Origin of the sequence: Streptomyces sp. R11 (genome assembly GCF_041051905.1) — a bacterium.
In the GTDB taxonomy this organism is placed as follows: domain Bacteria; phylum Actinomycetota; class Actinomycetes; order Streptomycetales; family Streptomycetaceae; genus Streptomyces.
The window spans coordinates 6941672-6996809 of the sequence record NZ_CP163432.1; the positions used below are offsets into that span (position 1 = coordinate 6941672).

The window sequence follows — 55138 nt, forward strand, 5'->3', positions numbered from 1 at the left end:
GACGGCGGTCACCTTCTGCGACGCCAGCGGACTCAGCACCTTCCTCAAGGCATCGCAGCTCGCCACCGATGCCGGAACCGTCCTCCGACTGCACTATCCGCCACCGACCTTGGCCCGCATCATCGAGATCACCGGCTCCGGGTTCCTGCTCCATGAGCTCCACGCGGTTCGACCACCGTCACGCCGGCTTCCCGCTGCCGCGGGCGGTGCACCGTGACGGGCCCGCCCCGCCGGGTGCCGCCAGGGGGCGGGGGAAGCACATCGCCTCCCGCCCACGCGGTACGTCTGCGCCGACTGAACCGCTGGCAGGCCGAGACGCTGCGGGAGGACCTGGCCGATCTGTACGTGGAGTCCTCACGCGCGCAGCCAGGCCAGGGATACCGAGGCCGGCAGGCCTTTCTGCGGAGGCTCGCCGACGACATCCGGCGGCCCGGATTCGCCCTGCTGATCGCGGAGGACACGGCCTTCGCCGGGTGTGCCTACGGATTCCCCGTACCGCGGGAGGGGACCTGGTGGAGGGGATTCGACGGGCCCCTTCCGCAGGGCATCGAACAGCTCACCGCGTCCGGGCACGTCTTCGCGATCACCGAGATCGTGGTGCATCCCCATACGGACGACCACGGCCTCGCCCGCAGGCTTCAGGAACGGCTGCTCGCCGACCACCACGCCTCGCTCGGGGCGACACTGGTCGACCAAGCCGACGCTCCGGTCTTCGACGCCTTCCTGTCGTGGGGATGGCACGACATCGGGGCGGTCCGTCGGCCGTCGGATCCCATGGTCCTGCGGCCGTCGGCCCCTGTGCTGCTGCGGGCTCTGGTCCTTCCCCTCCGCCCGCGCACGTCTGCCCGCCCGGACGGCCTGGCTCACGAGAACCGCACCCAACGGCCCGACTGACGGCCAACGTGCGGTCGGTCGGGCCGCAGGGTGCGTGCATGCATGTCGTCGCGGATCTCCCGCGCGCGGATCTTCCACCGGGAAGCGCGGCTGACCTGCGGCTTCGGCGGATGCTGTGCGGGACATCGTCGGCGTCGGCATGCTCGGGCTGAAGCGGACCTTCCCGAGCCTGGTGTCCACCGGCGTCTTCCTCGGCTGTTGTGCCTGAGCGCGGTCCCGGTGGCCGAGGCGGGCGGGCTCACCGCCCTGTGGTCCGCACTGATCCGCGCGAACCTCCTCCAAGCGGTCACCAAAGCCGTCATCTTCCAGCGGCACAGCGCGCATCTGCCGTCGATGCGAGGGCCGCCTCAGGGCCGCCTCAGGGCCGGATCAGGACCTTGAGCGCACTGCGGTCGGCCATCGCCCGGTAGCCGTCCGGTACGTCGTCGACGCCGATGGTGCGGTCGAACACGCGACCCGGCTCGACCGTGCCGTCCAGCACGTCCGGCAGAAGTTCCTCGATGTAGGCGCGAGCCGGAGCGACGCCGCCGGTCACGGTGATGTTCTTCATGATCGTGTCCATCCCGAGCGGCACGTCCGTGTACTGGGCCACCCCGAGGCGGCTGATGGCGCCGCCGTCGCGGACGATGCCGAGGGCCGTGTGCATCGACTGCTCGGCGCCGACGGCCTCCACGACCGCGTGCGTGCCGTCGCCGCCGGTCAACTCCCGTACCCGCTCGATGCCCTCGTCGCCGCGCTCGGCGACGACGTCGGTGGCGCCGAACTCGCGGCCGAGGTCGGTGCGGCCCCGGTGGCGGCCCATGAGGATGATCTGCTCGGCGCCGAGCCGCTTGGCGGCCAGGACGGCGCCGAGGCCGACCGCCCCGTCGCCGATCACCGTCACCGACTTCCCCGGCCCGACCCGCGAGGTCACCACGCCGTGGTGGCCGGTGCAGTACACGTCGGAGAGCGTGAGCAGGGAGGGCACCAGCGTCGAGTCCTCGGCCACCGGCAGCTTCACCAGCGTTCCCTGCGCCTGCGGCACGCGCACGACCTCGCCCTGGCCGCCGTCGACGCCGTCCGAGCCCCACTGGCCGCCGTGGCGGCAGGAGGTGTGCAGCCCGTCACGACAGAAGTCGCAGGTGTTGTCGGCCCACACGAAGGGCGCCACGACCACGTCCCCGCGCTTGAACCCGGACACCTCCGAGCCGACGTCCTCGACCACGCCGAGGAACTCGTGCCCCATACGGCGACCCTGAGGCGTTGCCGGCATCTGGGCGTACGGCCACAGGTCGCTGCCGCAGATGCAGGAGGCCGTGACGCGTACGACGGCGTCGGTGGGGTTCTGGATCTCCGGGTCCGGCACGTTCTCGACGCGGACGTCGCCGGCGCCGTACATGAGCGTTGCTCGCATGAGGTCTCTCCTGGTGCTCAGGGGTAGCAGCCGCCCCGCGGGGCGGGCACGGCGTCGAGTTCGGCGAGGTCGTCGGTGGTCGGGTGTCGGTGTTCCGCGCCTCGACCATGTCCCTCAGCCGGGTGGCGGCGCTCATGGCGATGGGCCAGCTGGCGTAGTAAGACTGACCAGCTCAGTTGTGACCGATACGCGATGCGAGTGCGTGAACGCTGCCCCTGCCCCTGCACTTGCTGTGCCCCTAGTCGCCGATCGGCCGGTACGCGCTGATGACATAGAGCGCTTCGTCGTCGATCGCGTGCTCCTCCCAGTCCAGAGAGATCCGCACGGGGTGACCGTCCGCCGCGTACTGCGCCTCGGCCTTGTCCGCGCCGTCCTGTCGTGCCTGCTCCAGTTCCTTCAGGAGTTCCCCGAGGGTGGGCACCGCGTCGGGGATGTCCTCCGTCACGCGTCGGCCGCTGTCGTCGAGGCCGACCGTCCTGACCACGGCGCCGTCGCGGACGGTTATCCGGAAGGTGCCGATCAGGGCCCGTTCCCCCTCGCCGGAGCGGAGCGTGTAGGTGTAGGCGGCGGGCTCCCGCCAGCTGGTCCGGCTGTGAGCCGAAGCGCCCTTCCCTGTCTCCGCGCCGCACGCGGCGACCGCGCAGAGCAGCCCTCCGACCAGTGAGGCACTGAACACGGCACGGGCAGGGCGGGATACGGCGGTCATGGCGGCGGTCCCTTCGAAGACGGCTACCGCTATGACGCCGGCTCCCTGAGGAACGTTCGGCGCCGTGGCCGGAGCCGTGCTCCCACCCGCCCTACCCGCAGCAACCGGGCGCCGCTGCGTGACTTGGACAGCCGCACCGGCGCCCACTCGCGGGCTACTCCGGCGTCGCCTCCACGGCGAAGTCGGGCATGAGCGCGCACATCGCCTCGCGCTGGGTGGGACCCATGAACCGTGCCAGCGCCTCCTTGACCGTCTGGGCGAGGACCCCGGAGGCCTCCTTGAGCAGGGTCCGTGCCTTCTCGGTGAGGGCGACCTCGACGCCCCGCTTGTCGCCGCACACCGACTTGCGGGCGACGAGGCCGGCGTGCTGGAGGCAGGCGATCTGGTAGGTGAGCCGTGTCTTGGGGCGGCCCAGGAGCTCGGCGATCCGCGTCATGCGCAGGGCCTGGCCGGGGTCCGCGGCGAGCAGGCACAGGACCAGGAACTCGTCGTGCGAGACGTCCAGCCGCTCCTTGACGACCGAGCGCAGCTCCTGCTCGACGGCCCCCGTCGCGGCCAGCATCAGCATCCAGGCGTGCAACTCGGCGGGCAGGAGTCCGTCGCCGGACGCGGAGGGGCAGTCGGGGATGTCGGCCATGGATTCGAGTGTAGCTGTTGTTCAAATTTGGAGTATCGGCTAGCGTGATGTCATCCAAATTTGGACTACAGCACCAAGTCCCGATGATCAGGAGTGAGAAATCATGACCGTCGCCGTCGAAACCGGAACCTGGCAGCTCGACAGCACCACCTCCACCGTCGCCGTCCGGCACAGGACGTTCTGGGGCCTGGTCACCGTGAAGGGCGCCTTCGCCGCCGTCGCCGGCAACGGCGAGGTGCGGCCCGACGGCTCCGCCGTCGGCACGATCACCCTGGACGCCGCCTCCCTGGACACCCGCAACGCCAAGCGCGACGAGCACCTGCGCTCGGCCGACTTCCTCGATGCCGCCAACCACCCCGAGATCACTTTCGCGGTCCGCAGCGCCGAGCTTCGCGACGGCGACGGCGTGCACGTCGTCGGTCAGCTCACCGTCCGGGGCATCAGCCGGCCCAGTTCCTTCACCGGCCGCCTCGTCGGCGCCGACGACCGGTCGCTCACCCTGGACGCCGAATTCACCGTGGACCGCGAGCACTTCGGCATGAGCTGGAACCAGCTCGGCATGATGCGCGGCCTCACGACGATCGCCACCACGCTCCGCTTCACGCGGACGGCCGCAGCCTGACGTCGGCGCTCGACAACGTCTGCGGTACGGCCGTGAAGGCCCGCAGCCGGATCCGTACGCCCGGACGGCGGGGGAGGGCGAACCGCCCCGCGGGCGGCCGGAGTTCATACCGCGCCGTCGCGTGCGCGGGCAGCGTGGCGGGACCCCGTACGGCCGTCCAGTACTGGTTCATGCCCTGGCCGGTGGTGAGCGCGAAGTGGGGCGCGAGGCGTCGGCGTCCGACTTGGTGACCTCGACATCCAGACCGGATACGGCAGTTGGGGTCGCCCACCGCACCGACGTCACCCGCATGTGCCGCAGAGGCGTCCCCGTGGCCGCCCATGCCGTGCTCGCCAGTGCCGGGGTGAGCAGGAGTACGGGCGCCGCGATGCGCGCCGGGCGCCGGGACAGGGCCCGCAGCCGGGGCTGCCAGGCGCCGGCGAACTCCGACGCCGGCGCGGTGACCGCGGCCGCGAGCCACAGCGGCGTCATCAGCAGGTAGTAGCCGTCCCGGGACCGCGTCGCCAGAAAGAACGCGCACCACGGCAGAACCGTCGCGGGCCCGAGCCGCCGTACGAACAGCACGAACAGCACGAACAGTACGAGCAGCCCGGCCGCCAGCAGCATGCTCACGTGGGAGTACCAGTCGAGCCGGTCGCTGCCGCCGGTGAAGAACAGGGAGATGCCTGCCATGCCCTGCCCGTGGATCACCGCGCCCTGCGTGAGCGGCAGCACGATGCCCCTGACCCAGGAGCCCGGCTCGCTCACGACGAAATAGCGCACAGGCCGAGGCGGGCCAGCGACCTCGCCCGCCGCACGATCAGCGCGAGCACCCCGCAGACCAGGATCGAGGCGTAGCACGCCGAGATGCCCGCCGCCACGAAGAGACGGTGACCGGCCGCCTGCGTCCAGAACGTGCGCGTGCCGATGAAGAGCCTGATGCCCGCGAGGAGGGTCAGGAGGCGGTGTCACTGTGCGGGGGACTCCGGCCCCGGGGTGACGGGCACCGACCACTGCGGCAGCCGGCCGCGCGTCACCGGCTGCTGTTCTGCCGACCGCACGGCACCGGACCGTGATCCGGCCCGGTGAGCGAGGTGCCGAGGGAGGTGAAGAGTCCGGTGTGAGGCGGGTGAGAGGCCCGCTCAGTACACGTCCCGGACGTAGCGCTTCGCCGCCGCCAGCTGCTTCACGAACGCCGACGCCTCGGCCTCCTCCAGGCCGCCGTGCGCGACCGCGATGTCCCGCAGGGCCCGGTCCACGTCCTTGGCCATGCGCGAGGCGTCGCCGCAGACGTAGAAGTGGGCGCCGTCCTGCAGCCAGCGCCACAGCTCGGGGCCGTGTTCGCGCATCCGGTCCTGGACGTAGACCTTCTTGCGCTGGTCGCGGGAGAACGCGGTGTCGAGGCGGGCGAGGGTGCCCTCGGCGAGCAGCGCGGTCAGCTCGTCCTCGTAGTAGAAGTCGCTCGCCCGGTGCTGCTCGCCGAAGAACAGCCAGTTGGGCGCCCTGTGCCCGAGCGCGCGCCGCTCCTGGAGGAAGCCGACGAAAGGCGCGACGCCGGTGCCCGGACCGACCATCACCATCGGTGTCGAGGCGTCCGCGGGTGGGCGGAAGTGCGGCGACGACTGCACGAAGACCGGCACCTCGGTGTCCGGCTCGGCGTCGGCCAGGAACGGCGAGCAGACTCCGCCGCGCGGTCGGCCGTGCAGGTTCTCGTACCGGACGACGGAGACGGTGAGCGAGACGCGGTGCGGGTCGACGAGCGGGCTGGACGATATGGAGTACAGACGCGGCTGGAGCTTCCTGAGCACCCCGGCCCACTCCTCGGCGTCCGCCCGCACCGGGTGCTCGGCGATGACGTCCACGGCCTGCCGCCCCCAGCTCCACTGCGCCAGACCGTCCTTGTTGTCGGGTCGCAGCAGCCGCCGCAACTCCCGGTCGTCACGGACGCGTTCGGCGACGAAGCGGAGCAGGTCCGGGCTGATCCGCGTGATGTCGAGGTGCCGGTAAAGGGCCTCGGTGAAGGAGGCTTCGCCAACGCCGTCCACGTGCACGGTCGCTGAGCCGTCCACCCCGGTCACGGCCAGCCACTCCTCCACCAGCGCGGCCGAGTTGACCGGCCGCACGCCGAGCGCGTCGCCCGCCTCGTACGTCAGCGAGGTGCCGCTCGTGTCGAAGGTGAAACGGCGCACCTCCTTGCCGCCGCCGGGCCGGCTGAGCAGCCGGTTGCCGACGAGGCGGGCGGTGGTGGGGGCGGGCTTGGACCTGGCGTTCGGCTTGGCCTTCGGCGTCTCGACGGCGGGGGCGTCCGCGCCGCCCAGCGCCGTCAGGACCTGGTCGAGCCACGCGCCGGCGGACGGCTCGTAGTCCGGTTCGCAGTCCGTGCGGGGAGCCAGGGCCACCGCGCCCAGCTCGCCCAGCCGGGTGTCGAGCCGGCGCCCGTGCCCGCAGAAGTCGTCGTACGACGAGTCCCCGAAGGCGAGCACGGCGTACCGCACCCCGTCCAGCCGCGGAGCCTCGTCGTCGGACAGGGTGTCCCAGAGGCCGGCCCCGTTGTCGGGCGCGTCGCCGTCGCCGAACGTGCTGGTGATGAAGAGCAGGTCGGCCGTGCGGGCGAGGACGCGGACGTCGGCCTCGTCCATGCCGACCAGCCTGGTCCGGTGCCCGGCCGCGCCCAGCCGCTCGGCGGTGGCGGTGGCGAACTCCTCGGCGTTCCCGGTCTGCGAGGCCCACAGCACGACGACCTCGCGGCCCTGCGGCGTACTCGGTGCCGCCGCCGTGCGGGAGTACATGCCGGCCAGGACGCCGTTGACCCACAACGCGTGCTCGGGGCTGAAGGGGGCGTCCGGCGGGAGCACGGGGACGCCCGGCGCGCCGGAGTCCAGGCCGGCGAGGAACCCCGTGAGGTAGAGGCGTTCCTGTGCGGACAGGACGGGTGGCGGCGCGGGTTCCAGACCGAAGGGGTCAAAGGGCGCGGATGTGCCAGGGGCGACGGCTGTCGGCGTCAGCGCTTGCACGACCGGCTCCGCCGGAGCGGGAGCCGCCGTGGGAGCCGCGACCGGGGTCAGGGAGACGGCACACACCTTGAACTCCGGCTGGAAGGAGATCGGATCCACCGCGTCGCTCGTCACCGCGTTGACGCTCAGATACTCCCCGAACAGGTCGTTCCAGTGGAACGGCGCGAAACAGCAGCCCGGCCGCACCCGCTCGGTCACCACCGCCGGCAGCACGGCCCGCCCACGCCGCGAGGCGACCTCCACCGGGTCCCCGTCGGAGATCCCCAACTCGCGCGCGTCCCGCGGATGCAGCTCCACGAACGGCCCCGGGTTCAGCTTGTTGAGCTTGGCGACCTTGCCCGTCTTGGTCAGCGTGTGCCACTGGTGCTGAACGCGCCCGGTGTTCAGAACGAAGGGGTAGTCGTCGTCCGGCATCTCGGCGGCCGGCAGGTGCGGCCGGGCGTGGAACGCGGCTCGTCCGCTCGCGGTGGGGAACCGCAGCCCGCCGTCGGGGTCGACGTACCGGATCGGATTGCGGGGGGACCCGTCCGGGTCGGCGGCCGGCCACTGCACGGGCGTGGCCCGCAGCCGCTCGTACGTCACGCCGCGCAGATCCCAGCCGGTCACCGGGTTCCAGGCCCGGCGTATCTCCTCGAACACGTCCTCGGCGCTGTCGTACGAGAACCCCTTCTCGTACCCCATCGCGCACGCGACGGCCGCGATGATCCGCCAGTCCGCCATCGCCTCGCCGGGCGGGTCGGCGACGGGCCGGGTCAGGGTCAGATTGCGCTCGCTGTTGACGAAGACACCCTCGCCCTCGGTCCACATGGCGCCGGGCAGCACGACGTCCGCGTACGCGTTGGTCTCGGTGTCGGTGAAGACGTCCTGCGTGACGACGAACTCGGCGGCTTCGAGGCCCTCGATGACGGTACGGCGATTCGCGACCGAGGCGACGGGATTGGTGCAGATGACCCAGCAGGCCTTGATCTCCCTGTCGGCCATCTTCCGGAACATCTCGACGGTCCCCCTGCCGACCCCGTCGGCGCGCAGGGTGCCCGGCGGCAGCTCCCACAGCTGCTCCACGAAGTCCCGCTCGGAGTCGACGAGGACGGACCGCTGCCCGGGCAGCCCCGGCCCCATGTAGCCCATCTCACGGCCGCCCATGGCGTTGGGCTGGCCGGTGAGGGAGAAGGGGCCGGAGCCCGGGCGGCAGATGGCGCCGGTAGCGAGGTGCAGGTTGACCAGGGCGTTCGTGTTCCAGGTGCCGTGCGTGGACTGGTTCAGGCCCATCGTCCAGCAGCTCATCCACTCGCCCGCCTCGCCGATCAGCCGGGCGGCGGTACGGAGGTCGTCCTCGGCGATTCCGGTGATCTCGGCGACGGCTGCCGGCGGGTAGTCCGCGAGGAAGGCGGGCATCTCCTCCCAGCCGTCGGTGTGCGCGGCGATGAAGCCGGGGTCGGTGTGGCCGTTCTCGACGAGCAGGTGCAGAAGGCCGTTGAGGAGGGCCAGGTCGGTGCCCGGCTTGAGCTGGAGGTAGAGGTCGGCCTTGGCGGCGGTGGCGGTACGCCGAGGGTCGACGACGATGAGCTTGGCGCCCGCCTTGACCCGCTCCATCATGCGCAGGAAGAGGATCGGGTGGCAGTCGGCCATGTTCGAGCCGATCACCAGGAAGGTGTCCGCCCTGTCGAAGTCCTCGTACGACCCGGGCGGCCCGTCGGCGCCGAGGGACAGCTTGTAGCCCATGCCCGCGCTGGCCATGCACAGCCGGGAGTTCGACTCGATCTGGTTCGTCCGCACGAACCCCTTGGCCAGCTTGTTCGCCAGGTACTGGGCCTCCATGCTCATCTGCCCGGAGACGTAGAAGGCGACCGCGTCCGGCCCGTGCTCGTCGATGATCGTGCGCAGCCGCCGGGCGGTCTCGGAGATCGCGCCGGCGATCGGGGAGGGCACCGGCTCGGCGCCCCGGTCGCCCCTGACCAGCGCCGTGGTCAGCCGCCCGGGCGCGGCGAGCATCTCCGCCGTGGTCGCGCCCTTCGTGCACAGCCGGCCCGCGTTCGCCGGGTGCGCCTTGTCGCCGGAGGCCTTCAGGACCGCACGCCGTCCGTCCGGGCCCATTCCGACGTCCAGCAGGACTCCACAGCCGACCCCGCAGTACGTGCAGACCGTCCGGACCTGAGTCGTGGAGGTGGTCTCGGTCACGTGCTGCCCTCCTCCGGCGGTCGAGGTCGTGTCTGGAGCGTACGAATTGCCCGTTACGTCGATGTCACATCCCTTGATCATGAGGAGTTACGTCGGCCACACAGGCCGCCGGGCCGAGCTGTGAGGGGCGGGGCCGGGAGGAGTCGCGACGCGTGCGAGGGGCTCGCGGACCGTGTCGGTGTTGGGCCGAACGGGTGACTTGGCGTAAGAATTGGCTGGTGCAGGCATTGAAGGCGAGTCAAGGCGGGGGGAGCCGGTGAACAGCCACGACGTCACCGATGAACAGTGGGAGGGGCTCGCCCAGGTCGTGCCGTTGCGCGGCCGAGACGCCTGGCCGTCCGCGGTGGACCACCGGGTGCTTCCGGAGGCGGAGACGGAACCGCGTCGCCGGTTCGTCGTCCTGCGGGTCAATGTGTTCGCGGACGCCCGCGAGGTCGCCGAGACCCTGATGGCGGGGATTCCGGTGCTGCTGGATCTGACGGGGGCCGAGACCGAGGTGGCCAAGCGGGTGCTGGACTTCAGCACCGGGGTCGTCTTCGGGCTGGGGAGCGGGATGCATCGGGTGGACCGGAACGTGTTTCTGCTGACGCCGCCCGGGACCGAGGTCAGTGGGTTGATGGAGGGGGCGGGGGTTCCCGGTACGTGAGGGGGGCGGGCCTGCGATGGTCGCTCGATCGTAGGAAGGGTGCCGGGGTGGAACGGTTCGTCTTGCGGTAGCGGGCCTACGGTCCGGGCATGGCTGGCTCCTCTGCATCGTCCGTGTCGTCTGATTCCGGTGTTGTGTCCGTCCCCGCGCAGGGGCGGCGGGTGGGTGGCGCGGACGGCGGGTGTACCGGCCGGCCCCATCTGACCGAGTTACGGCTGTCCGCGTTCGCCCGGCATCAGCGGGTCGCCCTGCCGCTCGGGGCGTTCACGGTCCTGGCCGGGCCGAGCGGGTCCGGAAAGACGACCGCGTTACGGGCCTACGAGGCGCTGGCTCGGCTCGGTGCGGGTGCCGAGGTCGGGGAGGTGTTCCCCGATCCGGTGGCCTGCGTGCCCGAGCGGGCCCGGCCCGATGCGCAGCGACGGCGAGGCTTTCGGATCGGCTGTACCGCCGACGGTCCCGAGGGGCAGGTTCGACTCGACGTCGCCGTGCAGGCCGAGCCCGAACTGCGGATCGTGGGGGAGCGGTTGAGCGCGGGCGGGATCGTCCTGCTGGAGACGGCCCTGCGGGATCCGAGCCGCCGTTGTGTGCAGGCCGCCTGGCACACGGCCGGTCAGTCGCCGGTGACACGGGCGCCGCTGCCCGACGACCGGCTCGGTACCGCGCTGTTGCCGCTGCGGGTGGCCGGGAAGACGGAGGGGCAGCGGCGGGTGCTGGCCGCCGCCGAGCAGATGGTCGTGGCCTTGCGGTCGGTCTTCGCCTGCGATCCTCGGCCGGATCGGATGCGGGGGCATGTGCCGGTTGGTTCCGGGCGACTGCTCAGGGGCTGCGACAACCTCGCCGATGTGCTGTGGCGGACTCGCGCCGAGTGCGCGCGGCGGCATGCGCAGCTCGTGGGCGCGGTGCGGGCGGGATGTGCCGGGGCGGTGGCCGATGTGGTCGCCGAGGTGCTGGGGGACGGGACGGTGCGGGGGGTGCTCGACCGGGGGGACGGGGTGCGGACGGAGCTCGCGCGGTTGGGGGACGGTGAGCTGCGCCATCTCGCGCTGTCGTTGGTGCTGCTGACCGGGCCCGGGGTGCTGGAGGTCGATCCGGTGGGGGAGGTGCCTGCGGCGATGCAGACGTTGAGTGTGGTCGTGGATGGGTTCGATCGGGGGCTGGATCCGGTGCAGCGGGGGGAGCTGGTGGGGCTTGCCGCGCGGATGTGTGAGCGGGGGCATATTCGGGTGGTGGGGGCTGTGAGTGACGTGGCGGGCGTGGTGGAGGGTGCGGGGTCTGCGGGGGCCTCGGTGTCGGGTGCGGGGCCGGCTGGGGCGGGTGGCGTGACGGTGGTACATCTGGAGCCGTGACCGAACCTCTTGATGTGGCCAAGCTGCAGCGCAGGCTGGCCGAGTTCGCTGCCGCGCGCGACTGGCAGCCGTATCACACGCCGAAGAACCTCGTCGCCGCGCTCAGCGTGGAGGCGTCCGAACTCGTCGAGATCTTCCAGTGGTTGACGCCTGAGGAGTCGGCCCGGGTCATGGACGACACGGAGACCGCGGGGCGGGTGACCGATGAGGTGGCGGACGTGCTGGCCTACCTGTTGCAGCTGTGCGAGGTGCTCGGGATCGATCCGTTGGCGGCGCTGGACGCGAAGATCGATCGGAACGAGCGGAGGTTTCCGGCGCCGTAGGAGTGGGGAGCGCCTTGGTCCGCTTTCACTCTGCGTGTCCGTTTGCCTGGCTGTAGCCGAAAAGTTGTCCGCAGATTTCCGTCTTCCTCTGGCTTTTCGTCTCAGCGACCTTCACTCTGGGTAGTGGACAAGGGAGTTCGGGCGGCGCGTGGGCAGCGCGTCGGGACAGACGGGGACTGCGTATGGACGCGGTGCGGCTGATCGTGACTAGCAGGCGGGCGCTGGCGGGGAGCGAGGGCGCGCCGGAGATCTTGACCGAGGTGTGGCAGGCACAGGCTCTGGCTCAGGCGATCGGTAGCCGGCTTGCGGTGTTCGGTCCACCTGAACTGCGCGGCGAGGCGCTGGGGTTGACCGAGCTGGCGGGGCGTGGGTGCGGGGTGCTGGAGGTGCCGGACCTCGCGGAGGGAGATTTACGCGCGGCCCAGCTGACGGAGTTGGGCGATGCGCGGCAGTCGTTGATGCATCTGGGCGGCCTGTTGGGTGAGGTGGGGATCGCTCTGGTGGGCATGGCCAGCGCGTCGGATGACGAGACGACGTACTGGCAGTGCATGGAGGCGATCGACGCGGCGGATGAGTCGCGGGATCGGGTGCGGGAGATGCTGCGCAGACTTGCGGATCGGGAGGAGGGGTTGCCTGAGGCGGGGTAGGGGGCGGGGGATGCCTGCGGCGGCCTGTTGCTGGTGGGTGGGGGTTCGCGTGCCGCCTGCGGGTGTGTGGTGGGTCGGGGCCGTGCCGGGGCACGTCCCCTTGCCGCCGTACGCGCGTGCCGCGCCGCGGGGGCGCGCCACCATGGCCACTGTGCGACGCCGGTCCCGGCACTTCAGCCCGTCCGGCGTTTGAGGACGAGGCCGTTGCGGCCGACGGGGATCCAGGGGGCGGAGCCCCCTGGCGGGGGCGGAGGGTCAGCCGGCGTCGCCGTCCTGTCGCCGGGCCCCCGTCGACTGCAGGTCCGCGTCCAGGGCCGACAGGTCCGCGTTCAGGGCTGCCATCAGCTCCTCCATCTGCTGCAGCAGCCCCTTCGGCTGGCCGGCGCCGCTGGTGGTCTGCTGTGGCGCGAATTCCTCGGACATGACGGCCTCCTCGGGCCTCCGGCCCCCCCAGTGGCAGTGGGCCGACACGGTGACGCTCCGGCCGTCAGGGGCCGGCGCGAGGGCCGGGCGGTCCGGCTCCGATCGAGCCAACGATCACCGTGAGGGGCGGTCACTGGCCCGGGCAGGGGGCGGCTCCGGCGTTGACGGAATTCACCCGACCGGGGAGGCGGGGGGCACGGGGACCCGCGCGGTTGACGGGTGCCTCGGCATGCAGGATGGAGTCATGGATCTTCGCATCTTCACCGAGCCCCAGCAGGGGGCCACCTACGACACCCTCCTCACCGTGGCGAAGGCCACCGAGGATCTCGGCTTCGACGCGTTCTTCCGCTCCGACCACTATCTGAAGATGGGTTCCGGGGACGGCCTGCCCGGGCCCACCGATGCCTGGATCACACTTGCCGGTCTCGCACGTGAGACCAAGCGCATTCGCCTCGGCACCCTGATGACCGCCGGCACCTTCCGGCTGCCCGGCGTGCTCGCCATCCAGGTCGCCCAGGTCGACCAGATGTCCGGCGGCCGCGTCGAACTCGGCCTCGGGGCGGGCTGGTTCGAGGAGGAGCACAAGGCGTACGGCATCCCGTTCCCGAAGGAGAAGTTCGCGCGGCTGGAGGAACAGCTCGCCATCGTCACGGGACTGTGGGCGACCCAGGCCGGTGCCACCTTCGACTTCCACGGCAGCTTCTACGACCTCACCGATTCGCCCGCCCTGCCCAAGCCCGCCCAGGACAGGATCCCGGTTCTGATCGGCGGGCACGGGGCCACCCGTACGCCGCGGCTGGCCGGCAAGTACGCCGACGAGTTCAACATGCCGTTCGCCTCCATCGAGGACAGTGAGCGGCAGTTCGGGCGAGTGCGCGCCGCCGCCGAGGACGCCGGGCGCAAGGGCGACGACCTCGTCTACTCCAACGCCCTTGTGGTGTGCGTGGGCAAGGACGAGCAGGAAGTCGCCCGTCGTGCCGCCGCGATCGGGCGGGAGGTCGACGAGCTCAGGGTCAACGGGCTCGCCGGGTCTCCGCACGAGGTCGTCGACAAGATCGGCCGGTACCAGGAGATCGGCTCCCGGCGGATCTATCTCCAGGTCCTCGACCTGAACGACCTGGACCACCTGGAGCTCATCTCCTCCCAGGTCCAGTCTCAGTTGTCGTAGTGCCGGTTGTGCCCTGAACTGTCTGAGCTGTTCCGAACTGTCTGAGCTCTTCGCGGCCCCCGGGAGCATGACGACACTGTTGGCGAATCCAGGGGGCTGAACGTGACGTCGGCCTTCATGACCCGTTGTGGTCGTGAAGGCCGACCTTGTGTTTGGGGAGGTGCCGGTGTCGTTACAGGCCCAGGAAGAACGATGTCAGCCGCGTGGCTGCGGGGTTCGGCGGCGGCGCGCACGTGCAGCACAGGCAACCGCTGACGCTGGGGCTCGGTCTGCCTGAAGGCATAGAGACTGGATCCGCCGCAAGACCACAACAAAGGCCATCGTCATCTGCGGGAGTCGGCATCGCAGAGAGATCGGCATACTGCCGCCCGCCCTTAGAGCTCGTAACACGATCATGCGCCCCAGTCCCAGTAGTCGTGTCGTGGTGGAGCGTGGGAGCGTGGCCCCTGGATTGTGGGCGATGGCCTGTATGGGGAAGCGGGACTGGATGAGCGTGGTGTGGGCGGCGACGTCGCCGGAATCGGGACTGTTCGATCCGGTTGAGAGACGCACGGAGGTGAAGGATCTGTCAGATCGCTTCAACGACCTGCGTTCCTGTGGCCAGGGATACGTCGAGGTTCGGTCACCGAACAGGGAGTTCCCGGTGCTGACCCTGGCCTTCCGAGATGATCACGCGGTCGTTCACCTGATGAGTGACACCGAGCGGATGTCTCTGCTCGTAGGAGACGGCACCGCGCCCTCGGGTGCTGAGGTCGAAGTCCCGATCATGGACGACCTCGCCGCGTTCACGGGCGACTTTGTCCTGGATACAGATCGGGCGTGGGACCTGGTGCACGACTTCACGCAGACGCGGGCGGCCGGCCCCCTGGGTGAGTGGTGTGAGTTGTAGCCAAAAGCTCGTGACGCGATCATGATCGGTTCTTCTTGAGGCGTCTCCAGCAGATGAGGCTGCAGGCCAATGAGACGAAGGCGTCGTGGAGTTCGGTGCGGCGTTCCCAGCGGACGGCTAGGCGTTTGAACTGATGGAGCAGGGCGAAGGTCTGCTCGACGACGTAGCGGAAGTTTGCCCAGGCCCTTGATGTTCGGGTCGCCTTTGCGGGAGATGACCGGCAGGATCCGCCGCTTGCGCAGCTCTTTGCGGTGGGGCTTGGAGTCGTAGCCCTTGTCCCCGAGCAGCGCATCGGGGCGGCGGCGTGGCCGGCCGGGGCGCCCGGCCACCGGCGGGATGCCGTCGACCAGGGCGAGGGTCTGGGTGACGTCGTTGACGTTCGCCGCGGTGGTGATGACCTTGAGCGGGGTGCCGCGTCCGTCGCAGATCAAGTGGTGCTTGCTGCCCGTCCTCCGGCGGTCGACCGGTGACGGACCGGTGTCGGCTCCCCCTTTTTCGCGCGGATGTGGGAGCCGTCCACACACGCCCTCGACCAGTCGAGTTCGCCGGCCGCATTCAGCTCGGCAAGCAGAATGCGGTGCAGCCGGTCGAAGACCCCAGCCTGCTGCCACCTCTCCAGACGCCGCCAGCAGGTCTGTCCGGAGCCGAACCCCAGCTCCAAGGGCAGCAGTTGCCAGGCTATGTCGTTGTGGAGCACGTACAGGATGCCCTGCAGACACAGCCGGTCCGCCACCGGCCGAGGCCCCGGAGATCGCTCCGGCCAGGGCGGCAACAGCGGCTCGATCAGCGTCCACAAGTCGTCATCCACGATCCACGGCCGAGCACTCACACCCTCCCGAACGGCCGAATCGTCACATCGGTCACGCCCGGCCAGGACACCTCAACAAGATCGTGTTACGAGCTCTTACTGGCGACGAGGAGAAATTGGCGTCATGTCGACTGCGGTGACTGAATCGAAGCCTTCACAAATGACGCAAAGCAATACATGAGCGACGGCGCCGAAACCCGGAGCGGCTTAATCCTCCCTTTCCCCCGCCCGCGTGGCCCATTGGAATAGATCTTGAACGGGCCGCCGAGGCAGGAGGAATTGTGCATATTCTGCGAAAGTTCTTCATCGGTATTGCTGCAGTGTCCATGGCTGCGGTAGGGGTGATTAGCTCGCCAGCACAGGCGACGCCGATGCCTGCGGTTTCTCAAGCGATCGATGCCGGGCAAGTTGCAGAGCCGGCCGCCACAGGAAAGTGGAGGATCCGGGTCTCATTCTTTGGGCGAGCGGGCGAGGACATCCCTCTGCGGCAGGGGGACGCGAACTTCGGATGGGTGCACATCCAAGACAGGCACCCCATGAATGAGACGTCCTTGAACGGATTCATAGATCAAACGCTGGACAATGGCAGGTACGGGCGGCCCCAGGATGGCAAGGTGACCGTCAGGTACCTCACCCCGTCCGGATGGTTCAGGGTAGTCTTCACAGAACGAGAGGACGATCGATCCGGCGACGGTCGCCCCGTAGGCATCATCACTGCTTTCATGGAGTGATCTTCGAAAGGAGGCGGAATCTTGGTAGAGCGTGAGCCGCACGGTGGACTTGATCCGCAGGAATGGCTCGCCGGGTTTCAGGATTCCGCGGAGGCGAGGCTTCGTGGCCAGTTTGCCTCAGAAGAGGACGCTGGCTCTCTGTACAGCCTAGCGCTTGAAAACCGCGAGGACGGCGTTTGGGCGATCGCAACTTTTGCCATGCGTTCGGTTCAGGGTGTTAGATTCATTCGCAGCCAGCGCGTGATGCCCGACTTGAGTTCTGAGTGGGATCCAGATTTTGCGGCCATGCTGTTCGAGACACACTTGATTGAGTGGTTTCACGTGGACGCTAAACGTAAGACACCGGATTCCACCGGTACGGTGCGAAACTAGCGCTGTCGACATTTTCGGCAAATCCGGCCCGCTGACTTCTAATCGGCGGGCCGGAGGGCTGCCAGGCGTGATGTGCGAGTGCAGGCTCGCGGGACGCCGGTCCACCAGGCGTTGAGGCGGTGAAAGTTCATCGCAGTAGCGGTGAGCTGGTGCTGCAGCTGGGCCTTCGCCAAGCCGTGATACCGGCATCGCCGCAGGCCGAGAGCTCGAACTCCCTGGGAGATCGTGCCTTCGACACCGGCCCTGTGCGCGTACTGCTCCTTCCACTCCTGGGTGCCTTCCTGAGCCCGCGCCTGCTGGATCACCTCATACTCGGCCCGCGGGCGGAGAGTGATCCGGCGCCCCATATCCGACTTGCTGTTGGAACGGGTGCACTGCTCTCGGGCTCTGCAGGGACGGCAGGCAGCCATCGGGAACCGTGCCCGGACCACGGCCCTACCTTCCTGAGAGCGATCTTCGACCCATCGGCTGCTGGTCGCACCGTTGGGGCAGGTCACTTGGCGATTCTCCCAGTCGATGGTGAAGTCGGCCTGCGAGAAGCCGCCGCCGTCTTGGTCTGCCAGCTGGTGGCTGCGAGGATCGGGCCCACCAGGTTGACCTTGTGGTCCCGGCGGGCGGTGACCACTTCCCGGGCTGTCGCGTAGCCGGCGTCGACCAAGTGCTCGTCTGGCAGGAGGTCGCGCTCGGCGAGGTGAGCATGGATCGGGGCGACCAGGCGCACGTCTTGGACGGTGGAGTCGGTCGTGGCGACATACGTGATCAGGTTCGGGCTGTCCGGCTCGCAGGTTTCGGTGAGGTGGACCTTGTAGCCGTCCCAGAAGGTGCCGCGCTTCACACTCCCGCGCGCGTCGGTGTCGTAGGGCGTGACCAGCCGGTCCGCGCCTGGCGGGCGGTCTTTCAGGTCCCGGCGGCGGACCTGCCCGTCATCGACGAAATACTGCTGGATCCACATCTGCCGCAGGCTCTGGACCCGGTCGAGCAGCCGTAGGGACGCGGGAGCGCCCGGCCCGTGCAGGGCCGCCAGCAGCCCTAGTCCGTCGGCGCCGATCTGCTCGATCAGCTCAGCCTGTTTGGCCTTCCCCTTGGGCAGGCGGGTGTCTTCGAACCGGATCGCGTACCGGTCGAACCAGTCGGACGGAACCCACTCGGCCAGCCACTCCGGCTCCCGTGCGGCCACGCTGTTCAACGCGGCCCGCAGGGTCTCACCGAGCCGCACCAGCCCCTTGATCTGCCGCGCGGCGGACAGCACGATCGTGGAGTCCGTGCGGGCACGGCCGCCGGCCTTGAGCAGGCCGTGCTCCGCGGCGGCCTCAAGGACCCTGTCCAGGAGCTGGATCCCGGCGTCTCCCGTGATCAGCCGGTCCCTGAACTCGGTGAGCACCGAGTGGTCGAACCCCGGATCGGCCAGCTCCAGCCCGAGGAGGTACTTCCAGTCCAGCCGCCCGCGAACCGCGTCCGCGGCCTGCCGGTCCGAGAGCCCCTCGGCGAACTGCATGACCGACACCAGCGCCAGCCTGCCCGGCGACCATGCCGGCTTTCCCCTGCTCGGGTACAGCCCGGCGAAGTCTGCGTCCTGGAACAGCTCGCCCAGCTCATCACGGATCCGCATCGCCAGGCTGCCCTTCGGGAACGCCGCCCGCGCCACCCGGGCCGTCTCCTCAGGAACCCCGTCGACCTGCCTGGCGTGCAACGACACCGACACCCTCCCCAAACATAACGTCGGCCTTCACGACCACAACGGGTCATGAAGGCCGACGTCACGTTCAGCCCCCTGGATTCGCCAACAGTGTCGCATGACTTCCGGGGGCCGTCGTGGGTTCCCACGTCACACCCTGGGAGCGGGCGGGAACGGGTGGGGCGAAAAACCCGGGTGGTCGCGGCGTGCGCTCTGTACGTTGTACGGGCGGCGCACATGCGCAGCTCAGACCCTATCCAAAGGCCAACCCACCGTGTTCCTGACCATCACTGCCACCGGCACCCCAGAACGCCCAGCCACCGATCTCGGCTTCCTGTTGCACAAGCATCCCGAGAAGGCGCAGGCGTTCTCCACGTCCTACGGCAAGGCGCACGTCCTCTACCCGGAGGCCGACGCCGAGCGCTGCACGGCGGCGCTGCTGTTGGAGGTCGACGCGGTGGCACTGGTCCGGCGCGGCAAGGGCAAGGGGCGGGGCGGCGCGCCCGACGCGGCGCTCGCGCAGTACGTCAACGACCGGCCGTACGCCGCCTCCTCGCTGCTCGCTGTCGCGCTCAGCGGTGTGTTCTCCAGCGCGATGCGGGGCGTGTGCAACGCGCGGCCGGACCTGCCGGCTCAGCCGCGGCCGCTGCGGATCGAGGTGCCCGCGCTTCCGGCCCGGGGCGGCCCCGAGCTCGTACGGCGGCTGTTCGAGCCGCTCGGCTGGGCGGTGACCGCCGAACCCGTGCCGCTGGACGTCCAGTTCCCGGAGTGGGGCGATTCACGGTACGTGCGGCTCGTGCTGGAGTCGGAGGCGCTGACCCTCGCCGAGGCACTGCGTCACCTCTATGTGCTGCTCCCTGTCCTCGACGACGCCAAGCACTACTGGGTCTCCTCCGAGGAGGTCGACAAGCTGCTGCGGGCCGGTGAGGGCTGGCTGGCGGAGCACCCGGAGCAGAAGCTGATCACCAGCCGGTATCTGTCGCGCCGCTGGTCCCTGACCCGGCAGGCGATGGAGCGGCTGGAGCTGGTCCGGCTCGCGGAGGCCGACGACAGCGAGGTCGAGGACATCGACAACGCCGTCGGGGCGGAGAGCGAGGCCGAGGAGAAGCCGACGCCGCTCGCCGTGCAGCGCCGGGACGCGATCATGGCCGCGCTCAAGGCGTCCGGTGCCGCGCGCGTGCTCGATCTCGGATGCGGGCAGGGGCAGTTGGTGCAGGCGCTGCTCAAGGACCCGGCGTACACCGAGATCGTCGGTGTGGACGTGTCGATGCGGGCGCTGACCATCGCCGGGCGGCGGTTGAAGCTGGACCGGATGGGGGAGCGGCAGGCCTCGCGCGTGCAGCTGTTCCAGAGCTCGCTCGCCTACACCGACAGCCGCCTCAAGGGCTACGACGCCGCCGTGCTCAGCGAGGTCATCGAGCACCTCGACCTGCCGCGGCTGCCCGCGCTGGAGTACGCGGTGTTCGGCTCCGCGCGTCCCCGGACGGTGCTGGTGACCACCCCGAACGTCGAGTACAACGTCCGCTGGGAGTCCCTCCCGGCCGGCCACGTCCGGCACGGCGACCACCGGTTCGAGTGGACGCGCGAGGAGTTCCGGTCGTGGGCACAGGCGGTGGCCGAACGGCACGGGTACGGCGTGGAGTTCGTACCGGTCGGGCCGGACGACCCGGAGGTGGGCCCGCCCACACAGATGGCCGTGTTCGGCATGAAGAGCAGTGTGAACGACGAGAAGGAGGCGAAGGCGGCATGAGCGAGACCACCCAGGCGACCAAGGGACGGGTCCTGCCCGTCACCGATCTCTCCCTCGTCGTGCTCGTCGGCGCCTCCGGTTCCGGCAAGTCGACCTTCGCCCGCCGGCACTTCAAGCCGACGGAGGTCATCTCCTCCGACTTCTGCCGCGGCCTGGTCTCCGACGACGAGAACGACCAGAGCGCGACCCGGGACGCCTTCGACGTCCTGCACTACATCGCGGGCAAGCGCCTGGCGGCCGGCCGCCGCACGGTCGTCGACGCCACCAGCGTGCAGCAGGACAGCCGACGGCAGCTGATCGAGCTGGCCAGGCAGTACGACGTGCTGCCGATAGCCATCGTGCTCGACGTGCCGGAGGACGTGTGCGCGGAGCGCAACGCGGGCCGCACCGACCGGGCCGACATGCCGCGCCGGGTCATCCAGCGGCACACCCGTGAACTCCGCCGGTCCCTGCGGCACCTGGAGCGCGAGGGCTTCCGCAAGGTGCATGTCCTGCGAGGGGTGGACGATGTCGAGAGCGCGTGCGTCGTCACCGAGAAGCGCTTCAACGACCTCACCCACCTCACCGGCCCGTTCGACATCGTCGGCGACATCCACGGCTGTGCCTCCGAACTGGAGTCGCTGCTCGGCAAGCTGGGCTACGTCGACGGCGTGCACCCGGACGGCCGTACCGCCGTCTTCGTCGGCGACCTCGTCGACCGCGGCCCGGACAGCCCGGGCGTGCTGCGCCGCGTGATGTCGATGGTGAAGTCGGGCAACGCGCTGTGCGTGCCGGGCAACCACGAGAACAAGTACGGCCGCTACCTCAAGGGCCGCAAGGTGCAGCACACGCACGGACTCGCCGAGACCATCGAGCAGATGGAGGGCGCGAGTGAGGAGTTCCGCGCCGAAGTAAGGGAGTTCATCGACGGGCTCGTCAGCCACTACGTCCTCGACGGCGGCCGGCTCGTGGTGTGCCACGCCGGTCTGCCGGAGAAGTACCACGGTCGCACGTCGGGGCGGGTGCGCTCGCACGCGCTGTACGGCGACACCACCGGGGAGACCGACGAGTTCGGGCTGCCGGTGCGCTACCCGTGGGCCGAGGACTACCGGGGCCGCGCGGCTGTGGTGTACGGCCACACCCCGGTGCCCGAGGCCACCTGGCTGAACAACACCATCTGCCTGGACACCGGTGCCGTCTTCGGCGGCAAGCTGACCGCGCTGCGCTGGCCGGAGCGGGAACTGGTCGACGTACCGGCCGAGCAGGTCTGGTACGAGCCGGCCAAGCCGCTGCGGACGGAGGCACCGGGCGGGCACGACGGACGGCCGCTCGACCTCAACGACGTCCACGGGCGCCGGGTGGTCGAGACACGGCACGCCGGGCGGGTGTCGGTCCGTGAGGAGAACGCGGCCGCGGCCCTGGAGGTCATGAGCCGCTTCGCCGTCGACCCGCGCCTGCTGCCCTACCTCCCGCCGACCATGGCCCCCACGGCGACCAGCCACGCCGAGGGCTACCTGGAGCACCCGGCGGAGGCCTTCGCGCAGTACGCGGCGGACGGTGTCGAGCGGGTCGTGTGCGAGGAGAAGCACATGGGCTCGCGGGCCGTGGCGCTGGTGTGCCGGGACGCGGAGGCCGCTCGCAAGAGGTTCGGGGTGGACGGTCCCACCGGGTCGCTGTACACCCGCACCGGTCGCCCGTTCTTCGACGACGAGTCGGTGACGGAGACGATCCTGGAGCGGCTCCGTACGGCGGTCGGCGAGGCCGGTGTCTGGGACGACCTCGAGACCGACTGGCTGCTGCTCGACGCCGAGTTGATGCCGTGGTCGCTGAAGGCGCACGGTCTGCTGCGGTCGCAGTACGCCGCGGTCGGCGCCGCCTCCGGGGCCGTGTTCCCGGGCGCGCTCGCCGCACTGGAGGGCGCTGCCGGGCGCGGCGTCGACGTGTCGGACCTGCTCGCCCGCCAGCGCGGGCGGGCGTCGGACGCCGCGGCGTTCACGGAGGCGTACCGCCGTTACTGCTGGACCACGGACGGCCTGGACGGCGTACGCCTGGCACCGTTCCAGATCCTGGCGGTCCAGGGCCGCAGCCTGGCCGCGCTCCCGCACAACGAGCAGCTCGCCCTTCTCGACCGGCTGGTGGAGCACGACAGCACCGGCCTGCTGCAGACCACCCGGCGCCTCTACGTCGACACCGGTGACCCGGAGTCGGTGCAGGCCGGCGTCGACTGGTGGCTGGAGATGACGGGCCGCGGCGGCGAGGGCATGGTCGTCAAGCCGCTCGGTGCGGTGGTTCGCAGCGGGGAAGGGCGACTGGTCCAGCCCGGGATCAAGTGCCGGGGCCGCGAGTACCTGCGGATCATCTACGGTCCCGAGTACACGCGGCCGGACAACCTGGCCCGGCTGCGGCAGCGGTTCCTCAACCACAAGCGGTCCCTCGCCATCCGCGAGTACGCGCTGGGCCTCGAGGCCCTGGATCGGCTGGCCGGGGGCGAGCCGCTGTGGCGGGTGCACGAGGCGGTGTTCGGGGTGCTGGCGCTGGAGTCGGAGCCGGTGGACCCGCGGCTGTGAACCGAGGGAGCGGCTTCAGCCGACCAGCCGGAGCCGCTCCCGGCACACGCCGACCCGGACCGTCTGGCCCCAGGTCAACTCGACCGCGTCCGTCTCCATCCCGTCCCCGAAGGCGACGAGCCGCTCGGACTCGACGGTGAGGTGGAGACGGGACGCGGCGGCGAGTTCCCCCGCCACCTGCGACGTACCGGTGGCCGGGGACGGCCAGGCCTCGCGGACGTACCAGAGCAGGCGTTCCTCCGTCGGGGAGGGCAGCCGCAGCCGCCCTCCCCGCTCCTGCCACACCGACCGGATCCAGCCGGTCGCCCCCGTCCCGGTGCCGATCAGCACCCCGGACGAGGCCTGGGCCTCGACGACACCCCCGTCGTCCTCCAGGCCCAGGCGGTATCGGGCCGTCTGGTGTCCGACGGCGCCCAGGTAGATCTCGTTCAGCGCCACGAGCCGCTGGGTGTCGTCGGCCACGGCCTCGACCATGGTGAGTTCGTCGAAGGCGCCCCTTCCGGATTGCGCCGCGGTGAGCAGCGGGCCGGTGTTCTCGGGGCGGTGGCGCACCAGGACGCCCGGGTTGCGGCCGGGGTCGGAGTCGATGCCCAACACCGGTTGCCCGGCCAGGTACTTGGCCACGTTCGCGACCAGGCCGTCCTGCCCGACCACGACCACCACGTCCTCCGGGGCGAACAAGAACCGGTCCAAGTCGGCCCGTTCGACGCGCGTTTGACGCCACGTCAGGGGAACCGCCGAGGTCACCTCCGCCAGGGCCTGGCGCGTCCGGTGGTGGCGTTCGGCGACCTCCGCGATGTCCCGGCCCCGGGAGGCGAGGAAGAAGGCGGCCTGGCCGTGCGTGCCGTGCCGGGCCACCAACTCCTCGTACTCCGTGGTGCGATGGACGAGGACGACCCGGGGAGCGAGGCTCATTCCCGCTCCTGCGTACCGAGCCTGGCGAGCAGCCCCGTCAGCACGTCCGGCGACACCGTCACGCTGTCGATCCGCGGCAGGTTCTCCGCGAGCCGCGTCCCGGTGAGGGCGTGCAGCGTCGCCACGTCCACTTCGCCGTGCACCCGCAGCCAGGCCGCCTGCGCCTGCGCCCGCGCTTCACCGACCTCGCGTGCTCCTTCGGCCTCCGCCCGGGCCAGCCGTACGGAACGAGCCGCCTCGGCTTCGGCCAGCCGTACCGTCCGTGCCGCCTCCGCCTCGGCCCGGACCGCGTCGGCTGCCGCGTGCTCCTCGGCCTCCCGCCGCGCGTTGGTGCCCCGCTGGTCCACCAACTGCTCCTCGCGGCGGGCGAGTTCGATCTGGCTTGCCAGTTCGTTCTCGGCGATCGCGCGTTCCCGCTCGACGGCCACCGCCCGGCGCTCGTACGTCGCCCGGTCCGCCTCCTGCTGGATCTGCTCGCGGGCCGGGGTGCGCAGCGCCCGCTCCACCTCCGGTTCGGGTCGCAGTGCCATGACGCGTACGGCGACCACCTCGATGCCCGTCGACGGGAGCCGCGGCTCGCCGGCCAGGCCCGTCGCGATCCGCTCCCGCACCGCCGTCACGCCGTCCACCAGCGCCGCCGACAGCGGCGTCCGGGACAGGACGTCCAGCGCGTGCTGCTGGGCCGTCTCCGTCAGGAGCGTCCCCAACTGCTCCAGCGGCGTGCCCCGCCACGCGCCCGTGTCCGGGTCGATGGAGAAGTCCAGGCGCGACGCGGCCACCGCCGGGTCGCTGATCCGGTAGGTGACCGTCGCCTGTACGGCCACGTCCTGGAAGTCGGACGTACGGGCATGGAAGGTCATCGCCAACTCCCGGTCATCGACCGGCACTTCGGACAGTGCGGCGGTCAGCGCCCGGAACCAGAAGCTGAGCCCGGGGCCGTCGTGCAGCAGCCTGCCGCCGCGGTGGTGGCGGATGTGCGCCGTGGGCGCGCCGCGCAGATGGCGCCAGCCGAGGCGCCGGGTGATGTCGGCCATGGGACCCCCTCGCTTTTCGTCATGTAGACGATAATCGTGATACCTGCTTGTCGTCAAGGGGACGAAAACGGAAACGGTCAAGCGGGGGGTGAACCCGGTCGGCGATGGTCAGGATGAAGGCATGGGATTCCATGTCGACTCCGAGGCCGGGCGCCTGCGCCGCGTCATCCTGCACCGGCCCGATCTCGAGCTCAAGAGGCTCACCCCCAGCAACAAGGACGCCCTGCTCTTCGACGACGTGCTGTGGGTGCGCCGGGCGCGCGCCGAGCACGACGGGTTCGCCGACGTACTGCGCGACCGCGGGGTCACCGTCCACCTGTTCGGCGACCTGCTCACCGAGGCCCTGGAGATCCCGGCGGCCCGGAAGCTCGTCCTGGACAGGGTCTTCGACGAGAAGGAGTACGGGGTGCTGGCCACCGACCACCTCCGTGCGGCCTTCGAGGGCCTGCCCTCGCCCGAACTGGCCGAAGCCCTCGTCGGCGGTATGACCAAAAGGGAGTTCCTGGAGGCGCACCCCGAGCCGATCTCCGTGCGCTTCCACGTCATGGAGCTGGACGACTTCCTCCTCGCGCCCCTGCCCAACCACCTCTTCACCCGGGACACCTCCGCCTGGATCTACGACGGCGTCTCCGTCAACGCCATGCGCTGGCCCGCCCGGCAGCGCGAGACGGTCCACTTCGAGGCGATCTACCGGCATCACCCGCTGTTCCGTGACGAGACGTTCCACGTCTGGTCCGAGGGGCAGGCCGACTACCCCTCCACCATCGAGGGCGGGGACGTCCTCGTGATCGGCAGCGGGGCCGTGCTCATCGGGATGAGTGAGCGGACCACGCCCCAGGCCGTCGAGATGCTCGCCCACAAGCTGTTCGCCGCCGGGTCGGCGCAGACGATCGTGGCGCTCGACATGCCCAAGCGGCGCGCCCTCATGCATCTCGACACCGTGATGACGATGGTCGACGGCGACGTCTTCACCCAGTACGCCGGGCTCGGCATGCTCCGCTCGTACACCATCGAACCGGGCGCCGGCGACAAGGAGCTCAAGGTCACCGACCACCCGCCGGAGCACATGCACCGCGCGATCGCCGCCGCGCTCGGCCTCAGTGAGATCCGCGTCCTGACCGCGACCCAGGACGTCCACGCGGCCGAGCGCGAGCAGTGGGACGACGGCTGCAACGTGCTGGCGGTCGAGCCGGGTGTCGTCGTCGCATACGAGCGGAACTCCACCACCAACACACATCTGCGCAAGCAGGGCATCGAGGTGATCGAGATCCCGGGGAGCGAGCTGGGGCGGGGGAGAGGCGGGCCGCGGTGCATGAGCTGTCCGGTCGAGCGCGAGGCCGTATAGACCGAGAGCTGGCTGTATAGAAATGCCTATGGTCGTATAGACTTCCAAGGTCCCTGTTCACGTACCTCTGGAGCGCCCCCATGGCGACTGTCCCGACCGCCCTCGCCGGCCGCCACTTCCTCAAGGAGCTCGACTTCACCGGGCAGGAGTTCCTCGGGCTGGTCGAGCTGGCCGCCGAGCTGAAGGCCGCCAAGAAGGCCGGGGCCGAGACGCAGTACCTGCGGGGCCGGAACATCGCGCTGATCTTCGAGAAGACCTCGACGCGCACGCGCTGCGCGTTCGAGGTCGCGGCCGCCGACCAGGGCGCCTCGACGACGTACCTCGACCCGTCGGGCTCGCAGATCGGCCACAAGGAGTCCGTGAAGGACACCGCGCGCGTGCTGGGGCGGATGTACGACGGGATCGAGTACCGCGGGGACAGCCAGGCGAACGTGGAGGAGCTGGCGGCGTACGCGGGCGTGCCCGTCTTCAACGGTCTGACCGACGACTGGCATCCGACGCAGATGCTGGCCGACGTGCTGACGATGACGGAGCACAGCGGCAAGCCCCCGAAGGAGATCGCCTTCGCCTACCTGGGCGACGCCCGCTTCAACATGGGCAACTCGTACCTGATCACCGGGGCGCTGCTCGGCATGGATGTGCGGATCGTCGCCCCCCAGGCGTACTGGCCCGCCCGGACGGTCATCGAGCAGGCCCTCAAGCTCGCCGAGGCCAGCGGGGCCCGCATCACGATCACGGAGAAGGTCGACGAGGGGGTCCTCGGGGCGGACTTCGTCGCCACCGACGTCTGGGTCTCCATGGGGGAGCCCAAGCAGGTGTGGGACGAGCGGATCGCCGCGCTGGCTCCGTATGCCGTGACCATGGACGTGCTGCGGGCCACCGGGAACCCCGCCGTGAAGTTCCTCCACTGTCTGCCGGCGTTCCACGACCTGGGCACAAAGGTGGGCCGCGAGATCTTCGAGCGGCACGGCCTGGAGTCGCTGGAGGTCACGGACGAGGTCTTCGAGTCGGCGCACTCCGTCGTTTTCGACGAGGCGGAGAACCGGATGCACACGATCAAGGCGGTTCTGGTGGCGACCCTGGCCTGAGGCGGTTACAGCGGGCGGCGCTGAGCCGGCACGACCGGCAGTCTGAACCAGACCGCCTTGCCGGAGCCCGTCGGGCGGTGGCCGCAGGACGAGCTCAGGGTGCGGATCAGTAGAAGGCCTCGGCCGTGCTCCTGCCAGGGGTCGGGCTCGCCCTTGGTGGGGCGGGTCAGGTCGCCGGGCGGGGCCGGGTCCGGGTCGTGGACCTCGACCTGGCAGCCGGACGGCAGCAGCTCCACGACCAGCTCTATGGGGCCGTCGCCCGCGGTGTGCTCCACGGCGTTCGCGACCAGCTCCGCCGTGAGCAGCTCCGCGGTGTCGCTGTCGGCGGCGTGCTCCAGCTCGGCCAGCGCCGTACGGACCAGGGCACGCGCGACGGGCACGGCCGCGACCGTGTGCGGCAGCGCGATGCGCCAGGAGGCGGAGGCTGAGGGGCGATCTTGCAAGGCGGGTCCGTTCATGAGCAGGCTGACCTGCTTTCAACCTTATGAATGGTACGGCGCCACCCGGTGAAGGGCCTCCGAAGGGCACCGTTCGGAACCTTCGGCCCCGACTGCTGGGCGACTTACCCAGGTGAACGGCCGCCCTCGCGCGGTTGATCCCGTCGTTACGGGGGTGTCGACGAGCCGTGACGGATGTGACGGAGCAAGGTCACACCCGGTTGGCTTATTGCGTGCTCGTGACGACAGTCAAAGTTGGGTGATAGCTTCGAAGGGTAGAGCTCGGAGGGCAGAGCTCAGCGAGGCAGTGCCCGCCGTCCGCCCGAGGAGGCCGCACGTCATGAGTCCCTTCACCGGCTCCGCCGCCCGCACCCCCGACTGGAAACATCTGCGGGTCGAGCATGCCGACGGCGTCGCCACCGTCACCCTCGCCCGCCCCGAGAAACTCAACGCGCTCACCTTCGGTGCCTACGCCGACCTGCGGGATCTGCTCGCCGAGCTGTCCCGGGAGCGGGCGGTGCGGGCTCTGGTGCTGGCCGGCGAGGGCCGCGGTTTCTGCTCCGGCGGCGACGTCGACGAGATCATCGGTGCGACCCTGGCCATGGACACCGCCCAGCTCCTCGACTTCAACCGGATGACCGGGCAGGTCGTGCGGGCGGTACGGGAGTGCCCGTTCCCGGTGATCGCGGCGGTGCACGGGGTGGCGGCCGGGGCCGGGGCGGTACTGGCACTCGCGGCCGACTTCCGGGTCGCCGACCCCACCGCCCGCTTTGCCTTCCTCTTCACCCGGGTCGGCCTGTCCGGCGGTGACATGGGCGCCGCGTACCTGCTGCCCCGGATCGTCGGCCTCGGGCACGCCACCCGGCTGCTGATGCTGGGCGAACCGGTCCGGGCACCGGAGGCCGAGCGCATCGGCCTGATCAGCGAACTGGCGGAGGAGGGGAGCGCGGATGAGGCCGCACAGGCACTCGCCCGCCGCCTGGCCGAGGGCCCGGCCCTGGCGTACGCCCAGACAAAGGCACTGCTGACGGCCGAGCTGGACATGCCACTGGCGGCATCGGTGGAGATGGACGCGTCGACGCAGGCCCTGCTGATGAACGGAGAGGACTACGCGGAGTTCCACGCGGCCTTCACGGAGAAGCGCCCGCCCAAATGGAGGGGGCGGTGACTGTGCCGACCAAAGGGGCGCGGGGCTGTACTGAATCTGCGGCTACCGCCGCGTGGGCGCGACCAGCCACATCGGACGGGCAGCCGCCCACATCGAATGACCACCCCCAACGAGTCGCGATCATCGGCGGAGGCCCGGGAGGGCTGTACGCGGCGGCGTTGCTGAAACGCCTCGACCCCACCCGAGAAATCACCGTCTGGGAACGCAACGCCCCCGACGACACCTTCGGCTTCGGAGTGGTCCTCTCCGACGAAACCCTCGGCGGAATCGAACACGCCGACCCCACGGTCTACGCCGCGCTCCAGACGCACTTCACCCGCTGGGACGACATCGACATCGTCCACCGCAACACCCGCCAGACCTCCGGAGGACACGGCTTCGCGGCACTCGGCAGAAAGCGCCTCCTGGAGATCCTCCACGACCGCTGCCGCACCCTCGGCGTGGAGCTCCGCTTCCGCGCGGAGGCCCCGGACCCGGCCTCGCTGGCAGAGACGTACGACCTCGTCATCGCCGCAGACGGTGTGAACAGCACCACCCGCGAGGCCTACGCCCATGTGTTCCGCCCCCATGTGGCCACCCACCGCTGCCGCTACATCTGGCTGGCCGCCGACTTCGCCTTCGACGCCTTCCGCTTCGAGATCGCCGAGACCGAGCACGGCGTGATGCAGCTGCACGGCTACCCCTACGCGCCCGATGCCTCCACCGTCATCGTCGAGATGCACGAGGACGTGTGGCGAGCCGCCGGATTCGACGAGCTCGACGAGCAGGAGTCGACCGCCCGCTGCGCCAAGATCTTCGCGGACGCCCTCGGCGGACGGTCCCTCAAGTCCAACAAGTCGGCATGGACCATCTTCCGCACGGTCGTCAACGAGCGCTGGTCGCACGACAACGTCGTCCTGCTCGGCGACGCCGCCCACACCGCCCACTTCTCCATCGGCTCCGGCACCAAGCTGGCCGTCGAGGACGCCCTCGCGCTCGCCGCCTGCCTGGAGGAACAGCCCGACATCCCCGGCGCGTTGAGGGCGTACGAGGAGGAGCGCAAGCCCGTGGTGGCCTCCACGCAGCGCGCCGCACGCGCCAGCCTGGAGTGGTTCGAGAACCTCGGCCTCTACCTCGACCAGCCGCCGCGCCAGTTCGCCTTCAACCTCCTCACCCGCAGCCGCCGCGTCACGCACGACAACCTGCGCCTGCGTGACGCCGGTTTCACCGAGGCCGTGGAGCGCGACTTCGGCTGCCCGGCCGGCACGCCCCCGATGTTCACCCCGTTCCGACTGCGCGGCCTGACCCTGCGCAACCGGGTCGTCGTGTCCCCGATGGACATGTACTCGGCCACCGACGGCGTCCCCGGCGACTTCCACCTCGTCCACCTCGGCGCCCGCGCCCTCGGCGGCGCCGGCCTGGTGATGACCGAGATGGTGTGCGTCAGCCCGGAGGGCCGGATCACCCCCGGCTGCACCGGCCTCTACACCGGCAAGCAGGGCGAGGCCTGGCGGCGGATCGTCCAGTTCGTGCACGCACAGGCACCCGGCACCGCGATCGGCGTGCAGCTCGGCCACAGCGGGCGCAAGGGCTCGACCAGGCTCATGTGGGAGGGCATCGACGAGCCCCTGGAGGACGGCAACTGGCCGCTCGTGGCCCCGTCCCCGCTCCCCTACAAGCAGTACAGCCAGACCCCGCGCGAGGTGACCCGGTCCCAACTCACCGACATTCGCGAGCAGTTCACCGCAGCGGCCTGGCGCGCCGCCCGCGCCGGATTCGACCTCCTCGAACTCCACTGCGCGCACGGCTACCTGCTCTCCGGCTTCCTGTCCCCGCTGACCAACCAGCGCACCGACGCCTACGGCGGCTCCCTGGAGAAACGGCTCCGCTTCCCGCTCGAGGTCTTCAACGCCGTCCGGGCCGTCTGGCCGGAGGAACGACCCATGACCGTACGTATCTCCGCCACGGACTGGGCCGAGGGTGGGACCACGGCCGAGGACGCCGTGGAGATCGCCCGCGCCTTCGCCGCGCACGGCGCCGACGCGATCGACGTGTCGACCGGACAGGTCGTGGCCGACGAGCAGCCGGAGTACGGGCGGTCGTACCAGACGCCGTACGCGGACCGGATCCGCCATGCCACTCGCCTGCCGGTGATCGCGGTGGGTGCGATCTCCTCCTGGGACGACGTCAACTCCCTGATCCTGGCGGGCCGCACGGACCTGTGCGCCCTCGCCCGCCCCCACCTCTACGACCCGCACTGGACCCTGCACGCGGCGGCCGAGCAGGACTACGACGGCCCGGGTGTCGTCTGGCCGGCGCCGTACCGGGCGGGCAGCCGCCGTCCGCAGACGGGGCGCACGGACGCGCCCAAACCCCGGCTCAGTCTGGGGAGTTGAACTCGGCCATACCGGCGGTCAGCGTCGCGCCGTCCGCCGGGTCGATCAGGATGAACGCGCCGGTGCGCCGGGAGACGGCGTAATCGTCGAGGACGAGCGGCTCGGCGGTGCGCAGGGTGATCCGGCCCAGGTCGTTGGCCCTCAACTCGGCTGCCCCACCGAGGTCCTTGACAACGGCCTTCACGGTTCGGGTGGTGTGCCGGACCAGTACCCGGTCGCCGACCCTCAGCGGGTGGTCGGCCAGGTGGCACGCGGTCGCCCGGACGTCCCGGGTGAGCGCCGGGACATCGACGCCCGTGGTGATCAGATCGCCGCGCGAGACGTCCCGCTGGTCGGCGAGGCGCACGCTGATCGACTGCGGCGCGTACGCCACGCCGACGTCCCGGCCGAGTACGTCGATGCCGGTGATCTCGGACATCGCGCCGGACGGGTGCACGGTCACCCGGTCGCCGACCCGCAGCGACCCGGAGGCCAGCTGACCCGCGCAGTACCGGACCTCGCCGTGGCGGATCACGTACTGCACCGGGAAGCGGGCAGGGGCGTCGGCGGGATCGGTGCCGACCGGGACGTTCTCCAGGAACTCCAGGAGCGCAGGGCCGTCGTACCAGTCCATGTGGGCCGAGCGCTCCACGACGTTGTCCCCGACGAGTGCCGAGACCGGGATCGGAGTGAAGCCGGGCAGCCCCAACTCGGCCGCGTGGCCTGCGAAGTCCTCGACGATCGCGTCGAACGCCCGCTCCCCGTAGCCGACCAGGTCCGTCTTGTTGACGGCGAGGACCGCATGGGGAACCCGCAGCAGGGCGGCCACGGCGGCGTGCCGGCGGGTCTGCGCGACGACGCCGTTGCGGGCGTCGACGAGGATGATGGCCAGGTCGGCGGTGGAGGCGCCGGTGACCATGTTGCGGGTGTACTGCACGTGGCCCGGGGTGTCGGCGACGATGAACCGGCGCCGCGGGGTGGCGAAGTAGCGGTAGGCCACGTCGATGGTGATGCCCTGCTCGCGCTCGGCGCGCAGGCCGTCGGTGAGCAGTGCGAGGTCGGGGGTGTCCTGGCCGCGGTTGCGGGAGGCGTGCTCCACGGCCTCCAGCTGGTCGGCAAGGACTGCTTTCGAGTCGTGCAACAGGCGTCCGACGAGAGTCGACTTGCCGTCGTCGACGGACCCCGCGGTGGCGAACCGAAGCGTGTTCACGGCCATGCTCAGAAGTACCCTTCGCGCTTACGGTCTTCCATCGCGGCCTCGGACAGCTTGTCGTCGGCGCGGGTCGCGCCGCGCTCGGTCAGCCGGGAGGCGGCGATCTCGGTGATCACTTTCTCGATGGTGTCGGCGTCGGAGTCCACCGCGCCGGTGCAGGACATGTCGCCGACCGTGCGATACCGGACCTGACGCTTCTCGACGACCTCGTGCTCGCGGGCCCCGCCCCACTCACCCGCCGTCAGCCACATGCCGCTCCGCCGGAACACCTCACGCCGATGGGCGTAGTAGATGTCCGGCAGCTCGATGCCCTCGCGGGCGATGTACTGCCACACGTCCAGCTCGGTCCAGTTGGACAGCGGGAAGACGCGGACGTGTTCGCCGGGCGCGTGGCGGCCGTTGTAGAGGTTCCACAGCTCGGGCCGCTGGCGGCGCGGGTCCCACTGCGAGAACTCGTCCCGCAGGCTGAACACCCGTTCCTTGGCCCGTGCCTTCTCCTCGTCCCGGCGCCCGCCGCCGAAGACCGCGTCGAACCTCTCGCTCTGGATCTTCTCCGTCAGCGGCACCGTCTGCAGCGGATTCCGTGTCCCGTCTGGCCGTTCGCGCAACACACCCCGGTCGATGTAGTCCTGTACGGAGGCCACATGGAGGCGGAGCCCATGTGCGGCCACCACACGGTCCCGGTAGTCGATGACCTCGGGGAAGTTGTGCCCGGTGTCGACGTGCAGCAGCGTGAACGGGATCGCCGCGGGAGCGAACGCCTTCAGCGCCAGGTGCAGCATGACGATGGAGTCCTTGCCGCCGGAGAACAGGATCACCGGCCGCTCGAACTCTCCCGCCACCTCACGGAAGATGTGGACGGCCTCGGACTCCAGCGCGTCCAGGTGGGAGAGGGCGAACCCGTTCACACCGAACCCGCTCACACCAGCCCCCGCTCCGCCAGTACGGCGTAGACGGCGGCGACCGACTCCTGGGGCGTCTGGAGCTGTGTGGGAAGGACGAGGGAGGGGTCCTCGGGCGGCTCGTACGGATCGTCGACGCCGGTCAGCCCGGACAGCTGCCCTGCGGCCTGCCGGGCGTACAGCCCCTTCACGTCCCGCTCGCCGCACACCTCCACCGGAGTGGCCACATGCACCTCGATGTACGGCGTCCCGCTCGCCTCGTGCCGCTTGCGCACCGCCTCGCGGCTGTCGGCGTACGGCGCGATGACCGGGACGACGGACAGCACGCCGTTGCGTGCGAGCACCTCCGAGACCAGCCCGATGCGTTGCACGTTGGTGTTCCGGTCCGCCCGCGAGAAGCCGAGGCCCGCGGAGAGGAAGCGGCGGATCTCGTCGCCGTCGAGGACCTCCACGCGATGTCCCTCGGCCTTCAGGCGGTCACCGAGCCGACGGGCGATGGTCGTCTTGCCCGCGCTCGGCAGCCCGGTGAGCCAGACGGTGGCCCCCTGAGCCCTTGGGCCTGCCTTTCGGGCCGTGGTGGTCATGCGCAACAGTCCTCATCCCTCACTCCGCGTCCTACCTCGCGACGACCCCATGGACGCTAGGTAAGAAAGTTGAGAGGAGACGCAGAGGAACCTGAGGGTTCCGTTAGTGGCTCATGGTGCGCCCGAGGTCACAGACCGGCGAACACCGCTCCCGCGTCCCGAAGACGCTCGTGCAGTCCCCGGAAGACGGCGGCCGAGCGCGCGCCCGGCCAGTCCGCCGGCAGCAGCCGGGCGGGCAGGCCGGGGTCGGTGTAGGGGAGGTGGCGCCAGGAGTCCAGGGCGAGGAGATAGTCGCGGTACGCCTCCTCGGGTGAGGTGTCCTGCCGCTGCTCCCAGTCGTGCAGCACCCCCGCGTGGCGGTCGAGGAAGGCGTCGTGCTCCTTGGCGATCGCGGCCAGGTCCCACCAGCGGGCGACGGCCTCGGCGGTCGGCGTGAAGCCGAGATGCTCGCCGCGGAAGAAGTCGACGTACCCCTCCAGGCGCAGCCGCTGAAGGGTGTGCCGGGCCTCCTCGTAGAGCCGCGCCGGCGCGATCCACACGCCCGGAGCGGCCGTCCCGTAGCCGAGGCCGGCCAGCCGGGAGCGCAGCACATGGCGCTTCTGCCGCTCCGACTCCGGCACCGAGAACACCGCGAGCACCCAGCCCTCGTCCTCGGGCGGCGCGGTGGCGTAGATGCGCCGGTCGCCGTCGTCGAGCAACTGGCGGGCGTCCGGGGAGAGTTCGTAGCCCGCCGCGCCCTGGGCCGTGCGGGCCGGCAGCAGCAGCCCGCGCCGCTTGAGCCGCGACACCGACGAACGTACCGAAGGAGCGTCCACGCCGACCGCGGCCAGCAGTCTGATCAGCTCGGCGACCGGCACCGGGCCGGGCATGAAGCGGCCGTAGGCGCCGTAGAGCGTGACGATGAGAGACCGTGGTGCATGCTGGTCGGACACGTTGATCATCTTAGGTCGTGCGGATCACTGCTGGTCACCCGGCGGGTCCCCACCGTCGCGCAAACGGAAGCGCTGGAGCTTGCCGGTCGCGGTGCGCGGCAGCGCGTCCAGGAAGACGATCTCGCGCGGGCACTTGTACGGCGCCAGCTCGGCCTTGACGAACGTGCGGAGCGCCTCCGGGTCCTGGTGCGCACCCTCCCTGAGCACCGCGTATGCCACCACGACGTGTCCGCGCGCCTCGTCGGGCCGCCCCACGACCGCCGCTTCCAGCACGTCGGGGTGGCGCAGGAGCGCCTCTTCGACCTCCGGGCCCGCGATGTTGTAACCGGCCGAGATGATCATGTCGTCCGCGCGGGCGACGTAGCGGAAGTAGCCGTCACTCTCCCGGACGTAGGTGTCGCCGGTGATGTTCCAGCCGTGACGCACGTACTCGCGCTGCCGGGGATCGGCGAGATAGCGGCAGCCGACGGGTCCGCGCACGGCGAGCAGCCCGGGCTCCCCGTCGGGCATCTCCTGGCCCTCGTGGTCGACCACGCGCGCGTGCCACCCCGGTACCGGAACCCCCGTCGTCCCGGGCCTGATGTGCTCGTCGGCCGCGGAGATGAAGATGTGCAGCAGCTCGGTGGCGCCGATGCCGTTGATGACGCGCAGCCCGGTCCGCTCCTGCCAGGCCTGCCAGGTGGCGGCGGGCAGGTTCTCGCCCGCCGAGACGCAGCGGCGCAGTGAGGAGACGTCGTGCGAGTCGAGTTCGTCGAGCATCGCGCGGTACGCCGTCGGCGCGGTGAACAGCACGGACACCCGGTGCTCGGCGATCGCGGGCAGCAACTGCTTGGGGCCGGCCTGTTCGAGGAGCAGGGAGCTGGCGCCGGCCCGCATCGGGAAGATCACGAGTCCGCCGAGGCCGAAGGTGAAGCCGAGTGGGGGACTGCCGGCGAAGACATCGCCCACATGTGGTTGCAGCACATGTTCCGAGAAGGTGTCGGCTATCGCGAGCACATCCCGGTGGAAGTGCATACAGCCCTTGGGCCGTCCGGTGGTGCCGGAGGTGAAGGCGATGAGGGCCACGTCATCGGCCGCGGTGTCGGCGGCGGCGTACGGCGTGTCGGGCGCCGGGCGGTGCAGCAGGTCGTCGGGGGCGTCGCCGCCGTACGTCGCGATCCGCAGCCCGGGTATCTCGGCCTTGGCGAGGTCGTCGACGGCGCGGATGTCGCACAGCGCGTGCCGCACCTCGGCTATCTCGCACATGGTCCTCAGCTCGTGCGGCCGCTGCTGGGCCAGCACGGTGACGGCGACCGCGCCCGCCTTCAGCACCGCCAGCCAGCAGGCGGCCAGCCAGGGCGTGGTCGGGCCGCGCAGCAGCACCCGGTTGCCCGGGACGACGCCGAGGTCGCCGGTGAGCACATGCGCGAGCCGGTCGACGCGGGCACGCAGTGTGCCGTACGTCCATGTGTCGCCGGACGGGGTGTGGAACACGGGGTGCTCGTCGGGCGGACCGGCGAGCAACTCGGCTGCGGCGTTGAGCCGATCGGGGTAGTCCAGCCCCGGCAGGTCGAAGCGGAGCTCGGGCCACTGGTCGGGCGGTGGCAGATGCTCGCGGGCGAAGGTGTCGACGTGGGCGGAGCGGTGCAGACCGGCCATGGCGGTTCGCCCCCTTGCCTTGTGGGCTGCCTGTGGGCGTCGTGGTGGGCTGGGGCCTGTTGCAGGCCCTGTGCGGGTCCCAGCACAGGGAGCGTATCGTGTTGGTGACGACAGTCAATGGTGCGCGATATCGTCGAGGAGGTCCGTCGAGAGGGTCCGTCGCGCACGGCCCCGCAGGGAGGTCGGCAATGCCCGCATTCTCGCTCGATCCGGCGCAAACCGCCTGGTGTGCCGAGCTGCGCACCCTGGCCGCCGAACGGCTGAGCCCGCTCGCGGAGAAGGGCGAACCCGGGCACGTCAATCGCGCGCTGGTCGCCGAGCTAGGTCAACTGGGGCTGCTGGGGCGGCTGTTCAGCGCCGGGGCGGTCGACCTGTGCCTGATGCGCGAGTCCCTCGCCTACACCTGCACGGAGGCGGAGACCGCACTCGCCCTCCAGGGCCTGGGCGCGCATCCCGTCCACGCCTACGGCACCCCGGCCCAGCGGGAGCGCTGGCTGCCCCGGGTGGCCGAGGGCAGCGCGGTGGCCGCCTTCGCGCTGAGCGAGCCGGGCGCCGGGTCGGACGCGGCGGCGCTGGAGCTGCGCGCCGAACGGGACACCTCGCGGCCGGGAGGGCCGGGGGAGGCGCCGGGCACTTCGGTCGCCGCCGAACCCGACGGCCCCGCCCGCTGGCGCCTCACCGGTGAGAAGTGCTGGATCTCCAACGCCCCCGAGGCCGACTTCTACACCGTCTTCGCCCGCACCACCCCCGGCGCCGGCGCCCGTGGCGTCACCGCCTTCCTGGTCCCCGCCGAACGACCCGGCCTCACCGGAGCGGGCCTCGACATGCTGTCCCCGCACCCCATCGGCGCCCTCGACTTCGACGCCGTCCCCGTCACCGCCGACGACGTCCTGGGTGAGCACGACCGCGGCTTCCGGGTCGCGATGGGCACCCTCAACCTCTTCCGGCCGAGCGTCGGTGCCTTCGCCGTCGGCATGGCACAGGCGGCGCTGGACGCGACGCTGGCCCACACCGCACAACGGGACGCGTTCGGCGGCAAGTTGAAGGACCTTCAGACGGTCGCCCACCAGGTGGCCGAGATGGCCCTGCGCACCGAGGCGGCCCGTCTGATGGTGTACGCGGCGGCGACGGCGTACGACGAAGGTGCCCCGGACGTCCCGAAGCGCGCGGCGATGGCGAAGCTGCTGGCGACGGAGACGGCGCAGTATGTCGTCGACACGGCGGTCCAGTTGCACGGTGCCCGCGCCCTGCGCCGCGGCCATCTGCTCGAGCACCTCTACCGCGAGGTGCGTGCCCCGCGCGTCTACGAAGGCGCCAGCGAGGTCCAACGCGGCATCATCGCCAAGGAGTTGTTCGCGAACATGGAGGCCGGTCAGTGAGTACCGAGCGTGTCAACCCGCCCGATCTGTCCCCGCCCGCCGGCTTCTCCCACGCGGTCGTCGCCACCGGATCCCGGGTCGTGTTCCTGGCCGGGCAGACCGCGCTCGACACCGACGGCAAGGTGGTGGGGGAGACGTTGCCGGAGCAGTTCGAGCGGGCGCTCACCAATCTGCTGGACGCGCTGGCGGCGGCCGGCGGCACCCCGGCCGACCTCGCGCGGGTCACCGTCTATGCCACGGACGTGGCGGCGTATCGTGCCCAGGTCGCCGAACTCGGCCGAATCTGGCGCCGGTTGGCGGGACGGGACTATCCGGCGATGGCGGTCGTCGAGGTCGTGCGCCTCTGGGACGAGGAGGCCATGGTGGAACTGGACGGGTTCGCGGTACTGCCGTAGGCCGTGCCGCTCACGCGGCCATCGCGAGGCGCTCGGCCGGCACCCGGTGCGGGGCGACCACGCGGCCGTCGGGCAGCAGCTCGCCGCTGTCGTCGAAGACGATGGCGCCGTCACACAGGAGGCTCCAGCCCTGCTCGGGGCGGGCGGCCACCACATGTGCGGTGCGGTCGTCGGAGGAAGGGCACGAAGGCTGGTAGGAACACATGGCGCACCTCCACATCGGGCGGACGAACCGTATGCGTCGTCCATATGGGTAGACCATGCTCCCGTCGCGAACTCATCGGAACGGCGTGCTGTGAACCGTGACAACACGCGGACAACTCTCTGACCGATCCACGAAGGTCGCAGCGGACTCGCCACCGAAGGGGTGACGGTCACGCCCAAGGGCACACCCGCCGGGTACCAGTGGAGGCCCCCACTCCGCCCACCGGGAGGTCATCCCATGCCCCTGCGCCCCGCTCTCGCCACCGCCGCCGGCGCCGCGCTGTTCCTGCTGCTCGCCGCGCCCTCGGCGCCCGCCGACTCCGACGCTCCCACCGAACCCGAGGAGACCGTCACCGTCGGCGCCAAGAGCCCCATGGCCGCGGACGGCACCATCACCGTGTCCGGCACCTACCGCTGCATCGACAGCACGGGGCCCACGTTCGTGAGCGCCTCCATCGGACAGAAGGACTCCACCACCCGGTACGCCATCGGCGGCACCCTCGCCGAGTGCGACGGCAAGCAGCACCGCTGGGAGAACAAGAGCAAGGCCCCCGCGGACGCCACCCTCAAGCACGGCAAGGCGAACGTCGAGGTCACCGTCGTGGAGCTGCGCCCCGTGGACGGCCTGGGCGGCCTGCCCCTGCCGCACTTCCACGCGGTGGTGAAGAAGGACATCACCCTGTCGAAGCCCAAGGCGTGACGGCTGCACGGCCTCCCGTCGTCCCCGTGGACCGCGCCCCTTCCGGCCGACCGGAAGGGGCGCGGTCGCGTTGCTCAGGCGCGGGCGACCAGGTCCAGCGCGATGTCGGTGATCATGTCCTCCTGGCCACCGACCATCCCGCGCCGGCCGGCCTCGACGAGGATGCTGCGGGTGTCCAGACCGTGGCGGGCGGCGGCGGCCTCGGCGTGCCGCAGGAAGCTGGAGTACACGCCCGCGTAGCCGAGGCTGAGGGTCTCGCGGTCCACCCGCACCTGGCGGTCCTGCAGGGGACGTACGAGATCGTCGGCCGCGTCCATCAGGGGGAACAGGTCGCAACCGTGCTCCCAGCCCATCAGGTCGGCGACCGCGACGAACGCCTCCAACGGACAGTTGCCGGCGCCCGCCCCCTGCCCGGCGAGCGAGGCGTCCACCCGGGTCACGCCGCTCTCGACGGCGACGACGGTGTTGGCGACACCCAGGGCGAGGTTGTGGTGGGCGTGGATGCCCAGCTCGGTCGCCGGGTCGAGGACGTCGCGATAGGCGCGGAAGCGGTCACGGACGCCGTCCATGGTGAGGCGGCCGCCGGAGTCGGTGACGTAGACGCAGTGGGCGCCGTACGACTGCATCAGCTGGGCCTGGCGGGCCAGTTCGGCCGGCTCGGCCATGTGGGACATCATCAGGAACCCGGCGACGTCCATGCCCAACTCCCGCGCGGCCGCGATGTGTTGAGCGGAGATGTCGGCCTCGGTGCAGTGCGTGGCGACGCGGACGCTGCGGATGCCCAGGGCGTGTGCCTGCCTGAGGTCGTGCAGGGTGCCGATGCCGGGCAGCAGCAGCGTCGTGGGCACCGCGTGCTCGGTGGCGTCCACCACGGCCTCGATCCACTCCCAGTCGGTGTGGGCGCCGACGCCGTAGTTGATGCTGGAGCCGGCGAGGCCGTCGCCGTGGGCGACCTCGATCGCGGCGACCCCGGCGGCGTCCAGCGCGGCGGCGACGGCGCGGGCCTGGTCGACGGTGTAGCGGTGCCGGACGGCGTGCATGCCGTCCCTGAGGGTCACGTCCTGGACGTACAGCCGGGTCATCGGGAGGCCACCTCCGTGGCGATGGGGGTCCCCCCGCTCGAGCGAAGCCGAGAGTGGGGGAGGGCGGCCATGCGTTCCGCGGTGCGCAGCGCGGCCGAGGTCATGATGTCGAGGTTCCCGGCGTAGGCCGGGAGACAGTGCGCGGCGCCCTCGACCTCCAGGAAGACGGACACCTTCAGCGTTTCGCCGGCGCCGGGGGCGAGGGTGCGCAGCGGGTCGTCGGACGGCACCCGCTCGAACTGCACCTTCTGCTTGAGCCGGTAGCCGGGGACGTACGTCTGCACCCGCCCGACCATCTCCTCGACCGACGCGGTGACCGCCTCCGTCGCGCAGTCGGAGACCAGGCAGTGCACGGTGTCCCGCATGATCAGGGGCGGTTCGGCCGGGTTGAGCACGATGATCGCCTTGCCGCGCGCGGCGCCGCCGACCCGCTCGACGGCCCGGGAGGTGGTCTCGGTGAACTCGTCGATGTTGGCGCGGGTGCCGGGGCCGGCCGAGCGGGAGGCGATGGACGCGACGATCTCGCCGTAGTGGACCGGCGTGACGGCGCCCACGGCGGCGACGACCGGGATGGTGGCCTGGCCGCCGCAGGTGACCATGTTGACGTTCGGGGCGTCGAGGTGGGCGTCGCCGTTGACCGGCGGTACGACGTACGGGCCGAGGGCGGCCGGGGTGAGGTCGACCAGGGTGCGGCCCAGGGGGCGCAGTACGTCGTCGTGGTGACGGTGGGCGCCGGCCGAGGTCGCGTCGAAGACGATCTCCACATCGGCGAACTCGTCCAGCGCGACCAGCCCTTCGACGCCCTCGTGGGTCGTGGCGACCTTGAGGCGGCGGGCGCGGGCCAGGCCGTCGGAGTCCGGGTCGATCCCGGCCAGCGCGGCGATCTCCAGCGACTCCGACAGCCGCAGAATCTTGATCATGAGGTCGGTTCCGATGTTGCCGGAGCCGATGACGGCGACCTTCGTGCTCACAGCTCGCCCCCGTCCCTGGCGAAGCGGACCCGCACGGAACCCAGCCCGGAGACACGGGCCTCGAACACGTCGCCCGGCGCGGCGGGCGTCATCGGGCCGAGCGCGCCGGTCAGCACCAGGTCGCCCGCGCGCAGCGGATCGCCCCGCTCGGCGAGCGCGGAGGCCAGCCACACGGCCGCGTTGAGGGGGCTGCCGAGACAGTCGGCGCCGATGCCCTCGGAGACGGTTTCGCCGCCCCGCGTCATGGTCATCGTCACCGTCCGCAGGTCGACGGCGGTGAGCGGTACGGGAGTTGCGCCCAGGACGTACAGGCCGCAGGAGGCGTTGTCGGCGACGGTGTCGACCAGGGAGATGTCCCAGCCCCGCACCCGGCTGTCGACGATCTCCAGCGCGGGCAGCGCGAAGTCGACCGCGCGCAGGACGTCGACGACCGTGCACGCCGGGTGCGGCAGGTCCCGCCCGAGGACGAGCGCCACCTCGGCCTCCACCTTCGGCTGGAGCAGCCGCCCGGCGGGCACCTCGCCGCCGTCCAGTACGGCCATGTCCGCGAACAGCGCGCCGAAGTCGGGCCGGTCGACACCGAGTTGGCGCTGGACGGTGACGGAGGTCAGGCCGATCTTGCGGCCGACGATCCGGCGGCCGGCGTCCAGCCCGCGCCGCACGTTGAGCTGCTGCACGGCGTACGCGGTCTCCAGATCGGCGCCGGCGCCGATCAGGTCACGCACCGGAGGGCAGGCGGTCCCGGTGCGGGCGGCCTCAGCCAGCAGGTCGGCGGCCTTGACCACGGCCGGCGGGGAGGCGTCCGGGCGGGCGCCGTCGGGTGGGGTCGACACGGGATACCTCCGGAGAAGGAGCAGGGGCGGATGAACCGATGCGGAAGGAGCCGGTCGGCGCCCACAGCGGGTCGCCACCGATATAGACACGCCCCGCCGCCAGGCGACAAACTTTGTTCCGTGACACGGAACAGTGCGGGCGGCAGCATGCTGGAGAAGGCCGCGATCATCCTGGAGTGCTTCAGTCCGAGCGGCGGCCCGTACCGCCTGTCGGAACTCTCGGAGCGCACCGGCCTGCCCAAGCCCACGGTGCACCGGCTGGCCGCGGACCTCGTCCGGCTGGGCTGGCTGGAGCGCTCGGGGACCCGGTACCGGCTCGGGGCGAAGTTGTTCGAGCTCGGCTCGCTGGTGCCGCACCGGCTCGATCTGCGCGAGGCGGCCCTGCCGTTCCTCCAGGACCTGTTCGAGGCGACCCGCGAGACCGTCCACCTCGGGGTGCGGGAGGGCATGGACGTCGTCTATCTCGAACGCATCCACGGCCACGAGGCCCTCCGGCTGCCGTCCCGTATCGGCGGCAGTCTGCCGCTGACCTGTACCGGCGTCGGCAAGGCCCTGCTGGCCTTCTCCGGCGCCGAACTGACCGAGGCGGTGCTGTCCCGGCCGCTGCCGAGCCTGACGCCGCACTCCATCACCGACCCGGACCGGCTGCGCACGGCCCTGGAGAAGATCCAGGTCTCCGGCCTGGCCTACGAGGAGCAGGAGGCCGCCCTCGGCGTGGCCTGCATCGCCGCTCCCGTCTTCGACGGCGGCACCACGGTCGCCGCCCTCTCGGTGGCGGTGCCGCGCTCCCGGTTCAGCCCCGCCCAGTTGGCGCCCGCCGTACGGACCGCGGCGCTGGGGCTGTCCCGGGTGCTGCGCGGGGGCGGCTGACAGCGGCCGGCACCCGTCCCGCCGTACGGACTGAGGCGCCCGCGTGAGCGGCGTAACGTCGTGTGTGTGGAGCCCACGGCCGACGGTCTACTCTCGCGCGCGGCGCGCGAGCTCGGTGCGCGAGCGGACGAGCTCACCTCCGACGTGCAACGGAGCCTGCTGCGCGAACTCCCCGCGCTCTGGGAGGACCCGTACGTGGCCCGGATAGCCGGCGAGAACGTCGCCGAGCACATCGCCGCGGCCCTGTCCGGCCTGGAGCACGCCATCGAGCCGAGGCTGATCGAGCTGCCGCCCGCCGACGTGGAACGCGCGCAGGTGCTGGCCCGGCACGGCACGCCGCTCAGCGAGATGCTGCGCGCCTTCCGGCTGGCGGAGGAGATCGTCATCGACCGGCTGCTCATGGAGATGTCCCGGCTCAGCGACGACGCCGAGCAGGTCACCGAGGCGGCGCGGCAGCTGAACGCGGTGTCGACGATGTACGTGGACCGGGTCTCGGAGCAGGGCGTCGCGGCGTTCCAGGAGGAGCGGGACCGGCGGCTGCGGTGGCGGTCGGCGATGGTGAACGAGGCGAGCATGCGCATCGGCACCACCCTCGACATCGCCCGCACCACACAGGAGCTGGCGGACCTCGCCACCGACCACATCGCCGACGTCGTCACCGTCGACCTGCTCGACGCCGTGCTGCGAGGAGAGGACGTCGTGGAGGAGGGTCCGCCCGTGCTGCGCCGGATGGCCAGGGGACCGGCGGACAGGACCGATCCGCAGGCTGCGATCGCACCACGGCAGCTCCACACCCCGGTGGCCGGCTCGCCGGCGGCGAAAGCCCTGGCCGGTGGACGTCCCTCCCGGCACCAGCAGGGCAGGACCCGGGCCGTCCCGCGCGCCCACTCGACCCTCGTCGTCCCGCTGCGCGCCCGCGGCACCACGCTGGGCGTCGCCGAGTTCCACCGCCTCGGCAACACCGCCCGCTACGACGACGAGGACCTGCTCCTCGCCCAGGAGATCGCCGCGAGGGCCGCCGTCGCCGTCGACAACGCCCGCCGCTACACGCACGCCCGCGCCACCGCGGTCACCCTCCAGCGCAGCCTGCTTCCCCAGGAGGCGCCGAAGCAGTCGGCCGTGGACGTCGCCTACCGGTACCTGCCGGCCGGCTCCGACACCGGCGTGGGCGGCGACTGGTACGACGTCATCCCGCTGTCCGGCGCCCGGGTGGCCCTCGTGGTCGGGGACGTGGTCGGCCACGGCATCCGCGCCGCCGCCACGATGGGCCTGCTGCGGACCGCCGTACGCACCCTGGCCGACATCGATCTGCCGCCCGACGAGCTCCTCACCCACCTGAACGACGTCGTCGTGCGCGTGACCACAGAAGCGTGCACGGACCCCGACGCCGAGCCCGACGCCGACGTCGGCGGAGACAACGGCGCCACCTGCCTCTACGCCGTCTACGACCCCGTCTCCCGCCGCTGCACCCTGGCCCGCGCGGGGGATGTGCCCCCGGCCGTGGTGGTCCGGGACGGCACGGCGGAGCTGCTGGATGTGCCGCCCGGCCCGCCGCTCGGACTGGGCGGGCTGCCCTTCGAGACGGTGGAGGTCGATCTGCCCGAGGGCAGCCTGATCGCCCTGTGCACCGACGGGCTGATCGGGGCCCGCGACCACGACGCCGACGCGGGGCTCACCGCGCTGCGCCAGATCCTCGCCCGGCCGGCGACCTCCCTGGAAGCGACCTGCGACACCGTGCTGGAGGCGCTGCTGCCCTCCCGGCCGGACGACGACATCGCCCTGCTGCTCGCCCGCACCCGCGCGCTCGGGACCGACCGGGTCGTCACCTGGGACCTGGAAGCCGACCCGGCTGTGGTGGCGCGTGCCCGCTCGGACGTCTCGCGCCAACTGGCCGCCTGGGGCCTGGAGAACCTCGAGTTCACCGCGGAACTGGTGGTCAGCGAACTCGTCACCAACGCCATCCGCTACGGCCGTTCCCCGATCAGCCTGCGTCTCATCCACGACCGCACCCTCCTGTGCGAGGTCTCCGACGCCAGCAGCACCACCCCACACCTGCGCCGGGCCCGCGTCCTCGACGAGGGCGGGCGGGGTCTGCTGCTGGTCGCGCAGCTCGCCGGGCAGTGGGGGACGCGTCATGCCCGGCGTGGCAAGACGGTCTGGGCCGAGCTGAACGAGTCGACCGGGTTTCCGGCGTTTGATTTGGGCGTCGGGTAGTCGGGCGCTCAGTCGGTGCCGGGCTGGACCAGCTTGAAGACAAGGCGGGCGGCGGCGCGCTGTGCGGACTGCCGCAGGCGGGCCGGCAGGGGGCGGGACGGGGCCGGTGCCGGGGTGCCGCCGGCCAGGCGGGGGAACAGGGTCTCGGCGTTGGCCCGGTTGACGGCGGCGAGGGCGCCGGGGTCGACGCCGGTGTCGAGGCCGGCTGCGAAGTACTGGCCCGCGGGTGCCGGCGCGAACGGCCAGTCGCTGCCGAACAGGACGTGCCCGGGACGCGCGAAGGCCAGCAGGGTGGGCAGGGCGGCGGGGCTGGAGGAGAGCGCGGTGTCGAAGTAGAAGCCGCGGAAGTCGTCCAGGATGTCGCGGGGGCTGCGTCCGATGTCACTGGCGAGGGCGACGGCCATGCGGTGGGAGGCGTACGGCAGGAAGCCGCCGCCGTGGCTCAGCACGAACCGGATGTTCGGGTGGCGGCGCGGGATGCCGTTGCGTACGAGGAGGTAGGCGGCGCGGGTGGTGTCGAGGAGGAAGTCGGCGGCGAACGGGGGGATGCCGTCGACGGCTGGGGCGGGGAGGTCGGCCGGGTGGACGAACACCACGGCACCGTGCTCGTCGAGGACCCGCCACAGGGGCTCTTGGCCCTCGCTTCCGAGGTAGCTGCCCCGGTTGTTGGCGAGCAGGGTGACCCCGTCGGCGGCCAGCTCGGCGAGAGCCCGCTCGGCCTCCTTCGCCGCCGCCTCGCCGTCGGGCATCGGCAGGGTGGCGAACCAGCCGAGGCGGGTGGGGTGTTCGGCTGCGACGCCGGCGGAGAAGTCGTTGAGCCGCCGGGCCAGGCCGGCCGCCTCGCCGGGGTCGGTGAGGAAGCCGGTGCCGGGGGTCGAGACCGAGAGGATCGCGGTCTCGGTGCCGAGCAGGTCCATCGCCTCCAGCGCGGCGTCGGCGCTCCAGCCGGGCAGGGCACGGCCGCCCGCCTCCGTGATACCGGCCTTGGCGAGGGCATCGCGATAAAGGGGCGGGACGAGGTGCTGGTGGACGTCGATCCGGCGGGGTGCGGTGGTCATGGGGCGACTCTCTCGGGTTTCTCGGGGAGCGGGTCTGCTTCACGAGCGGTCTGTGCACGGAAGTGGACGAATTCCTCGGCCGTTCAAGGAAGTTGTGCGGCCCTCACACGAAGGTCACCGACACCGTCCCCAGGCCTTCGAACCGCGCCTCGATCTTCTGGCCCGCCCTGACGAAGGGGGCCCTCGTCATGGCGCCGGGCAGCACGACATGGCCGGGTTCCAGAGCGGCGCCGAACGCGGCGAGGGTGTTGGCCAGCCAGGCGACCGCTGCCGCGGGGTGGCCCAGCACCTCGCGCCCGCTGCCCGACCCGGCCAACTCGCCGTCCACGATCAGGTCGGCGGTGACGGCGGCGAGGTCGGGCGCGTCCCGGACCGGGATCCACGGGCCGCAGACGAGGCCGGCGGCGGAGGCGTTGTCGGCGACCGTGTCGACGAGGGTGATCCGCCAGTCCCGGATCCGGCTGTCGACGATCTCCAGCGCGGGCGCGACGGCATCGGTCGCCCTGAGCACGTCCTCGACCGTGACACCGGGCTCGGACAGCCGTTCGGTGAGGTGGAAGCAGATCTCCGGTTCGATCCGGGGCCGGCAGTAGTGGGCAGCGAAGACAGGCGCACCGTCATGGTGGACCATGTCGTCCAGCAGATGCCCGAAGTCGGGTTCGTCGACGCCGAGCAGCCGCCGCATGGCCGGGGACGTGAGGCCGACCTTGTGCCCGATGACCGTCGCCCCGTCGGCCAGCCGCCAGGAGACGTTGTCGCGCTGGACGGCGTAGGCGTGGGCCAGGTCGAGGCCGGGAAGCCGGGCAGACAGCGGGTCGATCGGCACCGCATGGTGCTCCGCCTCCCGCAGCAGCCGGGCTGCCTCCTCGAGCTGGACGTAGGTCAGGCTCATCCCTCACTCCTCCCCGCCATACGGACCGCCGCGTCGTGCACGAGCCGCGCATGCAGCTCGAACATCGCCACCAGGTCGACGCAGTCGCCCTCCACCTCGCGTTGCACGAACAGCCCGTCGGCACAGGCCACCGAGTACGTGGTCAGGATGCGCACGGCGTCCTCGTCCAGGGCCGGGAACAGGGTGCCGATCATGTCCGATATCCGCTGCCGGGACAGGTCACGGACCTGGCGGAACACGGTCCGTCCCCGGCGCTCGGCAGGCCGCCGCTCCAGGGCGAGCATCAGGCCGAGACGCAGGAAGTCGGGGGCGTCGACCAGGGACTTCGCCACGTTCGCCGCCATCGCCATGACCCGCTCCAGTGGTGTGCCGGTGTCCTCGCCGGGCAGTTCGACGGCCGCCAGCCAGGTCGTGAAGCTGCGCTCGATGACCGCCGCGATCAGGTCGTCCTTGTCCTTGAAGTGCCAGTAGATCGAGCTCGCCGGCAGCCCGCACCGGGCGCTGACCGTCGCGATCGACGTGCCCTCGTACCCGCGCTCGCCCGCGATCTCGACGGCGGCGTCGAGGATGCGCTGCCGCGACTCCAACCCGTTTGCACGCTTCTTGCGCGCCGCCTGCGGCCTGGTCTGCGGCCTGGTCTGCGGCCTGGTCATGGGAGACGCCTTTCCCGTCGTGCCGGCACTTGACCGCCCCGGACGCCGAGCTTACCGTAGCGGCCATTCCAATTGGAGTAAACGCTACAACAAAGAGCCGCGACAGTGACGACAGTGAGGTGTCCTGGTGAGTGGGATCAGTGCCGGGAGCAGGGCCGCCCAAGACACGTACGACGTGGCGGTGATCGGGTACGGGCCGACGGGGGTGACCGCGGCGAACCTGCTGGGCGCGGCCGGCCTGCGGGTCGTCGCGCTGGAGCGGGACGCCGAGATCTACTCCCGGGCCCGGGCGATCTCCACCGACGAGGAGGTCCTGCGGATCTGGCAGCGCGCCGGCCTGGCCGAGCGGCTGAAGCTGGACATGCTGGCCGACCGGCCGCTGGACTTCGTCGACGCGCGGGGCCGCACGATCCTCAGCGCACACCCCACCCCGCGGGGCCACGGTCACCCGCCGCAGATGTTCATCTACCAGCCCGCGCTGGAGCAGGTCCTGCGTGACGGGGTCGACCGCTACCCCAACGTCGAGGTGCTGCTGCGGCACGAGTGCCTGCGGCTGCGCCAGACCACGGACGGAGCCGAGGTGGAGCTGACGGTGGCGGGAACCGCCGACGACTCCGTACGGCGGCTGCACGCCAGGTACGTCATCGCGGCCGACGGCGGCTCCAGCCTCACCCGCGCGCAGCTCAACGTGGGCTACGAGGGACGGACGTACGAGGACCGCTGGGTCGTCATCGACACGAAGATGATCGAGCCGTGGCCGGACCACGACCGGCTGCGCTTCCGCTGCGACGCGGGCCGCCCGGCGGTGGACTGTCCGACTCCGCTGGGACACCACCGGTGGGAGTTCCCGATCCTGCCGGGCGACGACGAGGAGCACCTGACCACCGACGAGGCGATCCACGCGCTGGTGTCCCGATACGGGATCGGCCGACACCAGATCAAGATCCTGCGGGCCACCGTCTACAGCCACCACGTCCGCTTCGCCGCCCGCTTCCGGGTGGGCCGGGTCTTCCTCGCCGGTGACGCGGCCCACGCGATGCCGCCGTGGATCGGGCAGGGCATGGCGGCCGGGGTGCGCGACGTGGCCAACCTGTGCTGGAAGCTCGACGCCGTGCTGCGCGGCGAGTTGCCCGAATCGGTGCTCGACAGCTACGAGACGGAGCGCAAGCCGCACGTCAAGGAGATCACCAAGCGGGCGGTGTTCGTCGGCCGGATCATCACCGAACGGCGGCCGGCGGTCACCCGGGTCCGGGACTGGGTGCTTCCGTTCCTGAACCGCGTCCCCGGCTTCGCCAACCTCCTGCAGGACTCCAACTGGATCCCCGCCGCCCACTACGCCGAGGGCCTGCAGGCCCGCCCCCGCACCAAGGCCGCCGGGCACCAGATACCCCAGCCCTGGGTGACCGGCCCCGACGGCACCCGGGTCCGCCTGGACGATGTGCTCGACGGGCGCTGGCTCCTCCTGCACGGCGAACCGCCCACCCCGCAGCCCGCGTGGGACCGCTGCCGTGTCCCCTCCCTGACCGTCCTGTCGGCCGGCTCACGTCCGGCGCCAGGCACGGTCGTCGACGACGAGGGTGTGCTGCTGCCCTGGATGACCGAGCGCCGCGCCGCCACCCTCGCCCTGCGCCCCGACGCCTACGTCTACGCCGCCGCCCCCTCGGCCGCCCAACTCCCGCCGCCCCCGGCCGGGTTCGCACCGGCCCCGCGTACGACCACCTCGACCGCCACCCAAGGAACGCCATGACCACACACACCGCGCCCCCGCCGATGCGGGAACGGCTGCTCGACGTCCACGGCAGGAAAATCTTCGTCGCGGAGACCGGCGACGGCCCGCCCGTCCTGCTGCTGCACGGCGGCGGCCCAGGCGCCTCCGGCGTCTCCAACTACACCCGCAACATCGCCGAGCTGGCGGAGGAGTACCGGGTCATCGTCCCCGACCTGCCCGGCTACGGACGCAGCACCAAGGGCGTGGACGCCGCCGACCCGTTCGGGCACCTCGCCGCCGGCATCCGCGGCCTGCTCGACGAACTCGGCCTGGACAAGGCCCACCTGGTCGGCAACTCCTACGGTGGTGCCTGCGCCCTGCGCCTCGCCCTGGACACGCCCGACCGTGTCGCCCGCATGGTGCTGATGGGCCCCGGCGGCATCGGCACCACCCGCGCCCTGCCGACCCCCGGTCTGAGCAGCCTCCTCAACTACTACGCCGGGGACGGCCCTTCGCGCCTGAAGCTCGAGAGGTTCATCCGCACCTACCTCGTCTTCAACGCCGCCGACGTCCCGGACTCCGTGATCGACACCCGCTACGAGGCGAGCATCGACCCGGAGGTGATCGCGGCCCCGCCGCTGCGCCGGCCGTCCGGCCCGAACGCGCTGCGCACGCTGTGGAGGATGGACTTCACCCGCGACGCCCGCCTGTCCCGGCTGCCGGTGCCGACCCTGGTGCTCTGGGGCGCCGCCGACAAGGTCAACCGGCCCTCGGGCGGCCGGATGCTGGCCGACCGCATGCCCAACTGCGATCTGTACGAGGTCGCCAACACCGGGCACTGGGTGCAGTTCGAGCGGGCCGAGCTGTTCAACCGGATCTGCGCCGACTTCCTGGCGGGCCGGCGATGACCACGTACCAGGGGTACGACGCCCCGTCCGTCTTCGGTGCGGTCCGCCTCGGCTACCTCGTCGTCGAGACCAACCGCTTCGCCGACTGGCGCCGCTTCGGCACCGACGCCATCGGCATGCACCTCGACGACCTGGACACCGGCCTGATGCGCTTCCGCATCGACGACCACGTGTGCCGCTTCCTGCTGCGCCGGGGCCCGGCCGAGGATGTCGTCGCCATCGGCTGGCACCTCGACGACCACACCACCTTCGAGCAGATCGAGGCCCGCGTCCGCGCCCACGGCGTCCCCGTCGCGGAGGGCACCGCCGAGGAGGCGAGGCTGCGCGGCGTCGAACGCCTCCTGCGCTTTCCCGGCCCCAAGGGCATCACCCAGGAGATCTACACCACCCCGGTGATCTCCCCGGAACCCCTGCGGATGCTCGCGTCCGGCTGGGTCACGGGTGACGCCGGCATGGGCCATGTCGCCATCACCTCGACCCGACCGACCCTGATGCGCGGCTACTTCAACACCGTCTTCGACGCCCGCCTCACCGACTACATCGACGAGACGATCAGCGGCGTCAAGCTCAAGATCCGCTTCCTGCGCGTCAATGAACGCCACCACTCCATCGCCGTCGCCGCCGTCCGGGGCCTGCCCATCGACCCGGTCCGCACCCGCGTCCAGCACCTCAACGTCCAGGTGGCCACGCTGGACGACCTCGCCCGCAGCTACGACCGCGTCCACGAACTCGGCTTCGACATGGTCCTTTCCGTCGGCCGGCACACCAACGACAAGGAGCTCTCCTACTACGCCCGCACCCCCTCGGGCTTCGAGTGGGAGGTCGGCTGGAACCCCGTCGTCGTCGACGAGACCACCTGGCAACCCAGCACCCACCAGGGCATCAGCATCTGGGGCCACACCCCGGTCGGCCAGACCATCATCGACAAACTCGACCAGTTCCGCCTCGGCGCCCGCTCCCTGACCCGCCCGGAGCGGACGGTCCCGGCCCTCAGCGGCACCGGGATCCCGGACGACTGACCATGGCATCGGACGGGGGGCGCCCACGTCGTGAGCGCCCTCTACGGGAGAGTGGTGGCCGGGCCGACACGACGGGGGATTCGGCCGGCCCGGTCACGTTCAGGGGTGTGGTGTGCCGTGGTTGATCGTGGCGTGGGGGTGGGGTGGAGGCAAAGGGCGGGGGCGTGGGTATGTCATGCGGCCGGCGCTCTTTTGACCGGGCTTTGAGTGGTTCACGGCTGCAGGGTGACCTTGCCGGCGGTGCGGCGTGCCAGTAGGTCCTCGTGAGCGCGCCGGGCCTCAGCCAGCGGGTAGCTCGGGCCGGTGACCGGTCGGAGTACGCCGCTGCTGGTGAGGTCGAGGAGTTCACGGAGGGGTTCGGTGTAGCCACCGGGGGGCCTTCAGGGTGGGGCGTAGCCAGAAGCCGATGACGGCCGCGTTGAGGCGCAGGCCGGCCTTCTCCAGCAGTTCGAGGTTGGCCTGCGGAAGCCAGTTCTCCTCCTAGGCACTTCTGCCGTTGCCTCGGAGGGTCGGAGCGATTTCTCGAATCGCATCGAGCACCTTCAGGAAATCCTTCTCCTTGGCGACCATTCGGCCCTTTTTCTGTTCAACGGTCAGTGCGGAAGGGGTAATTGCGCTCTTCTTGGTTCGCGAGCACCGTATCGGGCCACCGTCAATGAGCCGGGAATTCCGGCTCGGGGCATGACGACCGACAACCCTGGAAAGAACGCTCTACCTGGTAACCTCGCACTGTGAAGACGAAGCCCATGAGTGACGAGAAGCGGTCGGCGGAAGCCCCCGAGCCCGTCATCGCCACCCGTGAACGCATCGCCCGGGCGGCCTCGCGACTGATGCAACGCCAGGGATACGACGGCACCGGGATCAAGCAGGTCTCGGCCGAGGCCGGCGCGACGCTCGGCTCGGTCTATCACTTCTTCCCGGGCGGCAAACTGGAGCTGGCCCTCGAGGCGCTCGATCGCGGCAACCGGGAGTTCGTCGACGAACTGCGTGCCGTGTTCGACGAGGAGGAGGACCCGGCCGCGGCGATCGCGCTCCTCACCCGCAGACTCGCGGAGGGGCTGCGCGCGTCGGACTGGATGGATGGCTGCCCCATCACCACCACGGCGCTGGGCGCGTCCGGCCGCTTCCCCCAGATCCAGGCGGCGGCGGCGGAGGCGTTCACGCGCTGGCATGCCCAGGTCTTCGACAGGCTGAAGGAGTCGGGGTTGGCCGAGGACGACGCCCGCGCCCTCGCTCACACCGTGATCAGCACCCTGGAGGGCGCCGAGCTGACGGCCCAGGTGACCAGGAGCAAGGAGCCGTTGGAAGCCGCGGGCAGGCACCTCGCCCGGCTGATCGACGGTGTCCGCGGGGTGGCTGCCGGGCAGGGGTGAGCACACGTCGAGGGCGCGCGTGCACACCGACCGTGTGCACGCGCGCCCTCGAAGCGGTTCAGACCGTGGGCTTCTTGAAGGTCTCGATCAGGCTGGTGAAGCTGTCCGCCGCGTATCCCGCGTCGACGCCCCGCCGGAAGATCTCCAGGACCGCGGCGGGCAGTGCGGCGTCGACGCCTGCGTCCTTGGCGGTCTGCACCACATGGTCGACGCTGGCGACGCCCATGGCCAACCTGTCGACATCGCCCGGGTGTTCGCCCGCGTCGATGCGGGGCGTGTAGAAGCCGAAGAAGTCCGGCATCGAGGCCACCGTGCCGGAGAGGTACGGCAGCATGTCCTGTGCGCTGATCCCGTTGGCGTCGGCCACCGCGAGCGCGTGCAGGTACGCGAGCGCGGTCGTCCAGAAGAGGTCCAGCTGGAGCTGGTAGTACAGCGCGGCCAGCCCGGGGTCCTCACCCCGGTAGTCGGTCTTGGTGAGTACCTCCAGCGTCCCCTTGACCGCCTCGAACACGTGCCGGGGGCCGCTGTAGAAGGTGAAGGATTCCGGCTCACCGATACCCGTGGGAGAAGCCTGCACGCCACCCGTGAGGTACTCGGCGCCGTGGCGGGCCGCCCACTTGGCTGCCTCCCGTGCCTTCTCCGGGGTGTCCGAACTGAGGTTGACGACGACCTTGCCCGACAACGCGTGCGTGGCGGGTTCCAGGATGGCGTACATCGCGTCGTAGTCCGTCAGGCTGAGGACCACCACCTCACCGGCCGACAAGGCCTCCGCCGGGCTGGGCGCCAGCACGGCTCCCTTGACCACGAGATCGTCTGCCCTGCTCGCGGTCCGGTTCCACACGGTCACCTGGTGGCCGTTGTCGATGAACGTGCTGGCCATCGCGTGCCCCATCGGGCCCAGCCCGATGACGGTAACCGGCTGCTTCTGCACGAAGACCCCTTACTCACTTCCATATTGGATAGATCGTTCTAACTAGTCCTCAGGCTAGCACGGTCGGTAGAAAGAACGCTCTAACTGGCCCTGGTCGCTGGAGAGTTCAGATGGTTGCGCGGTACTCCGCCACCAGACGTTCGAGGACCGGCACCACTTCGGCCGGGCTGGGGGAGGCGAGGATGTCCTGGCGCAGCGCCTCCGAAGCCCTCTGGAACGAGGGCTCCCCCAGGACCCTGGTGACCATCTTGCGGATGTCGTCCACCGAGCACTCCGCGTGCTCCAGCCGGAGGCCCGCGCCCCGGGCCGAGGCCCTGCAGGCCTACCAGAACCTCTACGCCGTCCTCAGACGCGAACTGGGCCTGGAGCCTTCGCAGGAACTTCAGTGGCTGCAGGCCGACATCCTCAACGCGAGCACCGACGGACCTCTCCTGCACAGGTGCCGCCCCAAGGCCATCTCCTCACCAGCCGAGTTCACGCCCCTGTGGGACTCTGCCGTCGCCAGCTGACGACACACCACCGGGCAGGAGGCCCAACGCGCCTCCCCGGAAAACGGAGCGGCCTGCGTCGGAAGCCAGGTCCTGGCCCGAAGTCCCGGAGAGGGCCGGTACAGGTGCCGCCGCACCCCTTCCCGCATCAGTGCAGGTCAGGCAAGGTGCGGCGGCCTGTCGCAGATGAGGGTTCAGATGTCCCGGAAGATCTCGATCTGCGCCCCGATGGAGTTCAGCCGCTCCGCGAGGTCCTCGTAACCACGGTTGATGACATAGACGTTGCGCAGCACGGACGTGCCCTCCGCCGCCATCATCGCCAGCAGCACGACCACGGCGGGCCGCAGGGCGGGCGGGCACATCATCTCGGCGGCGCGCCAGCGGGTCGGGCCCTCGACCAGGACGCGGTGCGGGTCCAGCAACTGCAGTCGGCCGCCGAGGCGGTTGAGGTCCGTCAGATAGATCGCGCGGTTGTCGTAGACCCAGTCGTGGATCAGCGTCTTGCCCTGCGCGGCGGCGGCGATGGCCGCGAAGAACGGGACGTTGTCGATGTTCAGGCCCGGGAACGGCATCGGGTGGATCTTGTCGATCGGCGCCTCGAGCTTGGAGGGCCGGACGGTGAGGTCCACCAGCCGGGTACGGCCGTTGTCCGCGAAGTACTCGGGCGTACGGTCGTGGTCGAGGCCCATCTCCTCCAGGACCGCCAGCTCGATCTCCAGGAACTCGATCGGCACCCGGCACACCGTCAGCTCCGACTCGGTGACCACGGCGGCGGCCAGCAGGCTCATCGCCTCGACCGGGTCCTCGGATGGCGAGTAGTCCACGTCGACGTCGATGTTCGGCACGCCGTGCACGGTGAGCGTGGTCGTGCCGATGCCCTCGACCCGGACGCCGAGCGTCTCCAGGAAGAAGCAGAGGTCCTGGACCATGTAGTTGGACGAGGCGTTGCGGATGACCGTGACGCCGTCGTGCCGCGCGGCGGCCAGCAGGGCGTTCTCGGTCACGGTGTCGCCGCGCTCGGTCAGCACGATCGGCCGGTCGGGACGTACGCCGCGGTCCACCACGGCGTGGTACTGCCCCTCGGTCGCCGCGACGTCAAGGCC

General features: G+C 70.9%; 51 protein-coding genes and 3 pseudogenes (2 of these 54 cut by a window edge). 26 read left to right on the top strand and 28 right to left on the bottom strand.

Features of this window, described 5'->3' with window-relative positions; genetic code table 11:
- Positions 1-217, top strand: partial view of an STAS domain-containing protein gene (locus AB5J55_RS32005; RefSeq protein ID WP_369273931.1) — the 3' portion only. 155 nt of this gene lie to the left of the window's left edge; the window shows 217 of its 372 coding nt (coding positions 156-372); the start codon falls outside the window, past its left edge; the stop codon is at positions 215-217.
- Complete coding sequence (locus tag AB5J55_RS32010; protein WP_369273932.1) at positions 214-894, top strand: hypothetical protein; 681 nt, start codon at positions 214-216, stop codon at positions 892-894. The genes AB5J55_RS32005 and AB5J55_RS32010 overlap by 4 nt, the downstream gene beginning before the upstream one ends.
- Before the next feature lie 358 nt (positions 895-1252).
- On the opposite strand, the gene AB5J55_RS32015 is transcribed toward AB5J55_RS32010, so the two are convergent.
- The 3 genes from AB5J55_RS32015 to AB5J55_RS32025 all read right to left on the bottom strand — a co-directional run bounded on the left by AB5J55_RS32015 (position 1253) and on the right by AB5J55_RS32025 (position 3630).
- Positions 1253-2287 carry an alcohol dehydrogenase catalytic domain-containing protein gene (locus tag AB5J55_RS32015; RefSeq protein WP_369273933.1) on the bottom strand — a complete coding sequence of 345 codons (1035 nt, stop codon included), beginning with the start codon at positions 2285-2287 and terminating at the stop codon, positions 1253-1255.
- 238 nt (positions 2288-2525) lie between these two features.
- Positions 2526-2993, bottom strand: a complete 468-nt coding sequence (locus tag AB5J55_RS32020) for a DUF6174 domain-containing protein (RefSeq protein WP_369273934.1) — start codon at positions 2991-2993, stop codon at positions 2526-2528.
- Between the two features lie 154 nt (positions 2994-3147).
- Complete coding sequence (locus AB5J55_RS32025; protein ID WP_369273935.1) at positions 3148-3630, bottom strand: MarR family winged helix-turn-helix transcriptional regulator; 483 nt, start codon at positions 3628-3630, stop codon at positions 3148-3150.
- Between the two features lie 103 nt (positions 3631-3733).
- Between AB5J55_RS32025 and AB5J55_RS32030 the strand changes: the two genes are divergently transcribed.
- Positions 3734-4252 (top strand): YceI family protein, encoded by a 519-nt coding sequence (locus AB5J55_RS32030; protein WP_369273936.1) that lies wholly within the window; start codon positions 3734-3736, stop codon positions 4250-4252.
- Here the strand turns inward: AB5J55_RS32030 and AB5J55_RS32035 are convergent.
- The 3 genes from AB5J55_RS32035 to AB5J55_RS32045 form a co-directional block, all read right to left on the bottom strand.
- Positions 4230-4424 carry a hypothetical protein gene (locus AB5J55_RS32035; RefSeq protein WP_369273937.1) on the bottom strand — a complete coding sequence of 65 codons (195 nt, stop codon included), beginning with the start codon at positions 4422-4424 and terminating at the stop codon, positions 4230-4232. The two genes, AB5J55_RS32030 and AB5J55_RS32035, sit on opposite strands and share 23 nt — an antisense overlap.
- Positions 4421-4999 carry a hypothetical protein gene (locus tag AB5J55_RS32040; protein ID WP_369273938.1) on the bottom strand — a complete coding sequence of 193 codons (579 nt, stop codon included), beginning with the start codon at positions 4997-4999 and terminating at the stop codon, positions 4421-4423. The genes AB5J55_RS32035 and AB5J55_RS32040 overlap by 4 nt, the downstream gene beginning before the upstream one ends.
- Positions 5000-5373: 374 nt before the next feature.
- Positions 5374-9423 (bottom strand): molybdopterin-dependent oxidoreductase, encoded by a 4050-nt coding sequence (locus AB5J55_RS32045; protein ID WP_369273939.1) that lies wholly within the window; start codon positions 9421-9423, stop codon positions 5374-5376.
- A 256-nt stretch (positions 9424-9679) separates the two neighbouring features.
- On the opposite strand from AB5J55_RS32045, the gene AB5J55_RS32050 reads away from it, so the two are divergent.
- From AB5J55_RS32050 to AB5J55_RS32065, 4 genes are all read left to right on the top strand, one after another.
- A complete protein-coding gene (locus AB5J55_RS32050; RefSeq protein ID WP_369273940.1) occupies positions 9680-10069 on the top strand; it encodes a cell division protein SepF in 390 nt (129 codons plus the stop codon).
- 89 nt (positions 10070-10158) lie between these two features.
- Complete coding sequence (locus AB5J55_RS32055) at positions 10159-11415, top strand: ATP-binding protein (protein WP_369273941.1); 1257 nt, start codon at positions 10159-10161, stop codon at positions 11413-11415.
- Positions 11412-11738: a nucleotide pyrophosphohydrolase gene (locus tag AB5J55_RS32060; protein ID WP_369273942.1), complete on the top strand. Its 327-nt coding sequence runs from the start codon at positions 11412-11414 to the stop codon at positions 11736-11738. Before AB5J55_RS32055 ends, AB5J55_RS32060 begins: the two co-directional genes overlap by 4 nt.
- 182 nt (positions 11739-11920) lie before the next feature.
- A complete protein-coding gene (locus AB5J55_RS32065; RefSeq protein ID WP_369273943.1) occupies positions 11921-12385 on the top strand; it encodes a DUF6099 family protein in 465 nt (154 codons plus the stop codon).
- A 255-nt stretch (positions 12386-12640) separates the two neighbouring features.
- Here the strand turns inward: AB5J55_RS32065 and AB5J55_RS32070 are convergent, their stop codons facing one another.
- Complete coding sequence (locus AB5J55_RS32070; RefSeq protein WP_369273944.1) at positions 12641-12808, bottom strand: hypothetical protein; 168 nt, start codon at positions 12806-12808, stop codon at positions 12641-12643.
- A gap of 244 nt (positions 12809-13052) precedes the next feature.
- On the opposite strand from AB5J55_RS32070, the gene AB5J55_RS32075 reads away from it, so the two are divergent.
- Entirely contained in the window at positions 13053-13976 is a 924-nt protein-coding gene (locus AB5J55_RS32075) for an LLM class F420-dependent oxidoreductase (RefSeq protein WP_369273945.1), read from the top strand.
- A 487-nt stretch (positions 13977-14463) separates the two neighbouring features.
- Positions 14464-14865 (top strand): hypothetical protein, encoded by a 402-nt coding sequence (locus AB5J55_RS32080; protein ID WP_369273946.1) that lies wholly within the window; start codon positions 14464-14466, stop codon positions 14863-14865.
- Between the two features lie 19 nt (positions 14866-14884).
- Here AB5J55_RS32080 and AB5J55_RS32085 read toward each other — a convergent pair.
- Positions 14885-15694, bottom strand: a pseudogene (locus AB5J55_RS32085) (IS5 family transposase).
- Between the two features lie 731 nt (positions 15695-16425).
- Here AB5J55_RS32085 and AB5J55_RS32090 point away from each other — a divergent pair.
- On the top strand, positions 16426-16776 hold the full coding sequence (locus tag AB5J55_RS32090; protein WP_366718468.1) for a hypothetical protein: 351 nt from the start codon (positions 16426-16428) through the stop codon (positions 16774-16776).
- A gap of 38 nt (positions 16777-16814) precedes the next feature.
- Here the strand turns inward: AB5J55_RS32090 and AB5J55_RS32095 are convergent.
- Positions 16815-18472: pseudogene (locus tag AB5J55_RS32095) on the bottom strand (IS1182 family transposase).
- Between the two features lie 253 nt (positions 18473-18725).
- Between AB5J55_RS32095 and AB5J55_RS32100 the strand changes: the two are divergent.
- Together AB5J55_RS32100 and AB5J55_RS32105 are read left to right on the top strand one after the other, a co-directional pair.
- Positions 18726-20201: a 3' terminal RNA ribose 2'-O-methyltransferase Hen1 gene (locus AB5J55_RS32100; RefSeq protein WP_369273947.1), complete on the top strand. Its 1476-nt coding sequence runs from the start codon at positions 18726-18728 to the stop codon at positions 20199-20201.
- Positions 20198-22747, top strand: a complete 2550-nt coding sequence (locus AB5J55_RS32105) for a polynucleotide kinase-phosphatase (protein WP_369273948.1) — start codon at positions 20198-20200, stop codon at positions 22745-22747. The genes AB5J55_RS32100 and AB5J55_RS32105 overlap by 4 nt, the downstream gene beginning before the upstream one ends.
- 15 nt (positions 22748-22762) lie before the next feature.
- Here the strand turns inward: AB5J55_RS32105 and AB5J55_RS32110 are convergent, their stop codons facing one another.
- Positions 22763-23662: a hypothetical protein gene (locus tag AB5J55_RS32110; RefSeq protein WP_369273949.1), complete on the bottom strand. Its 900-nt coding sequence runs from the start codon at positions 23660-23662 to the stop codon at positions 22763-22765.
- On the bottom strand, positions 23659-24696 hold the full coding sequence (locus AB5J55_RS32115) for an SPFH domain-containing protein (RefSeq protein ID WP_369273950.1): 1038 nt from the start codon (positions 24694-24696) through the stop codon (positions 23659-23661). The genes AB5J55_RS32110 and AB5J55_RS32115 overlap by 4 nt, the downstream gene beginning before the upstream one ends.
- 121 nt (positions 24697-24817) lie before the next feature.
- On the opposite strand from AB5J55_RS32115, the gene AB5J55_RS32120 reads away from it, so the two are divergent.
- Positions 24818-26041 carry an arginine deiminase gene (locus AB5J55_RS32120; protein ID WP_369273951.1) on the top strand — a complete coding sequence of 408 codons (1224 nt, stop codon included), beginning with the start codon at positions 24818-24820 and terminating at the stop codon, positions 26039-26041.
- Positions 26042-26121: 80 nt separating this feature from the next.
- Positions 26122-27129 (top strand): ornithine carbamoyltransferase, encoded by a 1008-nt coding sequence (gene argF / locus AB5J55_RS32125; protein WP_369273952.1) that lies wholly within the window; start codon positions 26122-26124, stop codon positions 27127-27129.
- 5 nt (positions 27130-27134) lie between these two features.
- On the opposite strand, the gene AB5J55_RS32130 is transcribed toward argF, so the two are convergent.
- Complete coding sequence (locus AB5J55_RS32130; RefSeq protein ID WP_369273953.1) at positions 27135-27587, bottom strand: ATP-binding protein; 453 nt, start codon at positions 27585-27587, stop codon at positions 27135-27137.
- 319 nt (positions 27588-27906) lie between these two features.
- Between AB5J55_RS32130 and AB5J55_RS32135 the strand changes: the two genes are divergently transcribed.
- Both AB5J55_RS32135 and AB5J55_RS32140 read left to right on the top strand, forming a co-directional pair.
- Entirely contained in the window at positions 27907-28734 is an 828-nt protein-coding gene (locus AB5J55_RS32135) for an enoyl-CoA hydratase family protein (RefSeq protein WP_369273954.1), read from the top strand.
- A complete protein-coding gene (locus AB5J55_RS32140; RefSeq protein WP_369273955.1) occupies positions 28719-31109 on the top strand; it encodes a bifunctional salicylyl-CoA 5-hydroxylase/oxidoreductase in 2391 nt (796 codons plus the stop codon). The genes AB5J55_RS32135 and AB5J55_RS32140 overlap by 16 nt, the downstream gene beginning before the upstream one ends.
- On the opposite strand, the gene AB5J55_RS32145 is transcribed toward AB5J55_RS32140, so the two are convergent.
- From AB5J55_RS32145 to AB5J55_RS32165, 5 genes are all read right to left on the bottom strand, one after another.
- Positions 31093-32304 carry a sulfate adenylyltransferase subunit 1 gene (locus AB5J55_RS32145; RefSeq protein WP_369273956.1) on the bottom strand — a complete coding sequence of 404 codons (1212 nt, stop codon included), beginning with the start codon at positions 32302-32304 and terminating at the stop codon, positions 31093-31095. The genes AB5J55_RS32140 and AB5J55_RS32145 overlap by 17 nt on opposite strands.
- A gap of 2 nt (positions 32305-32306) precedes the next feature.
- Positions 32307-33224 carry a sulfate adenylyltransferase subunit CysD gene (cysD, locus tag AB5J55_RS32150; protein ID WP_369273957.1) on the bottom strand — a complete coding sequence of 306 codons (918 nt, stop codon included), beginning with the start codon at positions 33222-33224 and terminating at the stop codon, positions 32307-32309.
- Positions 33221-33787 (bottom strand): adenylyl-sulfate kinase, encoded by a 567-nt coding sequence (cysC, locus tag AB5J55_RS32155; RefSeq protein WP_369273958.1) that lies wholly within the window; start codon positions 33785-33787, stop codon positions 33221-33223. The genes cysD and cysC overlap by 4 nt, the downstream gene beginning before the upstream one ends.
- Positions 33788-33915: 128 nt before the next feature.
- The gene (locus AB5J55_RS32160) at positions 33916-34728 is read right to left on the bottom strand and encodes a PaaX family transcriptional regulator C-terminal domain-containing protein (RefSeq protein ID WP_369273959.1); all 813 of its coding nucleotides are present in this window, start codon (positions 34726-34728) and stop codon (positions 33916-33918) included.
- A gap of 15 nt (positions 34729-34743) precedes the next feature.
- Positions 34744-36357, bottom strand: a complete 1614-nt coding sequence (locus AB5J55_RS32165; RefSeq protein ID WP_369273960.1) for an AMP-binding protein — start codon at positions 36355-36357, stop codon at positions 34744-34746.
- Positions 36358-36545: 188 nt separating this feature from the next.
- Here AB5J55_RS32165 and AB5J55_RS32170 point away from each other — a divergent pair, with 188 nt between their 5' ends.
- Together AB5J55_RS32170 and AB5J55_RS32175 are read left to right on the top strand one after the other, a co-directional pair.
- Positions 36546-37736, top strand: a complete 1191-nt coding sequence (locus tag AB5J55_RS32170; RefSeq protein WP_369273961.1) for an acyl-CoA dehydrogenase family protein — start codon at positions 36546-36548, stop codon at positions 37734-37736.
- Entirely contained in the window at positions 37733-38131 is a 399-nt protein-coding gene (locus AB5J55_RS32175) for a RidA family protein (RefSeq protein WP_369273962.1), read from the top strand. The genes AB5J55_RS32170 and AB5J55_RS32175 overlap by 4 nt, the downstream gene beginning before the upstream one ends.
- A gap of 10 nt (positions 38132-38141) precedes the next feature.
- Here the strand turns inward: AB5J55_RS32175 and AB5J55_RS32180 are convergent, their stop codons facing one another.
- A complete protein-coding gene (locus tag AB5J55_RS32180; RefSeq protein ID WP_369273963.1) occupies positions 38142-38336 on the bottom strand; it encodes a DUF5999 family protein in 195 nt (64 codons plus the stop codon).
- 237 nt (positions 38337-38573) lie between these two features.
- Between AB5J55_RS32180 and AB5J55_RS32185 the strand changes: the two genes are divergently transcribed.
- Positions 38574-39035: a DUF6299 family protein gene (locus AB5J55_RS32185; protein ID WP_369273964.1), complete on the top strand. Its 462-nt coding sequence runs from the start codon at positions 38574-38576 to the stop codon at positions 39033-39035.
- A 74-nt stretch (positions 39036-39109) separates the two neighbouring features.
- Here the strand turns inward: AB5J55_RS32185 and dmpG are convergent, their stop codons facing one another.
- From dmpG to AB5J55_RS32200, 3 genes are read right to left on the bottom strand one after another with little or no spacing between them, the layout of a single operon-like run.
- On the bottom strand, positions 39110-40117 hold the full coding sequence (gene dmpG, locus AB5J55_RS32190) for a 4-hydroxy-2-oxovalerate aldolase (RefSeq protein WP_369273965.1): 1008 nt from the start codon (positions 40115-40117) through the stop codon (positions 39110-39112).
- A complete protein-coding gene (locus AB5J55_RS32195) occupies positions 40114-41088 on the bottom strand; it encodes an acetaldehyde dehydrogenase (acetylating) (protein ID WP_369273966.1) in 975 nt (324 codons plus the stop codon). The genes dmpG and AB5J55_RS32195 overlap by 4 nt, the downstream gene beginning before the upstream one ends.
- The gene (locus tag AB5J55_RS32200; protein ID WP_369273967.1) at positions 41085-41921 is read right to left on the bottom strand and encodes a 2-keto-4-pentenoate hydratase; all 837 of its coding nucleotides are present in this window, start codon (positions 41919-41921) and stop codon (positions 41085-41087) included. Before AB5J55_RS32200 ends, AB5J55_RS32195 begins: the two co-directional genes overlap by 4 nt.
- 147 nt (positions 41922-42068) lie before the next feature.
- Between AB5J55_RS32200 and AB5J55_RS32205 the strand changes: the two genes are divergently transcribed.
- Positions 42069-42791 carry an IclR family transcriptional regulator gene (locus AB5J55_RS32205; RefSeq protein ID WP_369276350.1) on the top strand — a complete coding sequence of 241 codons (723 nt, stop codon included), beginning with the start codon at positions 42069-42071 and terminating at the stop codon, positions 42789-42791.
- Positions 42792-42857: 66 nt separating this feature from the next.
- Complete coding sequence (locus tag AB5J55_RS32210; RefSeq protein ID WP_369273968.1) at positions 42858-45005, top strand: SpoIIE family protein phosphatase; 2148 nt, start codon at positions 42858-42860, stop codon at positions 45003-45005.
- A gap of 8 nt (positions 45006-45013) precedes the next feature.
- Here the strand turns inward: AB5J55_RS32210 and AB5J55_RS32215 are convergent, their stop codons facing one another.
- The 3 genes from AB5J55_RS32215 to AB5J55_RS32225 form a co-directional block, all read right to left on the bottom strand.
- The gene (locus AB5J55_RS32215) at positions 45014-46063 is read right to left on the bottom strand and encodes an amidohydrolase family protein (protein WP_369273969.1); all 1050 of its coding nucleotides are present in this window, start codon (positions 46061-46063) and stop codon (positions 45014-45016) included.
- A 103-nt stretch (positions 46064-46166) separates the two neighbouring features.
- Positions 46167-46955, bottom strand: a complete 789-nt coding sequence (locus AB5J55_RS32220) for a 2-keto-4-pentenoate hydratase (RefSeq protein ID WP_369273970.1) — start codon at positions 46953-46955, stop codon at positions 46167-46169.
- The gene (locus AB5J55_RS32225) at positions 46952-47608 is read right to left on the bottom strand and encodes a TetR/AcrR family transcriptional regulator (protein ID WP_369273971.1); all 657 of its coding nucleotides are present in this window, start codon (positions 47606-47608) and stop codon (positions 46952-46954) included. Before AB5J55_RS32225 ends, AB5J55_RS32220 begins: the two co-directional genes overlap by 4 nt.
- A 127-nt stretch (positions 47609-47735) precedes the next feature.
- Between AB5J55_RS32225 and AB5J55_RS32230 the strand changes: the two genes are divergently transcribed.
- From AB5J55_RS32230 to AB5J55_RS32240, 3 genes are read left to right on the top strand one after another with little or no spacing between them, the layout of a single operon-like run.
- Positions 47736-49355 (top strand): bifunctional 3-(3-hydroxy-phenyl)propionate/3-hydroxycinnamic acid hydroxylase, encoded by a 1620-nt coding sequence (locus AB5J55_RS32230; RefSeq protein ID WP_369273972.1) that lies wholly within the window; start codon positions 47736-47738, stop codon positions 49353-49355.
- Positions 49352-50224: an alpha/beta fold hydrolase gene (locus tag AB5J55_RS32235; protein ID WP_369273973.1), complete on the top strand. Its 873-nt coding sequence runs from the start codon at positions 49352-49354 to the stop codon at positions 50222-50224. The genes AB5J55_RS32230 and AB5J55_RS32235 overlap by 4 nt, the downstream gene beginning before the upstream one ends.
- Positions 50221-51243: a VOC family protein gene (locus AB5J55_RS32240; RefSeq protein WP_369273974.1), complete on the top strand. Its 1023-nt coding sequence runs from the start codon at positions 50221-50223 to the stop codon at positions 51241-51243. The genes AB5J55_RS32235 and AB5J55_RS32240 overlap by 4 nt, the downstream gene beginning before the upstream one ends.
- Positions 51244-51455: 212 nt before the next feature.
- On the opposite strand, the pseudogene AB5J55_RS32245 reads toward AB5J55_RS32240, so the two are convergent.
- A pseudogene (locus tag AB5J55_RS32245) lies at positions 51456-51545 on the bottom strand (hypothetical protein); the annotation flags it as partial.
- A gap of 444 nt (positions 51546-51989) precedes the next feature.
- Here AB5J55_RS32245 and AB5J55_RS32250 point away from each other — a divergent pair.
- A complete protein-coding gene (locus tag AB5J55_RS32250) occupies positions 51990-52616 on the top strand; it encodes a TetR/AcrR family transcriptional regulator (RefSeq protein WP_369276351.1) in 627 nt (208 codons plus the stop codon).
- A gap of 58 nt (positions 52617-52674) precedes the next feature.
- Here AB5J55_RS32250 and AB5J55_RS32255 read toward each other — a convergent pair whose 3' ends face one another.
- Both AB5J55_RS32255 and AB5J55_RS32260 read right to left on the bottom strand, forming a co-directional pair.
- Positions 52675-53547: an NAD(P)-dependent oxidoreductase gene (locus AB5J55_RS32255; RefSeq protein ID WP_369273975.1), complete on the bottom strand. Its 873-nt coding sequence runs from the start codon at positions 53545-53547 to the stop codon at positions 52675-52677.
- A 106-nt stretch (positions 53548-53653) separates the two neighbouring features.
- On the bottom strand, positions 53654-53812 hold the full coding sequence (locus AB5J55_RS32260; RefSeq protein WP_369273976.1) for a nucleotide disphospho-sugar-binding domain-containing protein: 159 nt from the start codon (positions 53810-53812) through the stop codon (positions 53654-53656).
- On the opposite strand from AB5J55_RS32260, the gene AB5J55_RS32265 reads away from it, so the two are divergent.
- Positions 53802-54056, top strand: coding sequence for a BTAD domain-containing putative transcriptional regulator (locus AB5J55_RS32265; protein ID WP_369273977.1), 255 nt, complete (start codon positions 53802-53804; stop codon positions 54054-54056). The genes AB5J55_RS32260 and AB5J55_RS32265 overlap by 11 nt on opposite strands.
- A 173-nt stretch (positions 54057-54229) precedes the next feature.
- Here the strand turns inward: AB5J55_RS32265 and AB5J55_RS32270 are convergent, their stop codons facing one another.
- Positions 54230-55138: the 3' portion of a helix-turn-helix domain-containing protein gene (locus tag AB5J55_RS32270; RefSeq protein ID WP_369273978.1), read on the bottom strand. It continues 621 nt past the right edge of the window; only the last 909 of its 1530 coding nucleotides appear in the window; its start codon lies off the right edge, out of view; the stop codon is at positions 54230-54232.

What these genes read in the sequence shown, in the direction of transcription:
- AB5J55_RS32015 (WP_369273933.1), bottom strand. Translation starts at nt 2,287, where the DNA reads ATGCGAGCAACGCTCATGTACGGCGCCGGCGACGTCCGCGTCGAGAAC.
- AB5J55_RS32020 (WP_369273934.1), bottom strand. Translation starts at nt 2,993, where the DNA reads ATGACCGCCGTATCCCGCCCTGCCCGTGCCGTGTTCAGTGCCTCACTG.
- AB5J55_RS32025 (WP_369273935.1), bottom strand. Translation starts at nt 3,630, where the DNA reads ATGGCCGACATCCCCGACTGCCCCTCCGCGTCCGGCGACGGACTCCTG.
- AB5J55_RS32030 (WP_369273936.1), top strand. Translation starts at nt 3,734, where the DNA reads ATGACCGTCGCCGTCGAAACCGGAACCTGGCAGCTCGACAGCACCACC.
- AB5J55_RS32035 (WP_369273937.1), bottom strand. Translation starts at nt 4,424, where the DNA reads ATGAACCAGTACTGGACGGCCGTACGGGGTCCCGCCACGCTGCCCGCG.
- AB5J55_RS32055 (WP_369273941.1), top strand. Translation starts at nt 10,159, where the DNA reads ATGGCTGGCTCCTCTGCATCGTCCGTGTCGTCTGATTCCGGTGTTGTG.
- AB5J55_RS32065 (WP_369273943.1), top strand. Translation starts at nt 11,921, where the DNA reads ATGGACGCGGTGCGGCTGATCGTGACTAGCAGGCGGGCGCTGGCGGGG.
- AB5J55_RS32070 (WP_369273944.1), bottom strand. Translation starts at nt 12,808, where the DNA reads ATGTCCGAGGAATTCGCGCCACAGCAGACCACCAGCGGCGCCGGCCAG.
- AB5J55_RS32075 (WP_369273945.1), top strand. Translation starts at nt 13,053, where the DNA reads ATGGATCTTCGCATCTTCACCGAGCCCCAGCAGGGGGCCACCTACGAC.
- AB5J55_RS32080 (WP_369273946.1), top strand. Translation starts at nt 14,464, where the DNA reads ATGAGCGTGGTGTGGGCGGCGACGTCGCCGGAATCGGGACTGTTCGAT.
- AB5J55_RS32105 (WP_369273948.1), top strand. Translation starts at nt 20,198, where the DNA reads ATGAGCGAGACCACCCAGGCGACCAAGGGACGGGTCCTGCCCGTCACC.
- AB5J55_RS32110 (WP_369273949.1), bottom strand. Translation starts at nt 23,662, where the DNA reads ATGAGCCTCGCTCCCCGGGTCGTCCTCGTCCATCGCACCACGGAGTAC.
- AB5J55_RS32115 (WP_369273950.1), bottom strand. Translation starts at nt 24,696, where the DNA reads ATGGCCGACATCACCCGGCGCCTCGGCTGGCGCCATCTGCGCGGCGCG.
- AB5J55_RS32120 (WP_369273951.1), top strand. Translation starts at nt 24,818, where the DNA reads ATGGGATTCCATGTCGACTCCGAGGCCGGGCGCCTGCGCCGCGTCATC.
- argF (WP_369273952.1), top strand. Translation starts at nt 26,122, where the DNA reads ATGGCGACTGTCCCGACCGCCCTCGCCGGCCGCCACTTCCTCAAGGAG.
- AB5J55_RS32130 (WP_369273953.1), bottom strand. Translation starts at nt 27,587, where the DNA reads ATGAACGGACCCGCCTTGCAAGATCGCCCCTCAGCCTCCGCCTCCTGG.
- AB5J55_RS32135 (WP_369273954.1), top strand. Translation starts at nt 27,907, where the DNA reads ATGAGTCCCTTCACCGGCTCCGCCGCCCGCACCCCCGACTGGAAACAT.
- AB5J55_RS32140 (WP_369273955.1), top strand. Translation starts at nt 28,719, where the DNA reads ATGGAGGGGGCGGTGACTGTGCCGACCAAAGGGGCGCGGGGCTGTACT.
- AB5J55_RS32145 (WP_369273956.1), bottom strand. Translation starts at nt 32,304, where the DNA reads ATGGCCGTGAACACGCTTCGGTTCGCCACCGCGGGGTCCGTCGACGAC.
- cysC (WP_369273958.1), bottom strand. Translation starts at nt 33,787, where the DNA reads ATGACCACCACGGCCCGAAAGGCAGGCCCAAGGGCTCAGGGGGCCACC.
- AB5J55_RS32160 (WP_369273959.1), bottom strand. Translation starts at nt 34,728, where the DNA reads ATGATCAACGTGTCCGACCAGCATGCACCACGGTCTCTCATCGTCACG.
- AB5J55_RS32165 (WP_369273960.1), bottom strand. Translation starts at nt 36,357, where the DNA reads ATGGCCGGTCTGCACCGCTCCGCCCACGTCGACACCTTCGCCCGCGAG.
- AB5J55_RS32170 (WP_369273961.1), top strand. Translation starts at nt 36,546, where the DNA reads ATGCCCGCATTCTCGCTCGATCCGGCGCAAACCGCCTGGTGTGCCGAG.
- AB5J55_RS32180 (WP_369273963.1), bottom strand. Translation starts at nt 38,336, where the DNA reads ATGTGTTCCTACCAGCCTTCGTGCCCTTCCTCCGACGACCGCACCGCA.
- AB5J55_RS32185 (WP_369273964.1), top strand. Translation starts at nt 38,574, where the DNA reads ATGCCCCTGCGCCCCGCTCTCGCCACCGCCGCCGGCGCCGCGCTGTTC.
- dmpG (WP_369273965.1), bottom strand. Translation starts at nt 40,117, where the DNA reads ATGACCCGGCTGTACGTCCAGGACGTGACCCTCAGGGACGGCATGCAC.
- AB5J55_RS32205 (WP_369276350.1), top strand. Translation starts at nt 42,069, where the DNA reads ATGCTGGAGAAGGCCGCGATCATCCTGGAGTGCTTCAGTCCGAGCGGC.
- AB5J55_RS32215 (WP_369273969.1), bottom strand. Translation starts at nt 46,063, where the DNA reads ATGACCACCGCACCCCGCCGGATCGACGTCCACCAGCACCTCGTCCCG.
- AB5J55_RS32220 (WP_369273970.1), bottom strand. Translation starts at nt 46,955, where the DNA reads ATGAGCCTGACCTACGTCCAGCTCGAGGAGGCAGCCCGGCTGCTGCGG.
- AB5J55_RS32225 (WP_369273971.1), bottom strand. Translation starts at nt 47,608, where the DNA reads ATGACCAGGCCGCAGACCAGGCCGCAGACCAGGCCGCAGGCGGCGCGC.
- AB5J55_RS32235 (WP_369273973.1), top strand. Translation starts at nt 49,352, where the DNA reads ATGACCACACACACCGCGCCCCCGCCGATGCGGGAACGGCTGCTCGAC.
- AB5J55_RS32240 (WP_369273974.1), top strand. Translation starts at nt 50,221, where the DNA reads ATGACCACGTACCAGGGGTACGACGCCCCGTCCGTCTTCGGTGCGGTC.
- AB5J55_RS32250 (WP_369276351.1), top strand. Translation starts at nt 51,990, where the DNA reads ATGAGTGACGAGAAGCGGTCGGCGGAAGCCCCCGAGCCCGTCATCGCC.
- AB5J55_RS32265 (WP_369273977.1), top strand. Translation starts at nt 53,802, where the DNA reads ATGTCGTCCACCGAGCACTCCGCGTGCTCCAGCCGGAGGCCCGCGCCC.